General features: G+C 62.3%; 57 protein-coding genes (2 of these 57 running past the window's edge). 22 read left to right on the top strand and 35 right to left on the bottom strand.

Features of this window, described 5'->3' with window-relative positions:
- The 5 genes from FJ417_RS17355 to FJ417_RS17335 form a co-directional block, all read right to left on the bottom strand.
- A protein-coding gene (locus tag FJ417_RS17355; RefSeq protein ID WP_140784315.1) for an amidohydrolase family protein crosses the window boundary here: on the bottom strand, window positions 1–974 show its 5' portion. Its footprint begins 49 nt before the window's first position; the window shows 974 of its 1,023 coding nt (coding positions 1–974); the start codon lies at window positions 972–974; its stop codon lies off the left edge, out of view.
- Window positions 975–1,066: 92 nt separating this feature from the next.
- Window positions 1,067–1,435, bottom strand: coding sequence for an MmoB/DmpM family protein (locus tag FJ417_RS17350; protein WP_140535648.1), 369 nt, complete (start codon window positions 1,433–1,435; stop codon window positions 1,067–1,069).
- A gap of 17 nt (window positions 1,436–1,452) precedes the next feature.
- Window positions 1,453–2,511, bottom strand: a complete 1,059-nt coding sequence (locus FJ417_RS17345; protein WP_140784314.1) for an aromatic/alkene monooxygenase hydroxylase subunit beta — start codon at window positions 2,509–2,511, stop codon at window positions 1,453–1,455.
- A gap of 52 nt (window positions 2,512–2,563) precedes the next feature.
- Window positions 2,564–3,622 (bottom strand): 2Fe-2S iron-sulfur cluster binding domain-containing protein, encoded by a 1,059-nt coding sequence (locus FJ417_RS17340; RefSeq protein WP_140784313.1) that lies wholly within the window; start codon window positions 3,620–3,622, stop codon window positions 2,564–2,566.
- 102 nt (window positions 3,623–3,724) lie between these two features.
- The gene (locus FJ417_RS17335; protein WP_210240653.1) at window positions 3,725–5,398 is read right to left on the bottom strand and encodes an aromatic/alkene/methane monooxygenase hydroxylase/oxygenase subunit alpha; all 1,674 of its coding nucleotides are present in this window, start codon (window positions 5,396–5,398) and stop codon (window positions 3,725–3,727) included.
- 576 nt (window positions 5,399–5,974) lie between these two features.
- On the opposite strand from FJ417_RS17335, the gene FJ417_RS17330 reads away from it, so the two are divergent.
- Genes FJ417_RS17330 through FJ417_RS17315 form a run of 4 tightly spaced genes read left to right on the top strand, consistent with a single transcriptional unit; the run spans window position 5,975 to window position 8,100 of the window.
- Entirely contained in the window at window positions 5,975–6,430 is a 456-nt protein-coding gene (locus FJ417_RS17330) for a hypothetical protein (protein WP_140710478.1), read from the top strand.
- A complete protein-coding gene (locus FJ417_RS17325; protein WP_140784311.1) occupies window positions 6,430–6,771 on the top strand; it encodes a hypothetical protein in 342 nt (113 codons plus the stop codon). Before FJ417_RS17330 ends, FJ417_RS17325 begins: the two co-directional genes overlap by 1 nt.
- A complete protein-coding gene (locus FJ417_RS17320) occupies window positions 6,768–7,895 on the top strand; it encodes a WD40 repeat domain-containing protein (protein WP_140784310.1) in 1,128 nt (375 codons plus the stop codon). The genes FJ417_RS17325 and FJ417_RS17320 overlap by 4 nt, the downstream gene beginning before the upstream one ends.
- Before the next feature lie 31 nt (window positions 7,896–7,926).
- Window positions 7,927–8,100, top strand: coding sequence for a hypothetical protein (locus tag FJ417_RS17315; RefSeq protein WP_181167035.1), 174 nt, complete (start codon window positions 7,927–7,929; stop codon window positions 8,098–8,100).
- A 145-nt stretch (window positions 8,101–8,245) separates the two neighbouring features.
- Here the strand turns inward: FJ417_RS17315 and FJ417_RS17310 are convergent, their stop codons facing one another.
- The 6 genes from FJ417_RS17310 to FJ417_RS17285 form a co-directional block, all read right to left on the bottom strand.
- Entirely contained in the window at window positions 8,246–8,383 is a 138-nt protein-coding gene (locus FJ417_RS17310) for an SDR family oxidoreductase (protein WP_246687484.1), read from the bottom strand.
- A gap of 165 nt (window positions 8,384–8,548) precedes the next feature.
- Complete coding sequence (locus FJ417_RS17305; protein WP_140784309.1) at window positions 8,549–9,379, bottom strand: SDR family oxidoreductase; 831 nt, start codon at window positions 9,377–9,379, stop codon at window positions 8,549–8,551.
- Window positions 9,376–10,278 (bottom strand): SMP-30/gluconolactonase/LRE family protein, encoded by a 903-nt coding sequence (locus FJ417_RS17300; RefSeq protein WP_140784308.1) that lies wholly within the window; start codon window positions 10,276–10,278, stop codon window positions 9,376–9,378. Before FJ417_RS17300 ends, FJ417_RS17305 begins: the two co-directional genes overlap by 4 nt.
- A complete protein-coding gene (locus FJ417_RS17295) occupies window positions 10,275–11,108 on the bottom strand; it encodes a carbohydrate ABC transporter permease (RefSeq protein ID WP_140784307.1) in 834 nt (277 codons plus the stop codon). Before FJ417_RS17295 ends, FJ417_RS17300 begins: the two co-directional genes overlap by 4 nt.
- Window positions 11,105–12,022, bottom strand: coding sequence for a sugar ABC transporter permease (locus tag FJ417_RS17290; protein WP_140710464.1), 918 nt, complete (start codon window positions 12,020–12,022; stop codon window positions 11,105–11,107). Before FJ417_RS17290 ends, FJ417_RS17295 begins: the two co-directional genes overlap by 4 nt.
- A 32-nt stretch (window positions 12,023–12,054) precedes the next feature.
- Window positions 12,055–13,491 carry an extracellular solute-binding protein gene (locus tag FJ417_RS17285; protein ID WP_140652753.1) on the bottom strand — a complete coding sequence of 479 codons (1,437 nt, stop codon included), beginning with the start codon at window positions 13,489–13,491 and terminating at the stop codon, window positions 12,055–12,057.
- Window positions 13,492–13,697: 206 nt separating this feature from the next.
- Here FJ417_RS17285 and FJ417_RS17280 point away from each other — a divergent pair, with 206 nt between their 5' ends.
- Both FJ417_RS17280 and FJ417_RS17275 read left to right on the top strand, forming a co-directional pair.
- Window positions 13,698–14,570, top strand: a complete 873-nt coding sequence (locus FJ417_RS17280) for an SDR family oxidoreductase (protein ID WP_210240652.1) — start codon at window positions 13,698–13,700, stop codon at window positions 14,568–14,570.
- Window positions 14,567–15,604, top strand: coding sequence for a LacI family DNA-binding transcriptional regulator (locus FJ417_RS17275; RefSeq protein ID WP_181183244.1), 1,038 nt, complete (start codon window positions 14,567–14,569; stop codon window positions 15,602–15,604). Before FJ417_RS17280 ends, FJ417_RS17275 begins: the two co-directional genes overlap by 4 nt.
- Here the strand turns inward: FJ417_RS17275 and FJ417_RS17270 are convergent.
- The 7 genes from FJ417_RS17270 to FJ417_RS17240 all read right to left on the bottom strand — a co-directional run bounded on the left by FJ417_RS17270 (window position 15,601) and on the right by FJ417_RS17240 (window position 22,574).
- Window positions 15,601–16,818: a CoA transferase gene (locus FJ417_RS17270; RefSeq protein ID WP_140784305.1), complete on the bottom strand. Its 1,218-nt coding sequence runs from the start codon at window positions 16,816–16,818 to the stop codon at window positions 15,601–15,603. The two genes, FJ417_RS17275 and FJ417_RS17270, sit on opposite strands and share 4 nt — an antisense overlap.
- Entirely contained in the window at window positions 16,815–17,825 is a 1,011-nt protein-coding gene (locus tag FJ417_RS17265; RefSeq protein ID WP_140784304.1) for a MaoC family dehydratase, read from the bottom strand. The genes FJ417_RS17270 and FJ417_RS17265 overlap by 4 nt, the downstream gene beginning before the upstream one ends.
- A 138-nt stretch (window positions 17,826–17,963) precedes the next feature.
- Window positions 17,964–18,998 (bottom strand): thiamine pyrophosphate-dependent dehydrogenase E1 component subunit alpha, encoded by a 1,035-nt coding sequence (locus FJ417_RS17260; protein ID WP_140784303.1) that lies wholly within the window; start codon window positions 18,996–18,998, stop codon window positions 17,964–17,966.
- Complete coding sequence (locus tag FJ417_RS17255; RefSeq protein ID WP_140784302.1) at window positions 18,995–20,002, bottom strand: transketolase C-terminal domain-containing protein; 1,008 nt, start codon at window positions 20,000–20,002, stop codon at window positions 18,995–18,997. The genes FJ417_RS17260 and FJ417_RS17255 overlap by 4 nt, the downstream gene beginning before the upstream one ends.
- A gap of 96 nt (window positions 20,003–20,098) precedes the next feature.
- On the bottom strand, window positions 20,099–20,572 hold the full coding sequence (locus FJ417_RS17250; protein WP_140652742.1) for a VOC family protein: 474 nt from the start codon (window positions 20,570–20,572) through the stop codon (window positions 20,099–20,101).
- A gap of 39 nt (window positions 20,573–20,611) precedes the next feature.
- Window positions 20,612–21,412, bottom strand: coding sequence for an SDR family oxidoreductase (locus tag FJ417_RS17245; RefSeq protein ID WP_140784301.1), 801 nt, complete (start codon window positions 21,410–21,412; stop codon window positions 20,612–20,614).
- A 28-nt stretch (window positions 21,413–21,440) separates the two neighbouring features.
- Complete coding sequence (locus FJ417_RS17240; RefSeq protein WP_140784300.1) at window positions 21,441–22,574, bottom strand: enolase C-terminal domain-like protein; 1,134 nt, start codon at window positions 22,572–22,574, stop codon at window positions 21,441–21,443.
- A 251-nt stretch (window positions 22,575–22,825) separates the two neighbouring features.
- Here FJ417_RS17240 and ugpC point away from each other — a divergent pair, with 251 nt between their 5' ends.
- The 4 genes from ugpC (at window position 22,826) to FJ417_RS17220 (ending at window position 26,136) form a co-directional block, all read left to right on the top strand.
- The gene (gene ugpC, locus FJ417_RS17235) at window positions 22,826–23,992 is read left to right on the top strand and encodes a sn-glycerol-3-phosphate ABC transporter ATP-binding protein UgpC (RefSeq protein ID WP_140784299.1); all 1,167 of its coding nucleotides are present in this window, start codon (window positions 22,826–22,828) and stop codon (window positions 23,990–23,992) included.
- A gap of 136 nt (window positions 23,993–24,128) precedes the next feature.
- Window positions 24,129–24,365, top strand: coding sequence for a biotin/lipoyl-containing protein (locus FJ417_RS17230; RefSeq protein WP_140640466.1), 237 nt, complete (start codon window positions 24,129–24,131; stop codon window positions 24,363–24,365).
- A gap of 1 nt (window position 24,366) precedes the next feature.
- Window positions 24,367–24,894 carry a MaoC family dehydratase gene (locus FJ417_RS17225; protein ID WP_140784298.1) on the top strand — a complete coding sequence of 176 codons (528 nt, stop codon included), beginning with the start codon at window positions 24,367–24,369 and terminating at the stop codon, window positions 24,892–24,894.
- 60 nt (window positions 24,895–24,954) lie between these two features.
- Window positions 24,955–26,136, top strand: coding sequence for a CoA transferase (locus FJ417_RS17220; protein WP_140652734.1), 1,182 nt, complete (start codon window positions 24,955–24,957; stop codon window positions 26,134–26,136).
- 22 nt (window positions 26,137–26,158) lie between these two features.
- Here the strand turns inward: FJ417_RS17220 and FJ417_RS17215 are convergent, their stop codons facing one another.
- The 7 genes from FJ417_RS17215 to FJ417_RS17185 are packed head-to-tail and all read right to left on the bottom strand — an operon-like array spanning window position 26,159 to window position 32,044.
- Window positions 26,159–27,685 (bottom strand): class I adenylate-forming enzyme family protein, encoded by a 1,527-nt coding sequence (locus FJ417_RS17215; protein WP_140784297.1) that lies wholly within the window; start codon window positions 27,683–27,685, stop codon window positions 26,159–26,161.
- Window positions 27,682–28,458, bottom strand: a complete 777-nt coding sequence (locus tag FJ417_RS17210; RefSeq protein WP_140784296.1) for an SDR family NAD(P)-dependent oxidoreductase — start codon at window positions 28,456–28,458, stop codon at window positions 27,682–27,684. The genes FJ417_RS17215 and FJ417_RS17210 overlap by 4 nt, the downstream gene beginning before the upstream one ends.
- A 46-nt stretch (window positions 28,459–28,504) precedes the next feature.
- Window positions 28,505–29,272 carry an SDR family NAD(P)-dependent oxidoreductase gene (locus tag FJ417_RS17205; protein WP_181183243.1) on the bottom strand — a complete coding sequence of 256 codons (768 nt, stop codon included), beginning with the start codon at window positions 29,270–29,272 and terminating at the stop codon, window positions 28,505–28,507.
- Window positions 29,273–29,283: 11 nt separating this feature from the next.
- Window positions 29,284–29,616, bottom strand: coding sequence for an EthD domain-containing protein (locus FJ417_RS17200; RefSeq protein WP_140640479.1), 333 nt, complete (start codon window positions 29,614–29,616; stop codon window positions 29,284–29,286).
- Window positions 29,613–30,092: a VOC family protein gene (locus FJ417_RS17195; protein WP_181183242.1), complete on the bottom strand. Its 480-nt coding sequence runs from the start codon at window positions 30,090–30,092 to the stop codon at window positions 29,613–29,615. The genes FJ417_RS17200 and FJ417_RS17195 overlap by 4 nt, the downstream gene beginning before the upstream one ends.
- Window positions 30,093–30,099: 7 nt before the next feature.
- Complete coding sequence (locus tag FJ417_RS17190) at window positions 30,100–30,969, bottom strand: amidohydrolase family protein (protein WP_181167039.1); 870 nt, start codon at window positions 30,967–30,969, stop codon at window positions 30,100–30,102.
- Window positions 30,962–32,044, bottom strand: a complete 1,083-nt coding sequence (locus tag FJ417_RS17185; protein WP_281405337.1) for a tartrate dehydrogenase — start codon at window positions 32,042–32,044, stop codon at window positions 30,962–30,964. The genes FJ417_RS17190 and FJ417_RS17185 overlap by 8 nt, the downstream gene beginning before the upstream one ends.
- 399 nt (window positions 32,045–32,443) lie before the next feature.
- On the opposite strand from FJ417_RS17185, the gene FJ417_RS17180 reads away from it, so the two are divergent.
- The 6 genes from FJ417_RS17180 (at window position 32,444) to FJ417_RS17155 (ending at window position 39,052) form a co-directional block, all read left to right on the top strand.
- Window positions 32,444–33,193, top strand: a complete 750-nt coding sequence (locus FJ417_RS17180; protein WP_140652723.1) for an SDR family oxidoreductase — start codon at window positions 32,444–32,446, stop codon at window positions 33,191–33,193.
- 13 nt (window positions 33,194–33,206) lie between these two features.
- Entirely contained in the window at window positions 33,207–34,085 is an 879-nt protein-coding gene (locus FJ417_RS17175) for an SMP-30/gluconolactonase/LRE family protein (protein WP_181167040.1), read from the top strand.
- Window positions 34,086–34,098: 13 nt separating this feature from the next.
- On the top strand, window positions 34,099–35,238 hold the full coding sequence (locus FJ417_RS17170; protein ID WP_140640489.1) for a mandelate racemase/muconate lactonizing enzyme family protein: 1,140 nt from the start codon (window positions 34,099–34,101) through the stop codon (window positions 35,236–35,238).
- Between the two features lie 191 nt (window positions 35,239–35,429).
- Entirely contained in the window at window positions 35,430–36,407 is a 978-nt protein-coding gene (locus FJ417_RS17165) for a sugar ABC transporter substrate-binding protein (RefSeq protein ID WP_181175572.1), read from the top strand.
- A gap of 99 nt (window positions 36,408–36,506) precedes the next feature.
- Complete coding sequence (locus FJ417_RS17160; protein ID WP_140640493.1) at window positions 36,507–37,559, top strand: ABC transporter permease; 1,053 nt, start codon at window positions 36,507–36,509, stop codon at window positions 37,557–37,559.
- Window positions 37,556–39,052, top strand: a complete 1,497-nt coding sequence (locus tag FJ417_RS17155; protein WP_140784292.1) for a sugar ABC transporter ATP-binding protein — start codon at window positions 37,556–37,558, stop codon at window positions 39,050–39,052. The genes FJ417_RS17160 and FJ417_RS17155 overlap by 4 nt, the downstream gene beginning before the upstream one ends.
- A gap of 95 nt (window positions 39,053–39,147) precedes the next feature.
- Here FJ417_RS17155 and FJ417_RS17150 read toward each other — a convergent pair whose 3' ends face one another.
- On the bottom strand, window positions 39,148–40,296 hold the full coding sequence (locus tag FJ417_RS17150; protein ID WP_246687482.1) for a mandelate racemase/muconate lactonizing enzyme family protein: 1,149 nt from the start codon (window positions 40,294–40,296) through the stop codon (window positions 39,148–39,150).
- A 113-nt stretch (window positions 40,297–40,409) separates the two neighbouring features.
- Between FJ417_RS17150 and FJ417_RS17145 the strand changes: the two genes are divergently transcribed.
- Complete coding sequence (locus FJ417_RS17145) at window positions 40,410–41,471, top strand: LacI family DNA-binding transcriptional regulator (RefSeq protein ID WP_140640499.1); 1,062 nt, start codon at window positions 40,410–40,412, stop codon at window positions 41,469–41,471.
- An 87-nt stretch (window positions 41,472–41,558) separates the two neighbouring features.
- Here FJ417_RS17145 and FJ417_RS17140 read toward each other — a convergent pair whose 3' ends face one another.
- From FJ417_RS17140 to ehuB, 9 genes are all read right to left on the bottom strand, one after another.
- A complete protein-coding gene (locus FJ417_RS17140; RefSeq protein WP_140640501.1) occupies window positions 41,559–42,593 on the bottom strand; it encodes an ABC transporter permease in 1,035 nt (344 codons plus the stop codon).
- Window positions 42,590–44,176, bottom strand: coding sequence for a sugar ABC transporter ATP-binding protein (locus tag FJ417_RS17135; protein WP_140784291.1), 1,587 nt, complete (start codon window positions 44,174–44,176; stop codon window positions 42,590–42,592). Before FJ417_RS17135 ends, FJ417_RS17140 begins: the two co-directional genes overlap by 4 nt.
- A gap of 27 nt (window positions 44,177–44,203) precedes the next feature.
- Window positions 44,204–45,274 carry a sugar ABC transporter substrate-binding protein gene (locus FJ417_RS17130; protein ID WP_140784290.1) on the bottom strand — a complete coding sequence of 357 codons (1,071 nt, stop codon included), beginning with the start codon at window positions 45,272–45,274 and terminating at the stop codon, window positions 44,204–44,206.
- A gap of 61 nt (window positions 45,275–45,335) precedes the next feature.
- Window positions 45,336–46,103, bottom strand: a complete 768-nt coding sequence (locus tag FJ417_RS17125) for an SDR family NAD(P)-dependent oxidoreductase (RefSeq protein ID WP_140784289.1) — start codon at window positions 46,101–46,103, stop codon at window positions 45,336–45,338.
- A gap of 696 nt (window positions 46,104–46,799) precedes the next feature.
- A complete protein-coding gene (locus tag FJ417_RS17120) occupies window positions 46,800–47,549 on the bottom strand; it encodes a GntR family transcriptional regulator (RefSeq protein WP_140640509.1) in 750 nt (249 codons plus the stop codon).
- Entirely contained in the window at window positions 47,546–48,325 is a 780-nt protein-coding gene (ehuA, locus tag FJ417_RS17115; protein WP_140640511.1) for an ectoine/hydroxyectoine ABC transporter ATP-binding protein EhuA, read from the bottom strand. Before ehuA ends, FJ417_RS17120 begins: the two co-directional genes overlap by 4 nt.
- Complete coding sequence (ehuD, locus tag FJ417_RS17110) at window positions 48,322–48,981, bottom strand: ectoine/hydroxyectoine ABC transporter permease subunit EhuD (RefSeq protein WP_140640513.1); 660 nt, start codon at window positions 48,979–48,981, stop codon at window positions 48,322–48,324. Before ehuD ends, ehuA begins: the two co-directional genes overlap by 4 nt.
- Entirely contained in the window at window positions 48,978–49,706 is a 729-nt protein-coding gene (ehuC, locus tag FJ417_RS17105) for an ectoine/hydroxyectoine ABC transporter permease subunit EhuC (RefSeq protein WP_140784288.1), read from the bottom strand. The genes ehuD and ehuC overlap by 4 nt, the downstream gene beginning before the upstream one ends.
- Window positions 49,707–49,763: 57 nt before the next feature.
- Window positions 49,764–50,627, bottom strand: a complete 864-nt coding sequence (gene ehuB, locus FJ417_RS17100; RefSeq protein WP_246677148.1) for an ectoine/hydroxyectoine ABC transporter substrate-binding protein EhuB — start codon at window positions 50,625–50,627, stop codon at window positions 49,764–49,766.
- A gap of 231 nt (window positions 50,628–50,858) precedes the next feature.
- Between ehuB and FJ417_RS17095 the strand changes: the two genes are divergently transcribed.
- The 5 genes in view from FJ417_RS17095 to FJ417_RS17075 are tightly spaced (at most 36 nt apart) and all read left to right on the top strand, a layout consistent with a single transcriptional unit that may run on beyond the window.
- A complete protein-coding gene (locus FJ417_RS17095; protein WP_140784287.1) occupies window positions 50,859–52,040 on the top strand; it encodes a M24 family metallopeptidase in 1,182 nt (393 codons plus the stop codon).
- Between the two features lie 36 nt (window positions 52,041–52,076).
- Window positions 52,077–53,225, top strand: a complete 1,149-nt coding sequence (locus FJ417_RS17090) for a Xaa-Pro peptidase family protein (protein ID WP_140784286.1) — start codon at window positions 52,077–52,079, stop codon at window positions 53,223–53,225.
- A 9-nt stretch (window positions 53,226–53,234) separates the two neighbouring features.
- Window positions 53,235–54,491, top strand: coding sequence for a sarcosine oxidase subunit beta family protein (locus tag FJ417_RS17085; RefSeq protein WP_140784285.1), 1,257 nt, complete (start codon window positions 53,235–53,237; stop codon window positions 54,489–54,491).
- A gap of 11 nt (window positions 54,492–54,502) precedes the next feature.
- The gene (locus FJ417_RS17080; RefSeq protein ID WP_140784284.1) at window positions 54,503–54,760 is read left to right on the top strand and encodes a sarcosine oxidase subunit delta; all 258 of its coding nucleotides are present in this window, start codon (window positions 54,503–54,505) and stop codon (window positions 54,758–54,760) included.
- A gap of 4 nt (window positions 54,761–54,764) precedes the next feature.
- A protein-coding gene (locus tag FJ417_RS17075; protein ID WP_140784283.1) for a sarcosine oxidase subunit alpha family protein crosses the window boundary here: on the top strand, window positions 54,765–56,060 show its 5' portion. Its footprint extends 1,653 nt past the window's final position; only the first 1,296 of its 2,949 coding nucleotides appear in the window; the start codon lies at window positions 54,765–54,767; its stop codon lies beyond the right edge, outside the window.

The following is a 56,060-nucleotide window of genomic DNA, read 5'->3' as shown; positions in this document are numbered from 1 at the left end:
GCTTCGATGTCGATGTCGTAGAGACGCGCGGCGTTCAGGCCGAGGATCTTCTCCTTGATCTCGTCGGTCAGTTGCACACCGCGTTCCGCGGCGATGTCCTGCGGGATCTGGTAGGCCCAGAATTTCTCGACAAGCCAGCGGGGCGTCCAGATCGCGTAGTCGGAGCCGAACAGGATCTTCTCCGGCCCTATCCAGAACAGCAATTCGCCGATGACCTCGCCGAAATAGCGCGGGCGCGAATGGATGAAGGGAAGCGCCACCGCCAGGCCGCCATAGACGTTGGTTTCCTGCGTCGCGATCCAGCAGAAATCGTCGAGGCGCGGCAGCCCGCAATGCTCGATGATCCAGTTGAGGCCCTGGAAATCCGTCGCCGCATGGTCGACGTCATGCACGTCGAACGCGTCCTTGCTGAGCGGGATGATCGTGGGGCCCTTGTGGACGTGGATGTTTTTGATGCCGAGCTTTTCGCACAGCTCGAAGCATTTGTAGGCATCGGGGTCGGTGAGCTTCCAGCCCTTGGAGGCGCCATTCCATTCGGCCGTGTACATCTTCACGCCCTTGACGTCGTAGGTCTCCTTGAGGAAGTGGATATATTCCAGCGCCTTCTCGCCGTCGCGCGGATCGAAGGCGCCGTTGACGATGAATCGCTCGGGATAGCGCTTGGCGACCTCGGCATTGCGCTCGATCGTGTTGAAGCCGTTCTTGTAGAAATCCTTCAGATAGGTCGACTGGACGATCGCCACGTCGTCCGGGCCGTCGATGAACAGGTCGCGGTAGAGATCGTCGGCGCTGTATTTCTCGAATTTGCCCTTCTCCCAGAGCTGTTCCTTCGGGCTCAAGCCCGTGTGATAGGCATAGAAGCAGTCGATGAACTGCTTGCCGTGGATGTTCTTCTGGTTTTCTTGGCTGCCGTCCCAGAAATGGGTGTGGCCGTCGACCACGAAGATGTCCTTGCCTTCCGGTGTCCTGTACATTTCTTGCCTCCGCAGTCGTCACGTTGATAGGGCGTCGTGTTGATGGGGTCGGCGCGCCGCGTCCGAGCGGCGCGCCGAGTCCTTGGACTTGGTCAGATGTATTCGAAGACCTCGTCCATGTTCCCGAACAGGATCACGGTGTTGTCGTCGACGCGCACCATGCGGCCGTAGTGGGTGGAGGTGTTGACCTCGAAGATCTCGGCGGTCATGTCGCGGCCGAGATATTCGCTGATCTCGTCCATCTTGAAGATCAGCTTGCCGTCGCCGTCGATGCGGATCATGGCCGGCTGGTAGGTGACGATGACCCCGGGCTTCTTGCCCATGAATTCGGCGATGGCGCGTGCCTCGACCGAGTCGTTCATGGTGACGCCGCACTGGTGCGAAATCGTCTGTTCGAAGGTGATGTCCTTCATCGACTTGAAGATGTTGGACTGCGAGGCGTCGCGTGCTGCTACTGACATGATCTTTTCTCCCCTGTTCAGCGCTTGAGGCCGAGTTCGCCGAGGATCCGGCCGATCCGTTCCTCGGATTGGGCGCGAACGTCGGTGAAGGAAACCGGCTTGGAATGCGGCATCGACCAGATCGGCTGGAGGCCGGCGGCCGCCTTGTCGGCAAGCGCGCCATGCTTGTTCACCCAGCCCTGGAAGAGCTTTCTGTTTGCCGCGCCATGCTTCTCGTCGTGGGCGAGCAGGTAGGCCAGGTCGATGGTGTTGGCGAGGTTGCGCTCGTAGTCGGCTTCAGCCGCCGAAATCACCGGCGGCGTGATGAAGTCGTGGTTGGCCGCCGCCGCCTGCATCAGGAAACCGGAGCGGAGCAACTCGCCGACCAGCGGCTCGAACACGATATTGATGGCGAAGTACTGTTCCAGATAGTCGGTCGTGCCCATGATGGTCTCGACCGCCTCGCGGGTGCTCTGCCATACGCCGTCCTCGAGCCAATGCTTCTTGCCGAGCTCGTCGTCCCAGCCGACGATGTCCATGCCGATCTCGGCGAGATAGAGCGTGATGTCCTGGGCGAGCCGCAGCTTGTAGGAGGAGTTGGTCAGCGTCGCATTGTTGATCATCTGCGTGTAACCGTAGCGCTGCGCCTGCATGAGCGACGTGCCCAGGCCGAATTCGGCGTGCTTCCAAGCTCCGAGATGCGCCTGCAGCAGCTTGGCCCAGACCTTGTCGAAGGTCTTCGGCGCGCCGGCGCGGCGGGCATTGGTGATGACGCTCTGCACCATCGTCTCGATCTTCGACTGGCGCTGGTAGTGCGTGCGTTCCCACTCCTGGTCGGGAGCCCGGAAAGCATGCCAGTTCGAGCTTCTGGCGGCAGTGTTGTCCTTGATGTAGGCGCCCTTGCCGTTCGAGAACGAGATGATCCAGTCCTGGATCAGGTAGCGCTCGGGGTCGGGCTGCACGTCGACCGTGACATCCTCATAGTGTGTGGCGCGCTGGCCTCTCGGCTCGAAGTACCGATATTTGCGGCTGTCCGAATCGGCGAAGATCGCGGCTCCCGCGGCTCCCGAACCTACTGAACTCGACGTTGCTACCATTGTCTTCACTCCCTTTGTTGCAGTTGCTCTGATGTTGTCGCCCCGGCCCGCCTCAATGGGCCGGGACGGCGTTGGACGATGTGGTGAACCGGTCGAAGAAGATGCGTTCGGTCTCGAAGCCGTTCATGAACAGCACGGGCTGCAGCGCATCGATCATGGGCGGCGGACCACAGGCATAGACGTCGCCCTGCCCGTCGACCGCGAGCTGCTTGAGCTTGGCGTCGACGCCCTCGTGGACGAAGCCGCGCTCGCCGTCCCACGCCTCGCCATTCACATGCGACAGCACCGGGATGAAATTCAGCTCCGGGTGGCGGCCGGCAAGCTCGGCGATCCTGTCGAGATAGAACAGATCGGTAGGGGTCCGCGCGCCGTAGAAGAAGTAGACGTCCCGCTTCTCGCCGCTCTTCAGGTGATCGTTGAGGATCGACCATACCGGCGACATGCCGGAGCCGGCGCCGACCAGGATCAGGGGGCCTTGCCGTCCTTCCCGCCGGAAGCAGGTTCCATAGGGCCCGGCGACACTGACCTCGGCTCCGACGCGGATACCTCCGGAATCGAGCTCTCCGGAGAACTTTCCTTCGGGGTATTTCTTGATGATGAAGGAGAGCTTTTGGGTTTCGTCCGGCGTATTTGCCATGGAGAACGAGCGCGTAATCGTCTCCCCTTTTTGCGTGGTGACCGTGATGTCGACATATTGGCCAGCCCAGAATTTTATCGGCGAGCCGAGCTCGATCTCGATGCCGCGGATGTCGTGGGTAAGATGCTCGAACTTCGAAATCCGGCCCTTGAACGTCTTCACCGCGATTGATTTCGCCAGAACCTCCTCGTCGTAATTGAGGAGCTCGACCTGCATGTCGGAATAGGCGATCGACCGGCACAACAAGACGTGGCCGCTCTCCTTCTCCGTGTCGTTGAGCGCGAAGGTCGAGTATTTAAGCATGTCGACTTCGCCTTCGAGCAGCACGCATTTGCAGGCCGAGCATTGCCCTTCCTTGCAGCCATGCGGCAGCGCGATGCCCTGGCGGAAAGCCGCGTTCAGGACCGTCTCGCCGTGTTCGACCTCGAACTCGACGCCGACCGGCTCCAGGCGCACCGTGTGAGCACCAGTCATCGATAACCTCCCAATTCCTCTCCGGCCCGTCCGCAGGACAGGAGATGGCCTTCCTCTGGAATGTCGCGGGGGTCGGAAACCCCGGCCCCCGCGCTCGGATGGTCAGTTGATGGGCGTGATGGTGAAGCCTGCCCGATACTCGGCCAGATGCTTCGCCCGATCGGCCGGCGACATGCCGCGGAGCGCATTGAGCGGCGATCCGAGGATGTTGCCGCGCACGTCGTCGAGCGTCCACTGCTCGTCGGCGCCGAAGCGCAGGTGCGGCTGCGGGATCAGTGTCTTGCCGTCGGAACGGACAAAGTTGAGATCCTTGATCGCATCGGCGAGATCCCAGCCGTCATAGAGCGTCTCCCACTCGCGCTTGCCGCTGAAGCGGCCCATCGCGGGCGTCGGACGGCCCTGATACTCATCGGCGAAGGCTTCGACAGCGGTCCAGCGGTCGAGTTCGTGGGCGAAGGTGTGCAGCTGCCCGTCGATCTCGTCGACCACCATGTCCTCGCGGATCAGGCAAGGCACCAGGCAGGACCAGCAGCGGTGCGGATAGACGTAGCCGACATCGCTGTTGAACAAGAGCACCTTCTCGCCCTTGTGGCTGAGCTTGGCGTACCATTTCCAGAAGTCGCCGAACTCTGCGTACCAGCCTGGGTATTTGTGCTCGAACCACTCGAAGTCCTTGTCGGTCTGCGCCTCGATGCGCCAGAAGTTGACCGGCCAGCCGACGGCGAAGAACTGGCCGACCTTGTGGACGTAGTTCTTCTTGGTGATGCGCTCCCAGGCGGCCTGGACGTCGTCGTGATGGATCTTGATGCCGTATTTCTCGAGCGGCAGCATGTAGGTGCGGTAGTAGTCCTCGTAGATCCAGCGGTGCCACATTTCCGCGTAGGACTCCTTGTTCTTGTCGCGGTTGGTGGTGCCGTATTCGATGAAGGTGCCGATCGCGGCGTCGACGATGGCGTGGTTCTGCCAGAAGGCGTAGCGCATGTCGCGCTCGAGCAGCAGGTGGTTCTCCGGCTCCTTCAGCGCGGCCATCAGCAGCGAGTGACCGTTGCCGATGTGGCGGCTCTCGTCGGACTGCACCGAGAGGAACACGGTCGGCAGCGCATAGTCGCCGTTGCGCGCGGCTTCCGAAGGCATGGCGACGAAGAGCGTGTTGGTGAACGCCGTCTCGGCGACGACGGTCAGGTACATGCAGGCGGCCGTCATCGTGTCGCCGGTGATAAAGCCTTCACCGAACTGGCGGCCGATCGTGGTCGCGTAGCACTTGCCGAAGGCTTCCTCGGTGATATCGAACCCTGCCGGGTCGATGTAGTTTTCCATGTACCATTTCTTCAGATTCATCTGGATGGTCGAGTGGCGGAACTCGTCGACCATCTGCATGGTGAAGCCGGTCCTGAGATCCTCGCCCGGCGCCAGCCGCGCCACCATCGCCATCGAACGGGCGGCGGAAATTTCCGGGAAGGGAATGATGGCGAGGAAGAGCTTCATCCACTCCACCCAGCGCGGCTCGACATTGCGGAACATGTCGCCGCGAAGAGCGGCGTCGAGCGCGCCGTAGACGCGATTGTCCTTTTCCTCCTGCATGGGGAAATAGGAGCGCAGCACCTGCTTCATCGGATCGCGCGGCGCCTTGGCGATCTTGTAGTCGGTCGGAAACGTCATCGCTTCCTGGACATAGGTGGGGTTCCAACCGAGGTCGGAAATCTTCTTGGTCGCCTCGCCCACGGAAATACCGCGCTGCGAGGTAATCTTGTTAAGTGTCAACGACGACATCGTCATAAGCCTCCACTAGGTTGAGCCATGGATCTCTCGATCCAGGCATGAGACGGCACACAACGCCGCCGGTGAGTTTGCGAACGGCATGACAAGGGTTGCGCCGTCAGGCGCGACACGGGGTCCAGCCATTCAAGTGGATCGCGGCAAAGGTTCTCGAGGTGGACTGCGGGGCGCTGCGACACCCCAGTCGCATCTTGCGATGGGCGTATCGAAGCGCGTGTGCTGCGGCTTCCTCCGGTCCTTCGTTCTTTTGGCACCGCGTCGGAACGCGATGGGCTTCTTGTGCAAATAGTTAAAGCAAGCGCTGTGCCAGTTTGAAAATCGGGCCTATGAGCAGCGCCTGGGCGGAGACCGTCGTGGCTGTCTCCGGCGAACATCCAGATGATTGTAACGATATTTTACATCTGTACATTACATATGTAATATTTGTGCTATTTTGTGCACTGCAATATATAATCTTAGAAAAGGCGGTACGAATAAAATAGTCCGCACCTATTCATTTCGATTATTTCATACACTATTTGATACCGATCTCGATTTGATGACCATCTCGAGCGGGAGGCAATGCCGAGAAAGACAATGCCAGGCAACAATGACAGCCCCGGCCTTCCCCGGCCAAGCCAACCGGACGACGTGACCGCCGAACTCGTCAGGCTGATGCCGAGTGACCTCGTTTTCGTCATGCGATTCATGGGTGAGAGCCAGCACCGTCTGCAAGGCCATTTCCAGGATTTCATCCGGGCCGAGCTTGCCGCCAGCGGCGTCACCACGGAGACGCATCCGATGATCCATCTGTTCGTTGAAAGCCACGCGATCCTGTTGCGCGACTTCGTGTTTTCCGGGGTATCGCTATCGCGCCAGTTTCGCATCGCCGAGATCGAGCATCTTACCGGCGACACCACGTCCATGATCCGCGTCGACATATGGGATCAACTCAAGAGCCATATCGAAACCGCCGAAAAGCAGTTCCAGAAACAGGTAGACGGCCTGCCGGGATTGCTGTCCGCTTTCGAAAAACCAGCCGAGAAAAAGTGATGAGCGGCGGCACAAGACGCGACGCTGGGCTGGCCGTGCTGGTCGCTCAACGATTGGCTCTCGTCGCCGAAGTCTCGGCGCTCACCGCCGAAGCGCAGCGGCTCAATCAAAAGCTCTCCGGCATCCAGATCGAGGTGCTGCGCCTGGAGCTCGAAATCGGGAAGCATGGCGGCGGCGCTGAACTGGTGCGGGATTTGCCTGACGCTGAAGCGAGTGCCGAGGCCATGAGGCAGGCATGCATCGAAAGCGAGGAACGCATCTTGGCAATCGAAGGCAAGGTCGCGGATGTCGACCGCGCGCTTGCCGAAGCAACGAGCGCCATTAGGGGAGACAAGCCGTGAACCAGCAAACAACGCAGAACCTGGCGCTGTTCGACCTGCTGGCACGAAGCTGGCGGCGCCCGGCCGCGGTTGCCGATGTGTGCTTCAGCGCCGATGGCTCCGCCATCGCATTCACATCCGTGGACGGATCCGTCGCAATCGGCAAGGTGGCGGATCAGGAACCGCCGGAGGCAAGGATCCGGGTCAGCGGCGATCTCGGACAGACGACGATCCGGCCCCGCGAGAAGCCGCTCGCACCTTTGATCGCTTCCGCATCGCTTGGGGACGGCGATGTCCCGATCGTCGCTTATTGCAGTTCTGGCTTCCTCGTCGGCACGAGTGCGGGTGAAGCCACGCATTTTGCACCCGACGGCGCGATTGCGCCAACGCCGATCAAGATCGACGGACCGATCCTCGCTATCGCCCATGGTGCCCCGAAGGCCATGACGGCCTTCAGCGATGGACATGATGTGTTCCTGGCGCGCGCCAACGATGAAGTGGTAAGGCTGCGCCAGGCAGCGTCCTCATCGACGCACGCCATCGCGTTCTCGCCGGACGCGAACCGGCTCGCGTTCGATTCCGGCAACGGGCTGTCGATCTGGGCGGTCGACGGCGGTCCCGGGCTCATCAACGAATTTTCCACTCCCTCACGCCCGGCTTCCATCCGCTGGAGCTACGACGGCTCATGGCTGGCCTGCGGACTTGAGACAGGAGGCTTTGGCCTTGTGCGCCTGTCAGATGGCCGATCGGGCGTAGTCGGCGGATTTCCTTCGCCGGTCCGGACCGTGTGCTGGAGCACGCAAGAGAACACGCTGTTTGCGTCCGGCGCATTCCGTATTGCTGGCTGGTCAATGGCTGTCCCGCCATTTGAGCATGCGGCTTCCGGCGCGCTGGAAACGGGTCGTGCGGCACCTGTTCCAGTTGAAACAATGGCGGCGCATCCGGTGAGAAGCCTTATCGCCGCCGGCTACGCCAACGGCCGCATCACAGTCGCCCAGATCGGCTCGCGTGACGAGCTCGTCGTGAAATTTTCAGGCAGCGCGATCACAGCGCTGGCCTGGTCCGGCGATGGACAGCACTTGGCTGTGGGCATGGTGGATGGAACTGCTGCGATCGTCACCTTCCCGGCAATGCTTTTCAAATAGCCAGGGCGAAGCCCGACAACAGGAGGATGGAATGCAAACCGAGCTCACTGCAGAGGAAAAGAGCAAGGACGCCTTTTTCGAACGCCTTGCCAAATTGTCGGAAGAGATGGTTGCCAAGCACGGCAAGGATTTCAGCATGGGGGCGCTGGTGCTGGCCGCGCGGTGGATCGCCGAAAACCGGGCGGGTCCGCTGAAGACCAATTGAATTGCCGATGCGCTCTTGACCCGGCGCGCCCTCAAGAATGGCAGAGCTGTTCGCATGTTGCTGGGCCCGGACCCGCAGGGGCCAACGTGCCACAGCTCGAATCGCCCGCGCTAACGATCAGCATCGACAGTTTGTGATCGGGAACTCAACGGGCAAGATAGCCACCGTCAACCGCCAGGACATGGCCGGTGACGATCTTGGCAGCCGGTGACGCCAGATACAGAACCGCCGCCGCCACATCGGCCGTGTCGGCGAAAGCGCGCATCGGCATCAGGTCCAGCAATGTCTTTACGCCGGCCCACAATGAGCCCAAAACGTTTTTGGCCGAGGTCTTCCATCAATTGAATCAAAGATAATGGTAGGCCCGGAGGATGTGTCACGGGTATTGATTTTGCTGGCCTTTTCGTGGGCCAAAGGCATCAATGTCCCGCATTGCCCGACGCCCGTTTCAGCCAGCAGCGATCCACGGCGGATCGCGGTAGTTGTCCCAGGTCGCGCCGATACCGGCGTCGACCGGGATCGCAGCCCCGGTGATGCCATTGGCGATCGGCGACGCGACAAAAGCGATCGCGGAGGCGATATCGCGCGGCGTCAACACCCGGCCGAGCGGATGGCGCGCTGCATAGGAGGCAAGTATCTCGTCGCCGTTCGGCAGTGTTGCTAGGCGGCCCGCAAGCAGCGGCGTGTGCGTCACGCTCGGGCACACGCAATTTACCGTTACACCGTCGCGCGCCAGATCGAGCGCGGCGGCGCGGGCCAAATTGAGGAGCGCGCCCTTGGATGTGCAATACGAAAACATGCCGTGCTCTGCCTGCAGGCCGTCCAGGCTGGACAGCAGCACGATCGCGCCTCGCTTGCGCTGTCGCATGCCGCTGGCGGCCTCGCGCGTGACCAGGAACGAGCCACGCACATTGACGGCCATTACCTGCTCGAAATCCTCGACCGAGGTTTCGAACACCGGACCGCCGGCGCCCAGTATCCCGGCACAGGCAACCGCAACGTCGATCTCGCCGAGCTGTTGGCGCGTCGCCGCGAAGGCATCCACAACCGTTTTCTCGTCGCCTGTATCTCCATTGAAGGCAACGGCCTTGCGCCCAATCTTCCGCACAGCCTCGGCCGTGGCATCGGCCGCGCCGGCGGTCCAATCGAGGACCGCGACATCGGCGCCCAGATCGGCGAGCGTCAGCGCCGTCTCGCGGCCGATCCCGGAGCCGCCGCCGGTGACAAACGCAACCTTTCCCTTGTAGGAGAGGCCCGGAAAGGCTTCTCGCGCACTCATGCCTTGGCCTCCATCCCGATCGAGCCCTTGTAGGTAGGAGCGCCGCCGCCAGGAAATGTAAGCCGCCACAATCGCCCCGCATAATTGGGCTCTGCGCTGCTAGCCAGCACGCTGGCGTCCGTTACCCAAAGCGTTTCGCCATCGAAGGCAAGATTGGTCGGACAGCCGCCGGTGCGCACGAAGCCCTTCGGCGTGCCATCGCGCGCCAAAACGTGAAACCCTTCGCCAACGAGGTCGGTAACGAGCAGGGAGCCGTCCTTGGCGATCGCCATGCCATCGAGAATGGGATTCTTGCCTGGCATCCTGCCGAGATCCTCAATCGTTCCGTCGGTTTTCAGCCGGCAAACATGGCCGGTGTAGGATTCATCCCACACGATCGAGCCGTCGGCCTCGACGACGACCCCGTTCGGAAACGTTGGCGCGGGAAACGCGACCTTCACGCTGGCCCTGCCGTCCGGCGACAGTGCATAGATGTAGCTCGGATCGGGATTGGCCGGATTATAGGTCCCCGGATCGGTCCAGACCAGCGTGCCATCCGGCCCGAAGACCAGATCGTTCGGCCCATTCATCTTGACGCCGTCGACTTCGCTCACCAGGATTTCCGGCTTGCCGCCTGGCCGCACCCGCTGGATCGACGGCAAGGTCATCTCCGCTGCGCGCCACGGGCCGACCGTGCCGCCGTTCTGGCAAACGTAGAGCGCGCCGTCGGAACCCAGCACGCATGAATTCGGCGCGCCGGTCACGTAGGCGAATTGCCTGGCCTTGCCGTCCTCGCCGACGAGGGTCAGCTGGCTGCGGTAGCTCTCAACGAAGACGACGCTGCCGTCCGGCATCACGGTCGGCCCCTCCGGCCAGCCGAGATCCGAAGTCACGAGTTCCGGCTTGAGATCGTAGTTCATTTGACAGCTCCGGCGGTTATTCCGCGCACAATGTAGCGCTGGACGAAGAGCGAGAAGATGAGGATCGGAATGACCGTGACGACACCCACCGTTGCGGCGATGTTCCAGTCGATCGGACGCTGTGCGCTGACCAGCGTCGCGGCGCCGAGCGAGATGGTCTGGAACGCGCGCGAATCGATGACATACAGCGCGACGAGGAACTCGTTCCAGATGAACAGCGCGCCGAACAGCGCCGCCGTGACGAGGCCGGGCCTGACGATCGGCAGCATGACGTACCAGAGCGCGCTGACGCGCGTGCAGCCGTCGATCAGGGCCGCCTCGTCGATCTCGCCTGGGATCTCGTCGAAGAAGCCGATCATGATCCAAACCACAAGCGGCAGCGAGAAGGCGACGTAGGGCAGGATCAGCCCGGGATAGCTGTCCTGCAGGCCCGCGGCCTTGACCATCAGGAAAAGTGGGATCGCAACCGCGATTGGCGGCATGAAACGCATAGATAGAATGGTGCTGGCAAGGCGCTCGCTGTTCTTGAAGCGCAGCCGCGAAAACGCGTATGCAGCGGGCGTGCCGATGACAAGCGCGATCGCCGTGGCGATGCTGACCACGATCAGCGAGTTCAACGTAAAGCTCAGCATGCCCTGGCTGAACAGCACCTCGTTGTAGTTTTTGGCCGCCTGCACCCAGGTGAACGTCAGCTTCGGCGGCACCTGCGCCAGGATCTCGATGCGCTTCTTGGTCGACAGCACGACGAGATAAAGGAAGGGTGCTGCGCCGACGATCGCAAGCACGATCAGAAACAGATAGGCGATGATCCTGCCGGGCCGGAACTTCATCGTGAATTCCCTGGCCGCAGCTGAACGTATTGCAACAGGACCGTAGTGCCGACGGCTAGGATGATGAGCATCATATAGGCGACCGCAGCCGCATAGCCGTAGTTCTGGAACTGGAACCCGTTCTGGAACGAAAAGAAACTCAGCGTCGTGGTGCTGCGCGCTGGACCGCCATAGCTCAGCCCGTAGATCAGATCGAAGGAGCGGAAGGCGTCCACCGCGCGGAAGACGGCGGCAAAGACGATCGCCGGCCTCAACATCGGCAAGGTGATGCGGCGGAAGGTAACGACCGGGCCAGCGCCATCGACCTGCGCCGCTTCGAACACCTCCTGCGGCAGGGCTTGCAGTCGGGCGAAGACGATCATGAACACGAACGGCGTCCATTGCCAGCAGTCGACCATGATGACGGTAACCATCGACATGCTGACCGTACCCAGCCAGTCGGGCGGCGTCAGTCCGACCGCTTTGATGGCCCAATCGACAAGTCCCCAGTCGGGATTGAGCAGTGCCCGCCACATGACACCGACGACGATTGGCGTCATCAGCATCGGCAAGAGCAGGATGCCGCGCACAATCCACGACCCGCGCAGCTGGAGGTTGAAGAACATGGCGAGCGCAACGCCGAGAACCACCTGGATCGCCACCGACAAGGACACCATGACGGCGCTGTTCCAGGCCGCGTTCCAGAACTGCGGATCGACCAGCAATGCGCGATAATTGTCGAGACCGACGAAATTGCCGGTGCCTGTCGCCGCGGTGAGGTCGGTCAGCGACAGGCGCAGGCTGTGGAACAGCGGATAGATGCTGAAGATGACGAGATAGGCGATGCACGGACCGAGGAGCAGCCATACCGACCTCCCCGGCCTGTCGCGCGTGCCGAACACGAATTTCGCCGACGCCGGCGCAGCAATGCTCATCACTCACTTCCAAACCGACGATCGTGAGCCGATCAGGCGAGATGGCCGGCCTTGCGCAGCATGGCCTCCCACTGCGTCTGTACCTTTTCGCAGGCGGTCTTGGCATCCTGCGTGCCGATCAGCGCGGCGTTGAACTCGACATTCATGATGTCGTTCAACTGGAAGAATTCCGGGATCAGCGAGGTTGGAATGATCTCCGCCGTCGACGCCGCTTTCAGCGCGTCCGGCAGATAGGGTAGCTTGGCAACAAGGTCGGGATCGGTGAACGCCGAGGTGCGGCTGGCGTCGATCTGGTACTTCTCGACCTCGAACTTGTTGAACGCCTTGCTGGTCATCCAGGTCAACGCGAGCCAGGCAGCATCCTTCTTGGCCGGATCGATGTTCTTCGGAATGCCCATGCCCCAGCCGCCCTGAATTGCCCGCGCCGTCTCGCCCGGTTTGGCCGGCACTGGACCGGTGCCCGTCTTGTCCGACACCATCGAATTGTCGCCGTTGAGGATCGGACCGGCGATGGTCGACCAAAAGATCATCTGCGCGATCTTGCCGGTGGAAAAGCCGTCGACGTTCTCGGCAAAGCCGTATTTCGTCACGTTTTTCGGCGCGTAGGGCAGAAGATCGATCAGCATTTGCAGCGCGCCGATGCCTTCGGGCGAATTCACGTTCGGTTTGAAGTTCTTTTCCTTCGGGCTGCCGCTCATCAGCTTGCCGCCCGTGGTGATGAAGCGCGTGTACCAGTCGACGGCGGCGAGCGAGAAATCATTGGCGCCGATGAAGGAACAGCCGGCGACATCGTCCTTGTTGAGCTTTATCGCCGCGTCTTTGAACTCGTCCCAGTTCGTGGCTGGCTTCAGGCCCGCTGCCTCGAACAGATCCTTGCGGTAGAAGTAGATGACCGAGCCGGAATGCAGGCCCGGAATGCCATAGATGTCCTTGCCCTTGCCGACGGTCCCGGATGCCATGTCGAAAATACCGACATTGGACATGGCCGGCGGCAGGAAGTCGGCGACGTCCCAGTCCGGAGGGGTCTTCGACGGATCGTCGATGTAGGAATTGAGCTGCTCGTAATAGCCGGCGCCGACCTGCTGGGTGGTCAGGAAGCCGAGATATTCGATGAGCTCGAACGAAGAATGGTCGGCCTTCAGGTTCTGCAGCGTCTTTTCGATCAGCGCGCCCAGCGCCGGAGACGTGATCTCCAGTTCCATGCCGGTGTCTTCCTTGAATTTGTCCAACATGTCGCCCAACGCCCGGTGGTCGTTCTCGTCGCCCGTCATCAGGATGCTGAGCTTGGTGCCGGCATGCTTCTTCCAGTCGAAATCGGCGGCGAGCGCCGGGAAGCCGAAATTGGCGAAGGCGCCGGCGATGCCGAGCATCGCGGCGCGCTGCATCAGATCCCGACGCGTGAGGCCGGCCGCGTCGGCATGGCCGGATTTGGCCTTGGCGAGATGCCTGTTGTCCAGTTTTCCATCCATGATTCTCTCTCCCCGGTTTTCTCTTCACCGCCGGTTTCATTCATCCGGCTTGACGCAACAGTGCATCCGAACAACCCAACAGTCAATCGATTGCTCAAACATATTCGGCGTGATAATTGAGAGCTGTAGTGCAACCGAGCACGGTCCGGAACCATGCGCTTGACAGGCGTTGGGGGCAGCTTCTAGTTGTGTGTCCTGCACGACCCTTGAAGCCGACCAACAAACCCATGGCGCGTCGACAAGCCGAGCCGCCCGCCCGGATCCAATGGGAGGTCTCGATGAGTCTCGGAAGCGTTGTCGTAACGGGAGCCGGCGACGGCATCGGCCATGCCATAGCCGTTCGTCTGGCGGCCGATGGATGGAACGTCGTCGGCCTTGAAATCAACCCTGAAACGGCATCTGACCTGGGCAAGAAGCTGGGCAAGGGACATGGCTGCCTTTGCGGCGACGCCTCCGACCGTGCCGTGCTGAAGAAAGCGCGAGAGGCCGCCGAAAAGCTCGCGCCCCTGCGAGGCTGGGTCAACAATGTCGGTATCGCTCTGATGGGTAATCTGCATGAACCGAAAGACGCCGATGTCGAGCGAGTCTTTGCGGTCAATTTGATGTCGCATTTCTGGGGCTCTTCGGAAGCGATCCAGACATGGGTGAGACACCGCGTCGCCGGGTCGATCGTCAACGTCTCGTCGGTGCATGGCCGCTCCGCCTTCAACATGTGGGCGGCTTATGACGTCGCCAAGGCCGGCATTGACGCGCTGACCCGCTACATCGCGGTCGAATACGGACCGGTGGGCATTCGAGCCAATGCAGTGGCGCCCGGCGCGGTGCGCACATCGCTCGTGCAGCGGGTTATCCGCGATAGCCCGGACAGCACCCGCGCCGAACGGGAAATGTCCATCCAGCATCCGCTGGAACGCATAGGCGAACCGGAGGAGATAGCGGCGGCGGTGTCATGGCTTATCTCGTCGGAAGCCTCCTTCGTCACCGGCCAGTCTCTCGCGGTCGATGGCGGCCTGACCTCCCGCTGCTATCGTTACGAGCCGGACGCAGCTCTGCTAGAGAGGTACGGGAAGGTCTCGTGAAAACATCGACACCAGCTGCGCCTCCGTCTGCACGTGCCACGCTGAAAGATATAGCGCGCGCAGTCGGCGTTGACGTTTCGACGGTGTCCAAAGTGCTGAACAATGGCGGCATCAGCGTGCGCGCGCAGACCCGTCAGGCTATCCTGGACGAGGCAGGGCGCGTCAACTACCGGCCGCATGCGCTGGCGCGCAATCTGCGCACCCAGCGCACGGGCGCTCTTGGCATACTGCTGCCCGACCTGACCAACCCGGTCTACGCAGAGACCGTGCGCGGTGCGATGCGGCAGGCTGAAAAAGCCGGCTATGTCATGCTGATCGCCGAGGTTGCGGACGAGCAGCGGTCGACGGCGGCCTATCTGAGACTGGTCAGCGAGCGGCGCATCGATGGCCTGATCATCGCGGTGACGGCCGAGAGCCGCGAAATGATCGAGGCGATCGCGAACAATCCGGTGCCGCACGTCTTCGTCAACCGGCGTTCCACGATCGGCAGAAGCGTCACCGTGGACGACCATGCCTCGGGCCGGCTGGCGGCGCGCACGCTCATAGAGGCTGGACACACGAGGCTCGGCTTCATCGGTTCGATGCCGGAACTCGATACCTCGCGACGCCGCCATATTGGCTTCATCGAAACCTGCAAGGCTGCCGGCCTCGGGCCTGCGATCGTCGCCAATGCGCCGGTGTCGCGGCGCGGCGGCTACGACGCCCTGCACCACATCATGAGCGAGCCGGCGCCGCCGACCGGCATCTTCGCCTTCAACATGCTGGTCGGCATCGGTGCGCTGGCAGCGGCGCGCGTACGCGGCATCCAGGTGCCGCGTGACCTTTCGGTTGTCTCTCTGGACGGCGAAGACGCCATCTTCACCGCGCCGCCGCTGACTGCCATCGTCACGCCGCTGAGCGAGATGGGCGCCCGCGCCGTGGTCGAACTTGACGCCATGATCCATGGCCGCGAGCCGCAGGACGTCGTGATCGACATTGCGCCGCAACTGGTGATGCGCGAATCCGTTGGGCCGCCGCCAAAGATAAAGTCCTAAAGGCGGCGCTCGGCTCCTGCGACGACGCCGCGGTCGTGCAGGCGGCCGATCTCGCCATCACTGATGCCCAGACCTGCTAGGATCTCGTCGGTATGTTCCCCGAGCACCGGCGCACGCATGGCCGGCAGCCGATCCGCCACCGAAAAGTAGAGCGGCGACGCGGGCGTCAGCACCGTCCCGATGCCTGGCGTATCGACTGGTGAGAACAGCGGATTGGCCGGCGAGCAGCGTGGGTCTTCGGCGACGAGTTGCTGGAAACTCTGGTATGGCCCCCAGGAGACCCCCGCGGCTGACAGGTCCTTCGTCGCCTCGTCGAAACGACGCGCCGCGAACCACGGCGCTATCGCGTCCGCGATGGCATGGCGGGCAGCGTAGCGTCCTCCCTCGCTGTCAAGATCGGCGCCGGTCGCCGCGGCCAGAGCCTTGGCATCGATACCTGTGGCCTGGACCAGCGACTTCCACTGCCGTTCCGTCAACGCAACGACCATAACTCTCCGACCATCGTTTGTGGCAAAGTCGCGCCCGAACGCGCCAAACAGGAAATTGCCGTCCTTCGCCGCGCTGCCGCCGCGTTCGGCCTGGGCGATACGCCCCAGATTTCCGACGGTGGCAAAAGCGACGTCGGACAAAGCGAGCTTTACCAGCGAACCCTCGCCTGTGCGGCTGCGGTGTCTGTCGGCGGCAAGCAGACCAACGGCGGCGAGTTCGCCCATCGCGATATCCCAGGCCGGCAGCACGCTATTGGTGGGGCCGCAAGACCCAGGCAAACCTGTGATGTCGGGGAACCCCGTGGCGACATTGACCGTATAGTCCACCTCGCTCGACCCGTCGGGATTGCCGCTCAAGGCGACCATGATGAGATCGGCCCGCCGTGCCTTCAATGCCTCGTAGGACAATGCTCCGCGCGCCGCGAAATTCGTAAGATAGAGGCCTTGATCAGTGCCGGGCCTGGTTATCAGCGCGGCGACGATCTCCTGCCCTTCCTCGGAACGCAGGTCGATCTGGATCGAGCGCTTGCCCTTGTTCATGCCGGCCCAGAACAGGCTTTGTCCGCTATCCGTCACCGGCCATCGGCGATAGTCCAGTCCGCCGCCGATTTGGTCATAGCGGATGACATCGGCGCCAAGCTGCGCCAGCGTCATTCCTCCAAGCGGCGCCGCGACGAAGGCCGAGCCTTCGACCACGGACATGCCGCTCAGGATGGCTCGCGTCATGCAAACAGCCCTACCAACCGCCAGTCGAGCACGTCCGACGTCTCACTGGCACCGTCGGTCGACCGGACCTTGCAGCGAAGATGCGCCAGTCCGCCGCCGCCAGGCAGCGGCTGGCAGCGTTCGACGATGACCTGCGAATGCAGCGTATCGCCCTCATGCACCGGGCCGAGATGGTCGCAGTCATGCCAGGCAAGGATGGTCACCAGGCCGGGGAAGACGCGCGTGATTTGTGCGGCGGCGATGCCGATCGTGTGGCCGCCATAGACCAGACGCTGTCCGCCTGCCGCGATACGGTCGTGATGGATGACCGCCAGATTCATGGTCAGCCTGGCCAGTTCCGGAGCGCTGCTGACGACGTCGCCTCCGGCAAGATCGTGCACGGAACCCGCTTCGAGGTCATCAAAATGCGGACCGTGCGTGGCATCGCGAAAAGCGTCAAGATTCCAGCCTGATACCGCTTCCAGCAGTTGCGTCTGGGTGAAATCGGATTTCGGCAGCTCCGTCTGGCCTTGCGCCGCCACAGCATCGGCCGAGCGCGCGGGCAGCATGGCGCAACGGCAGAAATCGAGGATCGGACGCTGCTCCTGATCGACCGTCGCGATGCGCATGGCAACAAGTCCGCGCGGTGGGCGGCCAGGTTTTGCCGATGCCGGACGCAAGCCAATGACGGTCGTGGACGTCGTCAGGCTGTCGCCGATCGCCGGCGCGCGGCGGAACACCAAACCACGATAGAACAGGTTCGCGACGGCGCGTTGGGTGACAAGCGTCGATTGCCCTATGGCGATATCCCACACGAAAGCCGGCGCGGCAAACGGCGATGCCTGCCCCGTCACGGCCTCGGACAGCCCGGCATCGAAGGCCAACCGCAGGCGTCCGCCGACGATTGCGTGGTGGACGGCGGCCAGACCTTCCGTCAGCCGCATCGTCGGCGCGCTGTCGAAGCGGTCGCCGATCGCGAGATCGTCGAAAAGCGGGCCGTCGAAGCCTATGTCGGAACGCGTGCCCATTTTGCTCCGGCCTGCGCCGACAAAGGGCGCCAGCAGTCGATAAAATCGCCGCCGGATATCGTCTCCGGCAGCGTGCGGTCAGAAATTCCTTCCGACGCAGGCTGCTTTGCAGCGACCTGCGTCACCAAAACGGCCAGGTCAATTCGACCAAAACAAATGGCGCTGATCGCCGCCTGCAGAGTAAGCGCCGACATGCGCCATGATCTCACCGAGTTCCGGCGCCGGCGAGTCCAGCACCTCCGCCGTTGCCGTTTCTACCGCCTCGCGCACTTCGGTCTTGAGCGAATCGAGCCCGCGCGCCGCCAGCAGCTTCTCGGCGGTCAGGCGTTCGGCGAAGATGTCGATCGGGTCGCGCTTCAGCCATGCGTCGAGTTCGCCGGCCGGCCGGTAGGTCGCCGGGTCCGAGCGGGAATGGCCGGAATAGCGGTATGTCTTCATCTCGACCAGCGAAGGTCCTTCCCCGCGGCGTGCACGCGCAACGGCTGTCGCCATCGCTTCCGCCACCTTGTCGGCGTCCTGCCCGTCGACGATGACCCCTGGCATGTTGTAGCTGGCGGCGCGTATCGCGATGTCCTCGACCGGCGTCGACAGCTGAATGCGCGTATATTCGCCGTACAGATTGTTTTCGCAGACGAAGACCACGGGCAGCTTCTGGATCGCGGCGAAGTTCAGCGATTCATGGAAGGCCCCGATATTGGCCGAGCCGTCGCCGAAAATGGCGACCGCGACGCGGTCCGTGCCGCGCGCGCGCGCCGCCAGCGCGGCGCCGCAGGCGATCGGCAGGCCGGCGCCGATGATGGCCGCCGTGGGCAGCAGTCCGATCGCCGGCTCGACAAGGTGCATCGATCCGCCAACGCCGCCGGCACAGCCGATGACGCGGCCGCAGATCTCGCCGATGACGCCCGCCGGCGTTAGGCCCAATGCCAACGCATGGCCGTGGCCGCGATAAGTGCAGGTGACGATGTCGTCGGGGTCGATCGAGCGTGCGATGCCGACCGACACGCCTTCCTGGCCGCTCGCCAGATGCGTGCTGCCGCGCACGTGACCTTCCGCGAACAGCTTCTGAATACGTTCCTCGACGAAGCGGATCTCGATCATCCGACGAAGCTGCTCCAGCCTGTCGTCGAGGGCTTCCCGGCGCGCCAGCGGCGAGTTGGAATTGGAGAGCGTCATGCTGCGTTCCTCCACCAGGGCATTGGCGTTTTGTTGGTCGACACCAGGGCGGACACCTGCTCGGCGACGTAGGCCGCGCTGGGCAGAAAGCGCGCTTCCAGCTTGCCGCTGTAGGGCACCGGCGCATCGGGCAAGGTGATGCGGTGCGGCGGCGCCTTCAGCGAACCGAAGGCCTCGACAGCGACGGAAGACACCACTTCGGCGCCCCAGCCGTTGCCGGCGGTGGCCTCTTCGAGCGTCACCAGACGACCGGTTCTTGAAACCGATTCCATGATCGTATCGCGGTCCCACGGCCACAGCGTCAGCATATCGATCACCTCGATGTCGGCGCTGCTGTTTTCGGCGGCTTCCTTGGCCACCCGCACCATCGCCCCGCAGGCGAGCAGCGTCGCATCCTTGCCCGCCTTGACGATCTCGGCCCTGCCGAGCGGGATGCGGTAGCTGCTGTCGAATTCGTATTCCTCGCGTTCAGCGTAGAGAATGCGTGGTTCGAGCACGACCACCGGATCCGGATCCTCGATCGCCGAGCGCAGCAAGCCGTAGGTCGTGCGGGCGTTGCTGGTGACGCACACCTTGAGGCCCGGGGTACCGCGGAACCAGTGGTCGAGCATCTGCGAATGCTGGCAGCCAAAACCCTGCCCGGCGCCGGCCGAAGCGCGCACCACCAGCGGCGTCGTCAGTTTGCCGCGCGAAAGATAGCGCATCGTCGCCGCCTGCGTCGTCAATTGGTCGAGAGCCACGCCGATGAATTCGATGAACATCATCTCGACGATCGGCTTGAGCCCGCAGACAGCGGCACCGACTGCGGCGCCCATGAAGGCCATTTCCGAGATCGGCGTGTCGATGACACGCTGCGGACCGTGCACGGCGAGCAGACCCTCCGTCACCTTGAACGGGCCGCCCGCGGCCGCAATGTCTTCCCCCATCATGATGACGGTCGGATCTTCCGTCATCGCATCATCGAGGGCCCTGAGGACCGCTTGCCGAACCCATATCTTAGCCAAGGCGAAATTCTCCCAATACGCAGGTCGGATGGTTGGTGCAGGCTTGCGAAGCTAGCGCAGGCAACGAAATTTGGAAACGTTTTTATTTGATCGGGATCACTCCGGCTTGTAGCTCCCGAAGGCTTGCGCCGATTGGATCAGTTCGACGCGGAAACCGTCTGGATCGATGAGATAAACCGCCTTGCCGCCCTTGTTCGGACCGATCGTCGGCGTGACCGGGGCGGAGACCGATTTCACGCCTTTGGCCACCAGCTCCTCGTAAAGGCTCATCAGGTCGTCGACGTTGAACGCAATGTGGCCATTGCCGATGTTGCCGTTGCGCATGTCGACCCGGACCTGTTCGATATTGCGGTATTCGAGCAGCTCGAGGCATACATCCGTGCCCGGCAGCCGAAGAATGGCGCCGTGTAGATCCACGCTCGGATAGCCGACAAGCTCGCCGATGTATTCGGCCTGCGGGTTCCATTGGAAGGCCAGCTCGAAGCCCAATATGTCGCGATAGAAGGCGATCGAGCGTTCGAGCGAGCGCACGGTGAATCCGGTATGATGAGCTTTGGTGATCCTTGCCAAGTCAGCCTCCGGCCGGTGGTCGGCCCATGCGTTCGGTGTTCATGCCGTTAGATATCCGTCGTCGCACATGACGATGTGTCCGGTGACGAGTTCGGACGCATCGCTCGCCAGAAACACGGCCGTTCCGATCAACTCGCGCGGCAGCCCGAGCCGGGGCCGCAGCATGCGCGCCTTGATGAAATCCGCCGTGATCGACGAGCGGGAAGCCGCGGCCTTGGTGAGCGGCGATTCCATCAGCGTCGGACCGATGCCGTTGACACGCACGCCGCGGTCTCGCCACTCCAGCGCCAGTGCCTTGGTCATCTGCAGCACGCCGCCTTTGGAGGCCAGATAGGCGCTGGCCCAGGGATAAGCGTTGAACGAGCCGATCGAGGCGAGGTTGATGATGCTGCCCCTGCCCTGCGCCAGCATCGCATTGCCGAAAGCCTGGCAGCAGAAGTAGGTTCCCTTGAGGTTGAGATCGAGGATGAAGTTGAACTTGTCCTCCGGAAACTCCTCGGCCGGACTGCGGAAGGCGGAGCCGGCGCTGTTCACCAGAATATCGACGCTGCCATGGTCCGCTTTGACTTTCCTGGCGAGGTCGAAGCAGCGATCCCGCTTGGTGACGTCGAGTTCGGCAGCGACGGCTTTGCCGCCCTGCTCGGTGATCGTCGCGAGCGTCGCCGCCATTCCCGCGGCGTTGATATCGGCGAGCACGACAGTGACGCCGAGTTGCGCATAACCGATCGCGATCGCCGCGCCAAGCCCGCTGCCGGCGCCGGTGACGACGGCGACACGGCCGGAAATGTCGAAAAGACCTGCCGTATAGTTCGCGGGTACTGTGATCTCATCGTCCGCCATGACAGCTCTCGCCTGTACCGGTGCGTTCCTACTGCAGGATGTTGTCTGGATCCTGGTGCGGCTGGCTCAGGCACCACGCCTTGTCGATCATCTTGCCGAAGCCTGGCCCCTGCGGCAGCGGCTTCATCAGTCCGCCTGCCATGATCTGCGGCTGCGCGAGGGCATCGTCATAAGGGTGCACCCCTGTCCACGGCACGCCCCATTCGATCGGCTTGTCGTCGAAGCCCCAGGCGCTGAACACCTGACTGTGGGTATGCGGGAACATGTGCGGGCCGAAATCGACGCCCGCCGCGAGGCACTCGTCGATGACGGCGCGGCCGCCGGTGATACCCCCCATGCAGGTCAGGTCGACGCGGACGCGATCGACGGACCCAGCCATGATCAGGGCTTCCGGGTAGTAGGAGCCGCCTTGTTCATCGCCCTGCCAGATCGGCATGGGAACGCGCTTGCGGAGCGCCGCGAGCATGCCGGCATTGCCGGGCGGGAAAATGTCTTCGATGCAGCCCATGTCGATGTCGGCGATGCTGTCGGCGTAGGCGGCTGCCTCGTCGACGGTCTTGAACATCCAGACAAGATCGGTGCCGAGCCAGGCATCGGGCGCCGCCTTGCGTATCGCGCGCAGCCGCGCGGCCGACAGCTCCCAGGTAGCCGCCATCGGGGCTTTGAAGCGTCGCCATCCTTTGGCATAGAAATCAGCCGCCTGCGCGCCGGTCTTGTCCGGCGGCATGATCGCGGGCGGATAGCCGATGATGCAGGTTGCAGGCATCGGCTTCACCTTGCCGCCGAGGAACTCGGCGATCGACTTGTCGGCGATCTTCGCGGCCGCGTCCCAGGCGGCGAGGTCGACGATCGAAAGCGCCCGCAGGCCAACGCCGGCGCTATGCGAACCGTAGGTGCGTCCCTTCGCGGTCCGGAAGGTCGCTTCGCGGTCGGCGATGTCGGTGCTGGCATAGACCGGAGCGATGCTCTTGCGGATCTGCTCGGCGACGGCGCCGTCGCGCGTCAGCGTGAACGCCCACCCCTCGTGCCCCGACGACGTGCGTATTCGCACCGTGGCGAATTCACGCATCTTCATGACCCAGTCGCCGAAAATCACCGGCGCCGGCAGCTGAGCCTGAATGGTGGCTACGCTGACGTCGACAACAGTAGAATGACTAGGCATTCCATCCCCTCCCAAGGGCCCGGCCGAGCCGGGAATTTGCCGCCACCATAACGACGCATTTTTGCTCGGTCAACCGATTGATTGCCATTAGTCAAACGATTGACATAGTTTTCGCGATTGCCTAGTCTCGACTTCCGTTCACGGGTCCAAGGGTATTTTTCGGCCTTTGTTTCAGGTACCGGTTCGGCATCATCGGCGCGCGGTCCAACCGGGATCGCGGCACCAATTTTGAGGCGACGAAGAGTTTCTGGATGGGGTCGATCGGTCTTCGCAAGGTTGGTAAGCTCTACGGCCCGGTGCAGGCCCTGAAGGATGTCAACCTGGAAATACGCGACGGCGAATTTGTTGTCTTCGTCGGACCTTCCGGCTGCGGAAAATCCACATTGCTGAGAATGATCGCCGGGCTTGAATCGGTCACGTCGGGAGAGATCAGCATCAATGGCAAGACCATGAACGACGTGTCGCCACGCGATCGCGACATCGCGATGGTTTTCCAGAACTATGCGCTTTACCCCCAGATGACCGTGCGCGAGAACATCGCTTTCGCGCTGGAACTGCGCAAGACGCCGAAGTCGGAGATCGACAAACGGGTTGCCGAAGCCGCCCGCATCCTCGACCTGTCGGACTTGCTCGACCGCAAGCCGCGCGAGCTCTCAGGCGGCCAGCGTCAGCGCGTCGCCATGGGCCGCGCCATCGTCCGCAATCCGGAAGCGTTCCTGCTTGACGAGCCGCTCTCCAACCTCGACGCCAAGCTGCGCGTGCAATTGCGGGCCGAGCTGTCGCGTCTGCATACAAGGCTTGGCGTCACGACGATCCACGTTACCCACGACCAGGTCGAGGCGATGACGCTCGGCAGCCGCGTCGCTGTATTCTCGCGCGGAACACTGCAACAATACGACACGCCGCACACGCTGTACCACGCACCGGCCAACATATTCGTCGCCGGCTTCATCGGCAGCCCTGCCATGAACTTCCTCGAAGCAAAGGTCATCGAGACGCGAGCCGATGCTCTCGTTGTATCTATCGGCGATCGGCAGGTCGGCGTGCGACCAAAGGTGAAAGAACCTGGGCTTGCGGCCGGCGACACCGTCATACTTGGCATCAGGCCCGAGCATTTGTCCTGGCAGCCTGCCGGCAGCGGTGCCGGCATTCCGGCCAAGGTCGAGTTGGTCGAACAACTGGAGCCGGAATCGTTCATCGCGGTATCGCCCGCAAGCACCTCGGTCATCATCCGGACAGCCGACGACTACGCCCGCGGCGCGGTTGTCGATCCGGCGGAGTTGGTTCGTATCGACGCCCGGCTTCTCGTGCTGCGCGTCGGAGCCAGCCGCGTGCCGGCACGCGAAACCAGCCTCGAACTCGTCGTCGACGGCGAGCGGGTCCACCTTTTCGATAGCAGCACGGGCAAGGCGTTGTGATAGGGAGGAAAGCCATTCCGATTTTGCTGGGAATTACGGCCGGCGGTCGCGGTTTGCACGCCGTCTTCCGTCTCCGGGGCAAAGTTTCGATCGGCGAAAATCCTCCTTTTGGCAATGTTTTGATGGAGATCAGATAATGCGTTCCACGCTCAAAATGCCCAAAGTCGGCGACGCGGTCGACGAGGTGGTGATCAACGAAATTCAGGTCCAGGTCGGTGCCAAGGTCAACGAAGGCCAGACCCTGTTCGTGGTGGAGACCGACAAGACCCAGGTAGAAATCCCGTCCCCGTTCGCCGGCACCGTTGCGGAAATCCTGATCAAGGTCGGCGACGACGTCCGGACCGGCGCGCCGACTTTGGTGCTCGAGGGCTGAAATGGCGAAAATTCACTCCGCGCGCGACGAAAGGTTCGGTGGGTATCTCGACGACTACCGGACCGGCGATGTTTTCGAACATTGGCCGGGCAAGACCATCACGGAGGCGGACAACCATCTGTTCTGTCTTTTGACGATGGCCGCCAGCCCACTGCATATCGACCGGCGCTTCGCGGAGACGGAGATGGCCGAGGGCCGCAACATCGTTGTCGGCACCTACATCTATTCGCTGCTGCTGGGGATGAGCGTGCCCGACATTTCCGGCCGCGCCATCGCCAATCTCGGCGTCAGCGAACTTCGGCATCTCAAGCCGCTGTTCCATGGCGACACGCTCTACGGCCAGACCGAGATACTTGAGACGCGGCCATCCGCCTCCCGCCCCGGCGAAGGCATTCTCACCGTTCGCACCGATGGCTTCAACCAGGACCGGGCAAAGGTCTGCACATTCACCCGCGCCGTGCTTTTGCCGATGCGCGCCGGCCGGCCGGCGGGTCGCGCTCGGACGGCTTCGGCGGCGGCCGAAACCTGATGCGCAACGCATGGGTCAAAACGCATTTGCATGGAAGTGTCGGCGGCGGAGAGCGATCGCATGACGGACAAGGCTGATCCCGAACCGGCGCGCGAGACGCCCGGGCCTCTTGATGGCATACGCGTCGTGGAACTGGCCACCGTCGTCGCCGGACCGGGTGCCGGGCGATACCTGGCCGACTACGGCGCCGAAGTGATCAAGGTCGAAGGCCCCAACGGCGATCCGACCCGTCGCATGGGCTGGACCGGCCCGGACGAGACTGATTCGTATTTCTGGAAGCTGGTGAACCGCAACAAGCAGGTCGTCTCGCTCGATCTCAAAACCGAGAGCGGACAGCGCAATCTTTGGTCGCTGCTCGAAGGCGCCGACGTGCTGATAGAGAACATGCGCCCGGGCAAGCTCGAAGCGCTCGGTTTCGGCCCGGACGAATTGCAGCGGCGCAATCCGAAGATGGTGGTGCTGCGCGTGACCGGCTTCGGCCAGGACGGGCCTTATGCCTTGCACCCGGGCTTTGCGACGATCGCCGAGGCGATGAGCGGATTTTCCAATCTGCTGGGTGAGGCAGGCGGCCAGCCGCTGCTGCCGCCGGTGGCGCTGACCGACGAGGTGACGGCCCTGGTCGGCGCCTTCGCCACGCTGGCCGCGCTCCGCCACGCCGAGCGCACGGGCGAGGGACAAACGATCGACGTCAACCTTCTGACCTCGATGTTCCAGATCATGGGTCCACTACCGTCGGCTTATGCGCATATGGGCTATCTGCAGCCGCGGCTTGGCTCGGGTATTCCCTACACGGTGCCGCGCGGCACTTACCGATGCGCCGATGGCGTCTGGGTCGCGATTTCCAGTTCGGCCGACTCGATCGCCAAACGGGTGCTGGCGCTGGTTGGTCTGGGCAGCGACGACCGCTTCTCGACATTCCAGGGCCGGAGCCGCAATCGCGAAGCGCTCGAGGTCTACGTCGCCGACTGGGTGGCGTCGCGACCCTCGCAAGAAGTGATCCGCGAGTTCCGCCGTGTCGACGCAGCCATCGCCAAGGTGCTCGACATGAAGGATATTTTTGCCGACGAGCATTATCGCGCCCGCAACATGATCACGCAGGTTGACGGCGTTGCAATGCAAAACGTCGTCGCAGGATTTTCGAAGACGCCCGGCCGCGTGCGCCATGCAGGACGTCCATTCGACGCGGATACGAAGGCGGTGCTCGACCGCTTTGCAGCCACCAGTTCCAAAGCCGAAAGCTGATGTTTGGCTTATGCCAGGAAGATCAACCGCCAGCCACCACCAATGAAAGCTGGCGCCTCAAGAGCTTCCCATTGGCATTGCGAGGCAAGCTCGGGACGAAGAACACCTGTTTCGGCCGTTTATAGGCGGCAAGGCGCCGCTCGGCGATCGCCATGATGTCATCGGCTGTGGTTCTGCTGTCCCCGTCACGCACGACAAAGACGGCAATCACGGTAACGTCGCTCCGCACATGGTGCTCAGCCGCCGCAATCTCGGCAACCCCCGCGCATCCAGCCAGCGCGGCCTCGACCTCCAGCGGCGACACGCGATAGCCCCCTGCATTCATGATGTCGTCGGCACGCCCGCGATGCCAGAGATAACCGTCGTCATCGAACGCGGCGAGATCGCCGCCGACAAACCAATCACCGCGAAACACAGCCTGCTGCTCTTCGGGCCGCTGCCAATAGCCGAGCATCAGACCGGGATCGCTGCGGTGAATGGCAAGCAAACCTGTCTCGCCGGCAGCAACGGGCTCCACGCCGCCGTCCAGCGGCAACACCGCGATCGGTCGTCCGGCTTGCGGCTTGCCGGGACTGCCGGGCCTGACAGGCATGCCCGGATGATTGGACACGAAGGTCGAGCATTCGCTCATCCCGAAAGCCTCATACAGTTGCTTGCCTGTGGCGGCGTACCAGCCGTGGAGGACCGCCGGGCTCAGCGCTTCGCCGGCGGCAAGCGCGTGGCGAAGCGTCGGCAGACATCCTGGCTGCAAGCTGCAATATTTCAGCATCTGGCGATACAGCGAAGGCACTGCCGCAAACAGCGTCGCGCCCACGGCATCGATAAGCTTCGGCCAGACCGCGATGTCGTTTGGACCGTTGTAGAGCACTGCCATGGCGCCGCATGCCCAAGGGTCGAGGAGCCCGACACCGAGCGTATAGCTCCAGTTGAAGGCGCCGGCATGCAGCATGACATCGGATGCCGAAAGGCCTTGCCAGTCGACGTGCATTGATTTTCGCCCGAGAACCGTGCGGTGCGCGTGGACGACGCCTTTGGGCCGACTGGACGTTCCCGACGTATAGATCATGTACGCCGGTGCTTCGGCGTCGGTATCGGCAAAGCCAGCCGGCTCCGCTGTATTTTTCAGTCGTATCAAGGCCGCGTCATCCAGAACCTTGCATGCGGAAGGAGCGGTTGCGGAGGCCAGCGACGATGTCTCGACCATCGCCGCAGCGCCGGAATCGCCGACAAGGAACGCCGTTTCGCTGCCGGTGAGTTGTGCCGAGATGGGAACCGGCACCAGGCCGGCCGCCATCGCGCCAAGAAACAGCAGGGCATAGTCGCTCGTGTTCGGCAACCGCAGCACGATACGATCGCGGGGCGAAAGACCTTCCGCCAGAAGACCTGCCGCCACCCGGCGCACGGCAAGATCGAGCGCCGCATAGGTCCAACGCTCGGCATCCTGCGGCCTGTCGGCGTCGCTCACGACAAGAAGCGCGGTCTTGCCCGGACTCGCCGTAGCCGCGCGGCCGATGCAATATTCCGCAAGATTTAGCTTTGCCGGCATCATGAGGCTGGCGTTTGCAGCCAGGTCGGCGCCTCGGGAATACCTTGTACGATCCAGCCACCGTCAACCACGACCGTTTGGCCCGTCATGTAGGACGACTCGTCGCCGGCAAGAAACCGGACGGCCTCGGCGATCTCCTCGGTCCGCGCCAACCGCTTCATCGGTACACGGGCCACCATCCAGTCTTCCTGCAAGGAGCCATCCTTCAAACCCTGCTCTATGAACTTGGTGCGCGTGAAGCCGGGGGCCACCGCATTGACCCTTATGCCCGCGGTCGCGACTTCAAGCGACAGCGCGCGCGTCAGTCCGAGAATACCTGCTTTGGCGGCGCAGTAAGGCCCCCGCCCCGGCAGGCCGACGAAAGCAGCGGTGGATGCGATGCTGACGATCGCCCCGCCGGCGCCGCGCTCGACCATGCGCGGTACGACTTCCGAGGCGCACAGGAAGAGGCCGTGCAAATGGGTGGCGATCACCGAAGAGAAGTCGGCGAACGATATCTTGCCGACCAGGCCGACACGCTGGATGCCGGCGTTGCTGACGAGGATGTCGACTTGACCCGCATTGTCGTCGACGGCCTTGAACGCAGCGCCCACACTGGCCGGATCGGTCACATCCGTCTCGATGTAAGTGACGCCCCTGCGCGGCTCGTCTGGAAGCATTTTGTCCAGCGCAAAGACTTTTGCGCCGTCGGCAATCAGTCGGCCCGCGATGGCATCGCCGATGCCGCGCCCCGCGCCCGTGACGACCGCGACTTTTCCCGAAAGCGATCCTGACACGGTTCATCCTCCTCTGATCTGGGCCTGGCCTTCTTGCGGTCGCCGGTCAGTACATCAGCCAGCCGCCGCTGACGTTGATGGTAGCGCCAGTAATGTAGCCGGCATGGTCTGAGGCCAGGAACAGCACCGTGCCTGCCAGCTCCGACGGCGCGGCCATGTAGCCAAGCGGTATCTGGGCGACTTGCGCGTCGAGCGCCGCCTGATCCATTCCGGAGCGCATCATGGCCGTGTCGGCCGCGCCCGGGGATACCGCATTTACGGTTATCTTGTCCTTGGCGAGCGACCGCGCCAGTCCGCGCGTCATCGACACGACGCCGCCTTTGGTGGCGGCATACGCCACGGAGCCGCCGAAACCGCCACTCTGCCAGCCTTGCGAGGTGAAATTGATAATGCGGCCGCCCCTTCCCTGGTCCTTCATGACCCGCGCCACCGCCTGATTCAGGAAGAAGGATGCTTTCAGGTTGACGTCATGCTGGAGGTCCCAGTCCGCCTCGCTCACGTCGAAAACGCTGGGCCGGCGGATCAGGACCGCAGCCGTGCAGACCAGGACGTCGATGCCGCCGAACACGGTCACGACCTTTTCTATCAGCGTCTTGTGATGTGCGATCGGCTTCAGGTCACATGCGATCGGAAGATGCGGACCGGCTTCCATTTCGGCAGCGACCGCATCGACCTTGCCCTGATCGAGATCGACGACCGCGACGCGTGATCCGGCGGCAGCGAAGGCCAGGCAGACCTCGCGGCCTATGCCGCCGCTGCCGCCGGTGACAACGACGCTTTTGCCTTCAAGCCCGGAACCGATGTTGAAAGCCATGGAGCCGTCCTTCAGCCAATTGCCGGTGGTTGCACCGCCGTCTGCTCGGTGACGAAACATGCCTGTATTTCGCGGGTGAATTTCTTCCGATCTTCGACGAGGAGGCTCTTGAATGGTTCGGTGGCGAAGGCTTTCAGCGCGTCCTCGACGCTGTCGAACCAAATCTCGCCGACGCCGTCCCAGGCATCCTCCGCCGGCGTCCAGCTTTGCACGCGGCCGAAGCGAAGCCCGCGCAGGCCCGGCATCTGGCGCACGATATCGGCATGCGGCCCTGTCCAGTGAGCGAAGAAATCTTCCTGGCTCATGCCTTCCTTGCGGCGCAGGAAACTGATGCGCTTGATCATGCGGATCGATCCTTCCTCGGTGCCTGGAAAAGTTCCAGCGTAATGCCGTCGTGAATGCGCAGATAAGCCGCCTCAGCGCCGATGTTGGGGCCGCCGTCGATCGCCACCGGACCATCCGGCGAGATCGGCTTCGCGCCGCAATCGACAGCGCGCTGCCAGGTGGAGCGCGCATCGGCGACTTTCAGGCAAAGATGCACGTTGCCGGGGTTGGCGGTCGCGTCCGCATTCGCCGTCCGGCCGGCAACCCGATAATCGAGCAATTCGATCACACCACCGCCAGGCAGGTCGATGAACGCCGCGTTGATGGCGACGTTCGGATAACCGACGACGCGGCTGAGATAAGGCCTGTCGAGCACGGTGGTCCAGCGCGCGGGCTTGCCCAGAAATGCCTCCCAGAAGCGGAGCGCGGTTTCAAGGCTGGCCACCGTCATGCCGATGTGGTGCACCGCTTCTATTGTATGGGCGGTTTGGCTCATCGTGCCATCAAATCCTGAACAGCCGCTCTGCATTACCGGAAAACATCGCTGCTTGCTCGATTTTCGGAAAGCCGGAAATGATCTCGGCATAGGCGTTTATGACATCCGGATATGAGCTAAACATGCGGTCGACCGGCCAGTTCGTGCCAAAGACCACCCTGTCCGCGCCGAACGCCTCGATGCTGCCCAGCACGTAAGGGCGGATGGTTTCGACCGTCCACTGCGGATCGCCCATGCCCAGCCCTGAGATCTTCATGGTGACATTGGATGACTTCGCCATCACGTCCATTGCGCCGCGCCAACGCCGGAAGCTCGCCTGATCGCGGCCCATCGGAATCGCGCAATGGTCGATACAGATCTGCGTGTCCGGAAAGGCCCGGGCGAGGTCCAGAATGTCGTCGGCCAGTTCGACCCGCGTGTCGATGCAGGAAACCAGATTGCGGGAGCCGAGCTCGGCGAAGCCGCGCCGCCAGGCGGCATCGACAAGGTAGCGCCCGTCGCCAAAATTGCGAATGCCGCGCACATTCGGATACTTCAGATGCTGGTCGAGCACGCTCGCCGCGTCGGGTCGGGCGAGATGGCATTCCGCGATGATGCCGTGCGGATAGCCCGTCTGGTCGGCAAAAGCCTGCAGCCAGGCAGTTTCGACCACCGGATCGGGCGTATTGACCGCCGCTTGAACGTGCACCGCCTTGGGCACGTTGGAAAAGCGGATTTCGGCGATGTAGTCCTTGACGAGATAATGCTGCGATTTCAGTGGATCGGTGTCAGCCAGAAAGCCATGAACCGCGTCGGGTTCAAGCCAGCCATAGCGAAGCTGCCGGTGCTTCATGTCGTGCAGATGGAAATGCGTATCGACGAAGGGCAGTTCAGCCATGGCGACGCGTCTCCGCGGGGTGGGCTGAAACGGCATCGGCTATGGCCTGGCCCAGCGCGCTGGTCGAGGCCGTGCCACCCATGTCGCGCGTCAGGTTCTCGCCTGACAGAAGCACCCGCTCGATCGCCGAGACGATGGCAGCAGCGGCCTCGGTCGCCCCTAGGTGGTCCAGCATCATCGCGCCCGACCAGATCTGGCCAATCGGATTGGCGATGTTCCTGCCGGCGATGTCAGGCGCTGAGCCGTGCACGGGCTCGAACATGGATGGAAACCTGCGCTCCGGATTGAGGTTGCCGGAAGGTGCAATGCCGATCGTTCCGGTCACCGCCGGGCCGAGATCCGACAGGATATCGCCGAACAGATTGCTTGCCACCACCACGTCGAAGCGCGATGGGCGCCCGACGAAATGCGCGGCCAGAATGTCGATGTGAAATTGCTCGGTCGCGACCGCGGGGTAATCCTTGGCGACGGCACGGAATCTCTCGTCCCAAAATGGCATTGTGTGAATGATGCCGTTGGATTTGGTTGCGGAGGTCAGCCTGCGTTTGCGCTTCATGGCGAGGTCGAAGGCAAAGCGCATCACGCGATCGCAGCCGAAGCGGGTCAGCACCGTGTTTTGGATGACCATCTCCTGATCCATGCCGGGAAACATCCGGCCGCCGATCTCGGAGTATTCGCCCTCATTGTTTTCCCGCACGATGTAGAAGTCGATCACGCCGGGCTGTGCCAGCGGCGACGGCACGCCGCCGAACAGCCGCACGGGCCGCAGATTGACATACTGCTGGAAGTTGCGTCGGATCGGCATCAGCAACGTCCACAGCGATTCCACGTCGGACACGGTTGGCCAACCGATGGCGCCGAGGAAGATCGCATCATGCCCGGCGATCTTGTCGAGGCCGGCTTCCGGCATCATCCGCCCGAAGCGGGCGTGATGGTCGCAACCCCAGTCGAACGCCTCGAAACGCAAATCCAGCCCGAAAACATGCGCCGCTGCTTCAAGGACCTTACGTCCCTCGGGTACGACTTCCTTGCCGATGCCGTCTCCTTCGATAACCGCGATTCTGGCCGATGACATGATCCTCAATTCTCCACGGCGATCGGGCCCCTTTGGGAAAATATCGTTTCAATTCATAGTCACCACTTAGCCTCTTTGCAAGCGTCCCCTGCCGCACGATTTGGAAGAAAAGGGGGCGCGCCGCTCTCGACCGGCATGCGCGTCAAAGTCTCAGAATATTGGCGAAGCCGCGACTGAATACTGCATTTTGCGGCTATTTTCGTCGGCTCAAGGCGAAATCGCCGAAAGGGATATGCTCAAGCGAACGTGATCCGTCGAGCCCGCGTTTGAGAGCCGGACAGAAATTGCTTGCATGTCTTGATAACGTTTCAATATAGTTCGAGGGATATCGCACGGCACCTTCTTCCTGACGTGGTTTGAAGCTGCCGCGGGTTGGCCGCTGGGAGGTAGGACGTCTGAATGGGTTCGCCAGCGCGAAATCGTCGCGGCGTCGTGACCGGAGCCGGCAGCGGCATCGGCAAGGCCGCCGCATTGCGGCTTATGCGACAAGGCATTGACGTCATTGCTGTCGATATCGACGAAGAAAAGCTCGCCGATGTCAAATCCGCCGGATGCAAAACATTGACGATCGACCTGTCTGATGCCGATGCCCGCGCCCGTCTTGCCGAGGCTGCCGATGGTTTCGACTACATGGTGAACTCGCACGGTATTATTTTGATCAAGTCGATCTTCGACGTTAGCCTTGAAGACTGGCGGCGGATTCAGACCGTCAACGCCGAGTCGATTTTTTTCCTCTGCCAGCAGATCGGCCCGCGCCTTAAACCGGGCGGCGCGATCGTCAACCTGTCTTCGAGTTCCGCGAAACTGGCTGCAACCGTCGAGGTCGCCGCCTATGCGGCTTCCAAGACGACTATTACCTCCATTACCCGCTCCTTTGCCTATGCGCTGGCATCGCGACCTGTAAGGGTCAATGCAATCTGCCCGGGCATTGTCGACACGCCGATGCAAGATCACGTGCTGGCAGGCGTGTCGAAGCTGCGCCAAGCCGAGATCGCGGAACTGGAGAGCGCTCGCACCCGCGCCGTGCCGCTGGGCCGCGCGGCGACGGCTGACGAGTGCGCAGGCCTCATTTGGTTCCTGTTGTCGGATGCGGCGTCATACATGACCGGCCAGGCGGTGAATTTCACCGGCGGAATGGTCACCTGGTGAAGGGAGGAGAATCGTGAAGAAACCGCAGGTCATCCGGGCCAAGGGGCTCGGGCATCCCGAAGGTCCCTACGAACTTGACGACGGGCGCGTCATCTACGCCAACACCTACGCCAGCGAGATCGGAGTCTGGGACCCGAAGACCGGCAAGCAAGGGCAATATGCCTTTGTCGGCGGCGGCCCGAACGCCTGCATGCTGGGCAGCGACGGCGCAGTCTATTCGACGCAGACCCCGAATGTCGGTTCGTGGGTCGCGCCGGTGCACAGACCGCCATCCATCCAGAAGACCTTGCCCAACGGGAAAGTCGAAATTCTCGTGACGGAAGCCGACGGCAAGAAGTTCGACGGCCCGAACGACCTGAGCTTCGGTCCGGACGGCAGGCTTTACTTCACTGATTCAGGCGATTGGAACCAGGCCGACAAGCCGCATCCGGGCCGGATCGTGGTCATCGAAAAGAACGGCGTCGCCAGGATCCTCGAGGAGCTCGATCACGTCTATCCGAACGGCATTGTTGTCGAGAAGGACGGTTCGATCGTCTGGGTCGAATCTTACACGTTGAACGTCATTCGCCGCAAACCCGACGGCAGCAAATCGCTGTTGTGCAAAATGCCGGAGGGACACATTCCTGATGGGTTGAAGATCGATGAGAAAGGCGATTTCTGGATCACCGCCGTGGCGGCCGGTGGCGTCGACCATTTCTCCAGGGACGGCAGGCACGTCGAGTTCCTGGAAACCGGCGGCACCATCCTCAATTGTTGCTTTGGCAAGGGCGGCAAGCTGTTCTGCTGCGACATGGGGCCGTTCGATACGAGCGGCGCCGCGATGACCGGAAACCTCATAGAAGTAAGCCTCGGCGTCGAAGGCATGCCGCTGTTCCGCGGCGCGATCGGATAAGGACCGGCCCACCATGAAGATCGCCAGGATCGAAGCCATTCCGGTCAGCTACCCGGAACCCAACGACTTCAACGCGCTGCGGCATTTGTGCCTCGCCAAGATTACCGCCGATGACGGTCAGGTCGGCTGGGGTGAATCGATTACCCAATTCCCCGAAGCGAATTTTGCCGCCAAGGCGATCATCGAAGGCATGGCGCCCAACCTGATCGGCAAGGATCCGGTGCAGACCGAGGCGCTGTGGCGGCAGAACAAGCAGCAGGCCTGGTGGTACGGCTATCATGGCGGCATCGCCTCCTACGCCACGGCCGCGATCGACATCGCATTGTGGGATCTGAAGGGCAAGGCGCTGGGCCGCAGCGTGCTCGACCTGCTGGGGGGCTGCGTCCACGAGCGGCTGCCGGCGATCGCCTCATGCCATGCGCATTACGAATCCATCGAAGAGATGGCCGAAGAGACGGCCGAATGGGTATCGACGGGACTGCAGGGGCTGAAGACGGGCTTCGGCAAGCGCGGCAACGCCAACCTCGGCTATGACCACAAGCGCGATGTGGCATACGTCAAGGCGATGCGCGAGGTGCTCGGCGACAAGATGCTGATGATCGACAACGGCATCAACATCAAATGGGATGTCACCGATGCGGTGCGCCGCGCCAAGGCGATGGAGGAATACAATCTCGCCTGGATCGAGGAACCGCTCGGCGCCTGGGATCCCGAGGGCTATGCCAACCTTCGCTCCAAGACGACAACCCGTATCGCTTATGGCGAACGCGAATGGACGCTGGAACAGTTCGAGCGGGTCATCGCGACCGGAACGGTGGATGTGATCGGCGTCGATCCCGGCCGGGCCGAAGGCATCACCGGCTTCAAGAAGGTGACCGAGCGCTGCGAATTCTACCGCCGCCAGGCCAATGCCCATGCCTGGTCATCGGCCATTGTGACGGCGGCCAGCCTCGCCATTTCGTTCAACTCGCCATCGTGCAAGCTGTTCGAGTTCAAACCGCTGCGCAATCCGATGCAGCACGATCTCGTCACCAAACCCTTTGAACACGTCGATGGCTGGGTCTATCCGCCGACGGGTCCCGGGCTCGGCATCGAAGTCATTGAAGACGTTGTGGAGGGCTACCGCAGCGAGAAGGTCTTGGGGTTGGTGTAGCGACGCGAAAGCAGCCTCGTCGCCAAGAGATCAAGAACAGGGAGGAAGAAGTGGGTATTTCATATCGTCATATGTTGCTTGCAGCGGCAAGCTGCGCCACTCTGGCAGTCGCAGCGACCGCGTTCGCACAGAACGCCAGCGAAAGCCAGATCCCGTCAACAGGCGAAAAGGTCGAAGGAGCCCCGTTCGAAGTGAAGCGGGATTGGGGCACTTTCAAGCTCGCCGACCGCATCGCCGAGAAGATCAAGAAAGGCGAGTCGATCAATTACGTCTTCTCCTACCAGGCCTCGGGCATTCCGTTGTTCTCGCCGCAGTACAAAGCGGGCTTCGACATGGGCTGCAAGATGGGCAAGGACATCTATCCGATGGAGTGTTCGGCGATCGCGCCGGTGCAGAATGACCCGAATCAGCAGGTCAGCCAGATCGAGGCCAAGCTTGCAACTGGCGAGATCGACTGCATCGGCATCGAGCCCGTCAGTTCGGACGCGATGACGGCCATCACCAACAAGCTGATGGATCAAGGCATTCCGGTCTTTACAGCCGGCGTTACGTCGCGCGGGCATGAATTCACCAACTTCACCCAGATTCCGGACAAGGAAGGCCATACCGCAGCCGAAACCGTGCTGAAGTGGATCAAGGACAACAACAAGTCCGACATCAAGGTCTTCGCGGTTTCCGGCGGCGACCCGACGCAATTCTGGGCGCAGGGCCGCATGAAAGGTTTTGAGGACGGCATCAAAGCCGCGATCCCCGACGCCAAATTCGTGACGTCGGCATCCAATGGCCTCAACACCAGCTATGAGCCGGGCAAGACATTCGATGTCTTCCGCTCGTTTCTGACAGCCAATCCGGACGTTCAGTTCATTGAGAACGTCGACATCGGCGCCGAACATGCCGACCGAGCGATCGAGAGCCTTGGCCTGACAGGAAAGGTCTTCACGATTGGCTGGAATTCGTCCAAAGGGCAGCTCGACGCGATCGAGAAAGGCATCCAGGTCGCCCAACTCGACCAGCGCTGGCCCGATCAGGCCGCTTTCGGTGCGCCGGCCTGCGCGCAATTCCTGAAGAATGGCGTCATCCTGCCCAACACGCAGACGCTCAAGGCGGTGATGAAGGACGGCGTGGAGCAGGCGCGCAAGGAACTCGACACCACGATGTCGCAAAAATAGCGACCGCACCGACAGGACGGGCCCGCGTCTTGCGGCCCGTCCGATTCTGGCTCACGGTCATATCGCAGCCGCTGCGGCAACAAAATCTTTGAGGTACGGATGCATTCAGGCGAAACCACGCAGCCAGCCGAGCGGCGCCAAGGATTTTCCGCTGCGGGAAAGGCGACCATCGATGCGGCGTTGCGTATTGGCGGCCTGTTTGCCGCCGTTATCGTGGTCGCGCTCGTCTTCGTCTTTATCAATCCGAACTTCGCCAATCCCAATCTCGCCGTCTCGGTGCTGAGAGCCATGAGTTCCGTCGCCATCATGGCGATGGGACTGACCCTGGTCATCGTCGTCGGCGAAATCGACCTGTCGTTCGGCGCGATGTATGGGCTGGCGGCAAACACGCTGGCGGTCGTGTGGATCCTGTGGGGTGTTTCGGTCTACCTGGCAATCCCGATCGCAATCGGCGTCGGCATCCTGGTCGGACTGTTCAACGGGTTCATGGTGACGGGTTTGAAAATCCCGTCCTTCATCGTCACATTGGGCAGCTACAATCTGCTCTACGGGCTGTCGCTCTGGATCAGCAACACCGGCACATTCAACCCGAATTATCCGCCGCCGGGAGGCAATGTCGACCAGGGCGAACTGAACTTCTTCATCGGGCTCACCCAAAACGTCGGCAAATACAGCCTGTCGGTGGAAATCTTCTGGATGCTCGGCATCGCAATTGTCGTTGGCTTCCTTTTGCACCGCTCGCTGTTCGGCTTCCGGCTGATGGCGATCGGCGGCAATCCCGAGGCGGGTAAACTCGCCCGCCTGCCGGTCAGGCGCTACAAGATCCTCGCCTTCATTCTGTGCTCGATCCTTGCGGCTATCGCGGGCGTCCTCGACTTCTCCTTCATCCAGACCAGCCAGCCCGATATCGGCCTGTCGCAGACATTTCCGGTTTTCGCGGCCGTCATCATCGGCGGGGCGAGCCTCAGCGGCGGCAAGGGCACGATCATCGGCACCCTGGGCGGCGCGTTGTTGCTGGCGGAGCTTCAGATCGGGCTCGCCCTGCTCTCTCCCGGTCCGCATGTGCAACAGATATTCCTCGGCGCGGTGACGATCGGCGCGGTCGCGCTCGACCTTTTCCTGACCAAGTTGCGCAAGAGCCGCGCAGCATGAACGCAGAAGGCATCAGCATCCGCGGGATTACCAAGCGCTACGGCAGCACGATCGCGCTCGACGGCATCGATCTCGATATCTTGCCCGGCGAGGTGCTTGGCATCGCCGGGCCGAACGGCGCGGGAAAGAGCACGCTGGTGCGCATCATCGCCGGCGAGGAGAAGCCTGATGCAGGCAAGCTGACCTTCGATGGCCGGCCATGGTCCCCTTCGGTTGACTGGCATGCCGTCGCCGTCGTGCACCAGGAACCGCAGCTCTTTCCCAACCTGACCGTGGCGGAGAACGTCATGGTTGGCCGCGAAGGCACCAATTCCGCGCGTCCGCGCCTCGGTTCGGCCGACGCCAAGGTGATGGATGCGCTCGGCATCGGTCGGCTGAAGGACCGACAACTGGCCGATTGTTCCCTGGCCACCCAGCAACGCACCGAGATCGCCCGCGCGGTAGCGCGCGATTCACGTGTTTTCCTTTTCGACGAGCCGAATTCCGCCTTGACAGCAGACGAGTCGGACCAGCTTTTCGGGGAGATGCGCGCGCTAGCCGGCACCGGAAGGATCGTGCTTCTCGTCACGCACCGTCTGGGCGATCTCGTCGAGCATTGCACCCGAGTGGCGATCGTGCGTGACGGCAAGGTTAGGGCGATACTTTCTGGCGACGCGCTTACGGAAGACGCGATCGCGCGGCAGTTGGTGACAGACGCAGCCATTGTCGACGCCGTTGCCGCCCGCCGCCCGAGCGGCTCCCCGACGGTCGAAACGCTTTTTTCGGTCCGCGACTGGACCCATCCCAAGGCATTCCGAGCCATATCGATGCAAGGCAGGGCCGGCGAGATCATCGCACTGATGGGCGTCGAAGGATCCGGCTCGCGCGAACTGATCCGCTCGTTTGCAGGGCTGGAGCGATGCACGGGGACGATGCAGATCGAGGGCGAGGCATCGGCCTCGGCCTTGCGGCATCGCACCGCCTATGTGCCGGCGACGCGCCAGCTTAGCCTGTACAGCAATTTTTCCGTCGGCGAGAACTTGCTCGTGCGGCTGGGCTATCCGGAAATCGCTGGGTTCGGCCTCACGCTGAAGAAGCGCAAGATGCGCGACATGGCGAGGGACGCAGTGCGTCGTTTCCTGGTCAAGACCCGCACGACGACGCAAGGCATCCGTTCCCTGTCGGGCGGCAACCAGCAGAAAGTCGCGATCGCCCAGGCGCTGCACTGTGCCCCAAAACTGTTGCTTCTGGAGGAGCCGACGCGCGGCGTCGATATTCACAGCAAGGCCGAGATCTACAGGCTGCTGCGCGACTATGCCGATGCAGGCAATACGGTCATCATCTTCTGCACGGAAGTATTGGAAGTCTATGAAGCAGCCGACCTTGTCTATGTCGTCGCCGCGGGCATGCTGACAGAGCCGCTGAGGGTGGGCAACTATGAGCACGTCGAGATGCTCGCCACCGACATCACGCAGCTTGAACAGAAGCGGCGCAAGGAAAAAGCAGCGGCCTGACGGCTGTCACGTACGGTCGTATGCTATGGCCTTGAGTTACCAGCAAGATCGGTGACGTCGACTGCATTTCAGTCATCGACAGGAGCTGAACGGGCTCAGAGTCTATATTTGCCGATCGTCTTCTGGTCGAGGACAAGCCCGAAACCGGCGCCCTGCGGCACTTTGTAGACGCCGTTGTCGAATTTCGACCGGTTCGCCACAAGTGCATAGAACATTGGATCGCGATCCGGATGAAACGTTTCCAAATACGTCCCGTTGGATATGGAGGCCAGAAGGTGCGCGGAAATCTGCGGCTCCTCGTGATGCCCCATCTCCACCGTAAAGCATGACGCCAAGGCCGCGACCCGGCGCCATTCGGTCGGCCCGCCACCCCAGCTCGCATCGAAATTGCATACGTCGATCGCGCCGGCCATCATCAGGTCTCGGCAACCGGCGCGGCTGATCTCGCTTTGCCCAGCCGCAATCGCAATACCGGTCTGGCTACGCGCCGCAGCGAGGTCGAGCCGGTCGTTGTACCAGCGGACCGGTTCCTCGAACCAGCGGATGTTGAGGTCGGACACGTAACGCGAAAACGCAACCGCGTCGCGCAGGCTCCAGCCTTGGTTTGCGTCCACAAGAAGCGCGAAATCCTCGCCCGCGGCTTGGCGCGCCGTGCGCACGCGCTCGGCGTCTTCCTTCGGCGTCCGTCCGCCCACCTTGAACTTGCAGCCGCCGTATCCGTCGGCGCGTATCTGCTCCATCTCGCGGCCGAAATCCGCCAGAGTCTTGTTTTCCTCATAGTATCCGGCGATGCAAATGACCGGCAACGCATCGCGATAGCCGCCCCACAGCTTGTAGAGAGGGGTGTCGAGCGCCTTGCCGACAGCGTCCCACAACGCACTGTCGACGCAGGCCTGCGCGCACATGGCGAGTTTGCGGTCGCGCAGGATATTGTAGCTCGGCTTGCGCATCGCTTCCCAGCATCCTTCGATATTGAAGGCATCCTTGCCGACCAACAGCGGCTGGATCTCATCCAGGATGATCTTGACAACTTCCGCCTGGGTTTCGAACTCATCGCCGTTGTAGACCTCGCCGATGATTCCCTCGGAGGTGTAGACGCGCGTGATGATTGTGCAGCGGTGTGTCATGAAATAGTTGCTGCCCCTGAAGGTACGTGGCAGCGGCATGCAGAGCGGAATGCATTCTATGCGTTCTATTTTGAGGGAGCTTGACATTGAAACGCTCGTTTTTCGAAACGTTTCCAAAAATAAGGGCTTGGCTTTCGGAGGTCAAGCGCAAAGCACGACCTTCCCGCTTGTCGTCAAAGTCGCCGTCGCGCTACTATGCAGTTCTATAACAAGACTGGGCAGTTAAATGGTTGTCTGGTTCGACCGGTATTGACGGGGGCTCGGTGAGAAAAGGGATCGACAAGCCGGCGACAATTCGGGACGTGGCGCGTGTCTCCGGCGTTTCTGTCGGAACCGTTTCACGCAGCCTGAATGCTCCTGATACCGTGCGGCCGGGAACCCTCGGCAAGGTACGTGCCGCGATCCATTCCCTTGGTTTCCAACCGGATTCACGCGCGCAGAACATGCGCCGCCGCAACACGATGACGGTGGGCTTCGTCATCGATGATATCGCCAATCCGTGGCATGCGAGCTGTTTCAAGGCGGTCGACTCGCAGATGCGCGAGCGCGGCTTCTCCCTTTACCTCATGAGCACCAACGGACGGGCATCGGACGAAGCCGCGGCCATCGACATGCTCCAGCACGGCCGCGCGGACGGCATGATACTGACGATCAACAACGAACAGGATCCGCGCACCATCAAGCGGCTCAAGGAATTGCGCGTGCCTTCCGTGCTTCTCGACCGCGACATACCGCTGGAGATCGACGCGGTGCTGACCGAGCACGCGACGGGCTTGAGGCAGGCGACCGGCTATTTGATCGAGCTCGGTCATCGCCGCATCGCCATCATCACGGCGGGCAAGGACATAAGGCCAGGACGCGAGCGCGTCCGCGGATTCGTCGAGGCGTTCCAGAAAAGCGGGCTGGCCGTGCCTGAGCATCTGATCCGTTCGCAAAGCCTGTCGGCTGATTTCGGTTTCCGCGAAGCCACTGCCCTGCTCCAGATGCGCGAACGCCCGACAGCCATCATAGCGGCAGGCAATCGTATCCTGGTCGGCGTGTTGCGTGCCCTCCAACAGCAAGGCGTTTCGGTGCCGAACGATATTTCCCTTATCGGATGCGACCGCTCCGATGTGGCCATGCTTTATCCCGGCCCCATCACGCTTATCGACCGCCCGGTCGAGGAGATAGGACGTACGGCAGCACTGCTTCTTCTTGAACGGCTGGGCGGCCAAGCCGATCGGCCAGCGCAACGGATTTCTTTTCCGACGCACCTCATTCTCGGTGGCTCTTGCCGGCCGGTCAGCGATTAATTCGTTCATGGGGCACTCAGCCAAGGAACTGCCCGAGCGACGCCAGCCTCGAAACGCCAATTGAAAATCGCGTGTGCCTGGGCACCCTCAACCGTGCAAGGATTCTCGCCGCAGCTCCGCACGTCGCGTTCGATGATATTTGATCAATCGGTCGAGTGAGACGGCAAGCACGGTCACCGCTCCGGTCACGAATGTGCTCCACGTCGCATCGATGCCAAAGAAGATCAACCCGCTCGAGATGACCTGGATGATCATCATGCCGATCACCGCGCCGATGATCGTGCCGTGCCCGCCAGACAGCGGCGTGCCGCCGATGATGACGGCGGCAATGACAACCAGGACGAAGTCGCTGCCCTCATTCGGATCGATGGCGCCGCGAAAACCGAGATACATTGTGCCCGATAGCCCGCATATCGCGCCCATCAGCACCAAGGTCTGAAGGCGCACCCGGGCCGTCGGTATGCCGGCGTGCGTGGCGGCTTCCGGATTGCTGCCGACCGCTTGCACACGGTAGCCGAAACGCGTGCGGTGAAGCACAATGTGCATTGCAATCGCCAGCAGCACGAACACCAGCGCCGCCACAGGCAGAACTCCGAACAGTTTATAGGAAATCACCCAGAAGAAGCTGCTGCTCTGGTCGGACGGTACGATCGCCCTGCCGTGGTTGACCACCAGCGACAGCCCCTGGAACATCGAATAGGTGCCAAGCGTCACGATGATCGACGGCAGACGCAGCGTAACTGCAATCAGACCGTTGACGAGCCCGAGACAGGCCCCGAACACGATGCCGGCCAGCGCCGCAAGCCACGGGTCGAACCCCGCGACCATCAGAAGCGCTGCAATCACCGCCGAGAAATTGAACATCCAGCCGACCGAGAGGTCGATCTCCCGGATCGCCAGCAGAAACACCATGCCGATCGCCAGCATGCCAAGAAACGTCGTGTTGCCGAGCAGCGAAAACAGGTTGATCGGATTGAGGAAACGCGGCCGGGCAACGCCGATCACCGCCATCATGACGGCAAGGGCGACGATCACGCCGATCTCCTCCGGCATACGAAAGCGCCACTTCGGACCGTCCTGGAGCCGTGGAGCGATTGTTTCTGTGCGGTCGGCTTCGGTCATGCCCTGTTCGTCTCTTGCTGCGGATTTCGAATCCTCCCCGGCATCTCGCCCGTGTTGACAAGATGGAGGATGGAACGGCTGTCCATGGCGCCCGAGGAAACAATGGCTGCCAACCGCCCCTGATAGACAACCACGATGCGGTCGCAGAGACCGATGAGTTCAGGCAATTCGGTCGAGCTGAACAGCACGATGCCGCCATCGGCGGACATCTGACGGATGAGGCCGTATATTTCTCGCTTGGCGCCGACGTCGACGCCGCGCGTCGGATCGTCCAGCAGAAAGACTTGCGGACCTATCTCCAGCCACTTCCCGATCACGACCTTCTGCTGGTTGCCGCCCGACAGCGAATTCGTCAGCGCGTGCGGTCGGCCTTTGATGCGCAAAGCCTCGATCTGGCGGCCAGCGCGGCCCAGGGCGACTTTTGGCGAGAACCATGACGGGCCGTCGTCTCGCGCGCCCACCACGATGTTGGAAATGTTGAACAGGATCGACTTGTCGAGCATCAGACCGTTGCGGCGGCGGTCTGCCGGCACCAGGCAGACATTGCGGCGGGCCGCATCCGTCGGATTTTTTGGCAGTCCACGGCCGTCGGGAAAGCGGACCTCCCCCCTGCGCGCCCTGCGCAATCCAAACAGGATATCGAGCAGGTCTGAAATGCCGGATCCCTCGAGCCCGGCAAAACCCACGACCTCGCCCGACCGAGCCGTGAAATCGATCTGACGCAGCCTGCCGCCGCCGAGCCCGCTGACGGCGATCTCTTTCGCAGTTCCGGCTCTGGCTGGCAGAGCGGGCGGAAACAGCGCCTCGCGTTGGCGTCCGATCATGCCTTCGATGACTTCTGGAATGGTAAGCGCTGAACGATCCCCGGTCAGCACATCGCGACCGTTGCGGGTTATGGTGATGCGGTCGCAGATTGAAAAAACCTCTTCCAGCCGGTGCGAAACGTAAATCATGGTGATGCCGCGCTCGCGGATGCGTTTCAGCACCGCAAACAGCTTCTCGGTCTCGCGCTGGTTCAAGGCCGAATTCGGCTCGTCCAGGATGAGCAGGCGGGGATTTTCAAGGAGCACCCGGCACAGTTCGACAAGCTGCCGTTCACCTATGCTCAGACGGTTGACCGGTGCCCTCACGTCGACATGAAGCCCCAATTCGTCAAGAAGCGGCCGGCATCGTTCCTCCATAACCGTGTTGGAGATGAGGCCGCGGCGCACCGGCTCGCGGTTGACGAACAAATTGGCCAGAACCGAGCGCTCCGGAAAGAGGCTGAGCTCCTGGTACACCATGCCAATGCCGTGCTGGCGTGCGGCGTTCGGTCCGTCGATGGCGACAATGGTGCCGTCAAGTTCTATGGTTCCGCTGTCCGGTCTGACGACACCAGCCAGCACCTTCATGAGGGTCGACTTGCCGGCGCCGTTCTCACCGACCACGGCGTGGATGGTGCCGCGTTCCACCGCCAGGCTCATATCGTCGAGCGCAATGACGCCGCCATAATGCTTGGCGAGGTTGTGCACGGATATGATGGGCCGGTCGGACATCTGTGCTTTGCAAGGGACCCAGACAGAATCGGGGGCGGCTTCCGCCACCCCGCTTTCATTCAAACGGTGCGGTGCTTATTCGGATTCCGCGGAAATTGGCTTCGGCCTCGCCGACAGCATGTCGGCCGTGAGCGTCTGCGTCCAGGCCTTGTAATAGGCCGCGGTCGCTTTCGGATCGGCCGCCAGCTTCTGTGCCTCATCGAAAGAGATCGGCGTCAGCCCGTTGCCCATGTCGACCTTGTCGGCGGTCACGATCTGCGAACCGGCATTGTAGAAGCCTGGATCCAGTTTCTTGCCGCCCTTGATCGCATTGACCAGCAGCGCGACCGGCAGATAGCCCTGCACGAAGGCGCTTTGGCCGATGGTCACGTAAGCGTGGCCTTCCTTGACGGCCTTGAGGTTGAGTTCCGTCAGATCGTAGCCACCGGCCACGAACTTGTCGCCATTGGCGGCGTTGAGCTTGCCGAGGCTGGTCACGTCCGGCGCGCAAAGGCCGATCAAGGCCACCGCGTCAGGATTTGCGCTATAGAGCTGTTCCCAATGATTGTAGTTGTCGACCGCCGAAACTTTGACATCGAAAGGTCCCAGCACCTTGATGCCGGAGGCTTTGGCGAGCGATTCCTCGACACCCTTGGCGCGATTTTCCAGAACCGGGAAACCGGGGAAGCAGTTGCCGATGATGACCGTTCCCTTGGCGCTTTCGCCGCCGATCTTGTCCAGCACCATGCGGCCGAGAACGCGACCGCTCTCGACCGATTTTTCACCGACATAGGGTGCGTTCACCGCCTTCGACAGCAGGTTGAACTGCACGATCGGCACGCCGCTCGAGATGGTGTCGTTAAGACCCTTGGCCATGGATTCGCCAGGCACCGACGTCGCTATCCCCTGGGCGCCTGAATTGGCGAAATTCTGCACCAGCTTCAGCTGCCCTTCCGGTGCGCCGCCGGCCTGTTGCGCTGTCACCAGCTTGACGCCGAGATCGTTGGCGGCGGCCTGCGCGCCATCCTGGATTTGCTGCACGAACGGGTCGCCCTGCGCGTGAGCGACGAAGCCGATGGTGATGTCTTCAGCGAATGCGCCTGACACGCTGAACGCCAGCGCCAGCGCGCCGAGCGGCAATGTCGTCTTGAACCTTGTGATTGCCATGTGAATTGCTCCTCCCTTTTGATCGTTGTCGGTCTGCACGTCTTCTTTTGATGGAGCCGGGTCAGATGGCGGTCAGGCCGCCATCGACGAACATGAAGGACCCGGTCATATAGGACGCGTCGTCGGAAGCCAGGAACGCCACAGCGCCTGCGATCTCTTCGGGCTCGGCGCCACGCTTCAATGGGATGTTCTGTATCTGCCATTCATAGACTTTAGGGTCGGCAACAAGTTCCCGTACGATCGGGGTCAACGTGAAACCGGGAACAACCACATTCACCCGGATGCCTTCCGGCGCATGATCGACAGCCATGACGCGCGACAGGCCATGCACTCCGCCCTTGCTGGAGCCGTAGGCGACATTGGCCGGCGTGCAGCCCGACATGCCGGTAGGCGATCCGGTCAGCACCACCGCACCCTTTCCGGCCGTCGCCTTGATCGCGGCGACGCCGTGTTTGCAGCTGAGATACATGCCAGTAAGGTTGACGCCAACGATCTCGTCCCACACCGCTTTGGAAAGCCCGTCGACTTTGCCGTCGCGTTCGCCGGAGAATATACCGGCATTGGAAACCAGAATGTCGAGGTGGCCAAACCTGGCGACGATCGTCCTGAAAGCGGCCTCGACCTGGGATTCGTTGCTCACGTCGGCTTTCAGCGGCAGCGCTTCGCCGCCCGCCTGCGCGATCTGCTGCGCGGTTGCCTTTGCGCTCTCCTCGTTCCAGTCGAGTATGGCAACCTTGCACCCCTCTTCCGCAAGACGCTTGGCCGCCGCCTGCCCTATGCCGGAACCTGCGCCCGTCACTGCGGCAATCTTGCCGTTGAGGCCCCTCATCAGTGTTCCTCCGCCGGCCGATCACGGCAAAAATGCGCCGTTGGTCGCGCCGATGCATCAAAACAATATCGTTTCCACGATACCTGTCAAGGACGATGACACCGTTGATATTGCATACAAGGATTTGCTCGTAACACTCACAACACAAAGCAGTTTGTGGTATGGAAATAGGAATTGTCGAGCTTATATCGTTTCCAATTGGTGGGTCGATTCAAACGTCATATTGGACTTCTTGGCTTGCCGTTTTTTCGACGGCTAAGCCTGCCTGCCCCCAAAATCCCACGTTCATATCGAGGGCCGCATCGAGGACGGAACCCGACATCGGCTCGTTCAAGGGCATCAAACTGAGTGTCAGCACGGGTCATCGGCCACAACACCATCTCCGTCGACGACCGTGACCCCTCGGCTCGCGGATTTCAGATCCAATGAATGTAGAAGCCGGCGCAGGCACCAAGAATTGCGACTTCCAAGCTCCTGCGACCAAAGCGCCTGCTGTTGTCCGCTTCGGGTCGGATAACGTGGACGACGCGGACAAAACAGGGAAGCACGTCAGGGGTAGGGATTGGGATGGCTAGGAAAAAACCTGGCAAACTTCAAATTGGCGAAAGTCAAAAGGTTCATCAAGGCGCCAGTTGGTTCGTTTCGAACTTCGGCAAAGGAAGAATCGTTAATTGCCTGAGCAGGCGAGTGCTCGGACTATTTTTCTTGCCGTACCAAGCGATCGCTGTTCGTGTCCTTGGCATGACCCCCATGCCGCATCATGCGTCGAAAGCTCATTGAGATATGCGCACGCCTGATGTGTCCGATCGACTCCCAGTCGCCGATCTCCGCCGCGGCCAGGACCTCCTCCATTTCGCGCCGGAAGGCCGTGAACTCCTCCACCAAACCTAGTTGCGGCATCATCTTCAGGACGACACGCGCCACCTGGAAATACAGTCTCTCGCTGATCTCGCGCAGCGGCTGGTTCCCTGTCATGGCGGTCAGTTCAGAGAAGAAATCCATGTTCAGTTGCAGGAAAGCCCGCTGATCCGGATTGAGCATATCGGAATCACAGCGTGCAATCAGTGCCCGGATTCGGTCCAGGTCGGCGGCCGTCCGCGGGATCGGCGAAAGCTTGCCGACCAAAAGCGCCAGTTCCAGACGCAGGTGATAGACCTGCTGCAATTCCTCGATATCGACATCGGTGACTATGGTGCCGACGCCGTGGACGGATTGAACCAGACCCTCGGATTCGAGGCGCGCCAGCACGCGGCGGACCGGCGTGCGGCTGATCTCGAATTCCTGCGCGAGTTCTTCCTCGGAGAGCCGGCTTCCCGGCGGGTAGTCGAGCAGGCAGATGCGATCACGCAGGATCCGGTAGATACGCTCGAACCGTTCCCGCGCCGAAAGCGGTCGTGGCGCGTCTACGATCGCGGTGGTGGCCGAGGCATCCGTCTCCAGCGTCATCCAGCCTCCAGGACAGCGTGCAGGAACTGGCGCGTCCGCTCGTTCTTAGGGGCACCGAACAATTCGCCTGGCGGTCCCTGCTCGCATATCTTGCCCTGGTAGAAGAAGCAGACGCGATCGGAAAATTCCTTGGCGAAGCCCATCTGGTGCGTGACCATAAGCATCGTCAAATCATGCTCGCGGCCGATTTGCCTTATCACTTGCAGCACTTCGCCGACAAGTTCCGGGTCGAGCGCGGAGGTCACCTCGTCGAACAGCATGATCTTGGGCCGCATCGCCAGCGCCCTGGCGATGGCGACGCGCTGTTGCTGGCCGCCGGAGAGCTGGGAAGGATAGTGGTCCTTCTTCTGTGACAACCCGACCATGTCGAGAAGCTCGGCCGCCCTCGCCTCGGCATCGGCCCGCTTCATGCCAAGCACGGTTATCGGCGCCTCGATGCAGTTGGCCATCGCCGTCATGTGCGGAAACAGATTGAAGGACTGGAAGACCATGCCGATCTTCGCCCGGATGCGGCGGATGTGAGCAAGGTTGGCAGGCACCAGCTTTCCATTCTGCTGCATATGCGTCAGCGGCTCGCCCTCGACCCAGATGACGCCGTCATTGATCGTCTCCAGCGTCATCAGCATGCGCAGCACGGTGGTCTTGCCGGAACCGGACGGACCGATGACGGAAACCTTCTCGCCGCGCGCGATTTCGAGGTTCAGGCCGTCGAGAACAGTCAACGCGCCGTAGCGTTTGGAAACATTGTCGAAGCGGACCATCGGTTGTTCCGTCATCGCGCGTTCCTCCGGTTGAGCAGGCGTTCAAGGGCACGAATAAGCGCGGCCGAAACCAGGCTCATCGCGAGGAAGAACAGGCCGACCAGTGTGATAGGTTCGGTGTAGCGGAATGTCTCGGAGCCGATGATCTTGGCTGTCTGCATGAGTTCCAGCACGGCGATGGCCGAAAGCAGCGGCGTCTCCTTGAACAGCGCGACGAGATAGTTGCCGAGTGCCGGCACGATCGGCGGGATGGCCTGCGGAATGATGATGTCGCGAAAGGTCGTCCAGGACGAGAGATTGAGCGCGATCGAGGCTTCCCATTGGCCTCGATGGATATTGTCGAAGCCCGCTCGATAGACCTCCGAGCAGTAGGCGGCATAGTGGATACCGATCGCCAGAACACCGGCCGTGAACGCGTCGAGCACAAGGCCGAATTTCGGAAAGACGAAATAAACAAAGAAGATCTGGATGAGCAGTGGCGTCGAGCGGATCAGTTCGACCAGCACCGAGATCGTCCAGCCTGTCCACGGCACGGCGATGCGGATCACCGCCAGGATCAGGCCGAGCGAGGCCGCGATGGCGAAACCAAGCAGCGTCGCCTCTATGGAGATGACGGCGGCGCGGGCCAGCACCGGCAGGATCTCGAGGGCAAAACTCCAATCCCAGATCATGCTGCCTTTCCTCGTGCCAAGCCGAGCGAGGCTCGCCTTTCGAGAAGCCGCATGCCGATGGAGACGGTGAGCGACATGGCGAGATACATCAGCAGCACCAGCGTGAAGATCGGAATGGTCTTGAACGTGTTCTGGTTCATCTGCTGCGCCTTGAAGGCGAGGTCGGACAGCGTGATCAGCGACACCAGCGCGGTCGACTTCAGCAGTTCGATGAACAGATTGCCCCAGGGCGGGATCATGGCGATGAAGGCTTGCGGCAGGATGATCCGGCGCAGCATCTGCGCACGGCTCATGTTGAGCGCCGTTCCCGCTTCCCACTGGCCGCGCGCGACCGACTGGATGGCGCCGCGCACGCATTCGGATCCGTAGGCCCCAACGTTCAGGCCAAGCGCCAGAACGGCGACGAGAAATGCGTCGAGCGTGACGCCGAATTGCGGCAGCACGAAAAACAGCCAGAACAACTGCACCAGCGCCGAGGTGCCACGAAAGATCTCGACATAGACCGTCGCCAGCCATCTGAGCGGCGCCGGACCATACATGCGTGCCAACGCGGCGAGCACGCCCATGACGACCGCCAGTAGGCTGCCTAGGACTGCGATCTCGATCGTCAAGGCGGCGCCCTGCAGCAGTCCCGGCAGGAACAGGCTGTATGTTGCCTGCGTGGCCAGCACGGCGATCAGGGCCAGCGAGACGACCAGCATGCCAACGAGCGTGCGGATACCCATCTGCTTCTCCGAGGAAAAAAGGGGGCGGCGCTCTCACACCGCCCAGCAGTTGGGAACTTATTCGCCCTTGCAGAGCTGCGCGGTTGTCTTATTGGGCAGATAGTCCTTGCCGAAGCCGAGCGGTTCGACCAGCGCAATGTGTTCCGGCGAGCCGATGAATTTCTTCAGTTCGGCATTGAACGCTTCCTGCAGATCGGTGTCTTCCTTGCGGAAGCCGAAGCCGCCATGCCCCTTCACCGACTTGCCGGCAACCTCGCCGAAGGGCTTGGTCGATTCGACGCCATCGGCCTTCTTGGCCATATCGGCGATCGACAATGCGGTAAGCGCGGCGGCGTCGGCGCGCCCTGCCTGGACGGCGGCGACGAGACTGGACTGGTCGGGCAAGGCGACGATCTGCCCCGCCGCGACACCTGCATCCTTGGCGTATCCGCCCTCGACCGCGCCCGCCATCACGGCGAGCTTGAGGTCCGGATTATCCTTGATGCTCGAATAATCCTTTATGCCCTTCGGATTGCCCTTGGTCACCAACATGGCCTGGCCGATACCGTAGGACGGTTCGGAGAAATTGATCTCGGCACACCGCTTCGGATTGATGAACATGCCGGCGGCGATGATGTCGAAGCGCCCGGCCTTCAGACCTGGGATGAGCGAGCCGAATTCGGTCAGCACGCCGTCGACCTGCGCAATACCCATCTTGGCAAGCACCGCCTTGGCGACCTCAGGCGCTTCACCGGTCAATTTGCCGTCGGGCGTCGCAAAACCAAACGGCGCCTCGTTGGCGAAGCCGACACGGATGTAGCCGTCCTTCTTGGCCCGCTCGAGGGTCGTCTCCGCATGGGCCGGCAACGCCGTGAATGCGGTCGCGGCGAGCGCAAAGCCGGCGACCACCTTCACAACCGTGCGGCGAGATATCTGTGACATGAGCATGCATTCCCCTTTTCTTTTTGACGATTGCCTTGGCTCGGATGACGTTTCTCCTCCGTCGCAGCGAGCATGTAAGACGTATACAACTGATCTAGACATATCGCAAGACACGCTGTACGAATCCTGAAAAGTCCGCGCATTTGGATCGGGTGTACGGTCGAATAGCCGATAGTTGTGCACAATTATGCTATTTTTCTCGAATTGACGCGGCGGTCAGGGGAAACGGGTTTGAGCGGCTCAGCCAGCTTCACAACGGCAGAATATGCACGGCGCCTGGCAGGCGTGAAGCGGCGCATGGAAAAGGCTGGCTTCGATCTCATCATCTGTCAGGACCCGGCAAATATGTGCTGGCTGACCGGCTATGATGGGTGGTCCTTCTACGTGCCGCAGTGCGTGCTCGTCCATCTGGAGGAAGATCGGCCGATCTGGTTCGGCAGGGCGCAGGATGCCAGAAGCGCCTGCATGACCACCGGCCTGCCCGAAGAAAACATCGTTTCGTTCTCGGAGCGTCTGGTGCAGCAGCCCGTCGAGCATCCCTATGACGAGCTCGCCGGTCTGATCCGGACACGCGGTTGGGGACGGGCGCGGATCGGCGTGGAAATGGATGCGCACTATTACACGGCGCGCTGCCATGCCCATCTCGTCGGCGGCCTGCCCGAAGCGAACCTCGCCAACAACCACGACCTGGTCAACTGGGCCCGGCTGGTGAAATCGGACACCGAACTGGCGTTGATCCGCCAGGCCGGCGCGATCTGCAGCAATGCCATGAACCGCGCCATCGAAAAGATGCGCCCGGGCGTGCCGCAGAACCACGTGATTGCCGAAATCTATCATGCGCAGATCATGGGCGTGCCGGGCGCCGGCGGCGACTACGCCGCGATCTGTCCGCTGATGCCGGTCGGCGAAGGCACGAGCACACCGCACCTGACCTGGTCGGACGCGCCGCTCCCCGACAGCGGGCTGGCCATCGTCGAGATCGCCGGCGTGCGGCGGCGCTACCACGCGGCGCTGACCAGGACCGTGCATTTCGGCAAGCCGCCGACCGCCCTCTCCGACATGGCCAAGGTGATCGTCGAAGGCGTCGATGCCGGTCTCGATCTGGCACGGCCCGGCAACACCTGTGAACAGGTCGAGGCCGCATGGCAGGGGGTGCTGCGCAGAAACGGACTGAAGAAGGAAAGCCGCGTCGGCTATCCCGTCGGCCTCGCCTATCCGCCGGATTGGGGCGAACGCACCGCAAGCCTCAGGCCTGGCGACAAGACCGAGCTGCAGCCTGGCATGTGCTTCCACTTCATGGCCGGCGTATGGCTCGACGATTTCGGCGTCGCCATTTCCGAATCCTTCGTCGTTACCGAAGCCGGCGGCGAACGGCTTTGCGACGTGGCCCGCGATCTCATCGTCATTGACTGACCACCACCCGACAGCCGGTAACTTCAAGGATACCCAATGGACCGCAATCCCTTTTCCGAAGCAGAAATCGCCGGCCGCTTGTCGAAGGTGTGCACTGCGCTGGCAGAGCGCGGGCTTGATGCAGCTATCTTCTCTGCGCCGGAAAACATCTTCTACCTCACGGGCCTCGACCATTGGGGCTACTTCGCGCCACACTTCCTGATCATCCCGCTCGGCGGTCGACCGGTTCTAGTCACCCGGTCGATGGAAAAGGTGACGATCGAGAACCAAGTGAAGGCGGCGGATTTCCGCGGCCATTCCGACAGCGAGACAGCTGCCGACCTTGCCGCGCGTGTCCTTGCCGAGCTTGGCCTGACGGGCAAGCGCATCGGTCTCGAGCACTGGACGTCGGGCCTCAGCCACGGCCTCGCCCTAAAGCTCGAGGCGCAGGCCAACGCCAAATGGAGCGATGTCTCCGGGCTGGTCGACAGGATGCGGCTGGTGAAGAGTGCCGAGGAGCAGGCGCTGATGCGCCGCGCTGCAAAGGTTACGGATGCCGCTGCCGGTGCAGCGATCGCGGCGATTTCCGACGGGGCTGCCGAGCAGGAGGTCGCTGCCCAATGCGTGGCGGCGATGATCCGCGCCGGCGGCCACGCGCCGGGCTTCGGCCCGTTCATCCGTCCCGCCGCCAGGCTTGGCGAAGAGCATACGACCTGGGGCGACGGCATCTACCGCGCCGGCGAGCCGGTCTTCGTCGAACTGTCCGGCTGCATCTCGCGCTATCACGCGCCGCTCGGCCGGCTGATCCGCATCGGCAGCATCAAGGATGAAGACGCGGCGATGGCCGAGGTCACAGCCAAGGCATTCGATGCCGTCGTCAAGGCGCTCAAGCCTGGCGTCAGGGCGCGCGACGTCTACGGTGCCTGGCAGGGCGCCGCAGACGAAGCAGGTCTCTCGCATTATCGCCGCCACCATTGCGGCTACCTGGTCGGCATCGGCCAGCCGCCATCCTGGACCGGCGGCAACTCGGTGACCGGCCTGAGGCACGATTCCGATCTCGAGATCGAGACGGGGATGAGCTTCCATATCCTTTCCTGGCTGATGGGCACCGGCCGCGGCGACCATTTCATCTCAAACACCGTGCTGCTGACCGACGCGGGCGCTGAAGTGCTGACCCGCACCCCGGCCGGCTCGATCGTCCGCTAGACCATGAACATGTCGCGCTATTCGGCGTTCTCGATTTTCCGTAACGGCCTGTCCGGCCAGAAGAACTGGCAGCGCGCGTGGCGCGCGGCAGAGCCGAAGCCGGCTTACGATGTGATCATCGTGGGCGGTGGCGGACATGGGCTGGCCACCGCCTTCTATCTCGCCGAGAACCACGGCATCCGCAATGTCGCCGTGCTGGAGAAGGGCTATATCGGCGGCGGCAATGTCGGCCGCAACACCACGGTGATCCGTTCCAATTATCTGCTCGACGGCAACACCCAATTCTACGAATTCTCGGTCAAGCTATGGGAAGGCCTGTCGCAGGCGCTGAATTTCAACGTCATGTTTTCGCAGCGCGGCCAGATCGTCACCGCCCATTCGGCGGATCAGCTCGACACGTTCAGCCATCGCGCCAACATCATGCGGCTGAACGGCATCGATGCCGACATTCTCGACCGCGAGGAGGTGCGGCGGCTCGTGCCCTATCTCGATTTTTCCGACACAGCGCGGTTTCCGATCCACGGCGCGATCCTGCAGGGCCGCGCCGGCACCGCCCGCCACGATGCCGTCGCCTGGGGTTATGCGCGCGCCGCCGACGGCCATGGCGTCGACATCATCCAGAACTGCGAGGTGACCGGCTTCGTCCGCGATGGCGACAGGATCGTCGGCGTGGAGACGAGCAAGGGCCGCATCGGCGCCGGCAAGGTCGGGTTGGCAGTCGCCGGCCACACCTCAGTGCTCGGACAGAAGGCCGGCCTGGAACTGCCGATCGAAAGCCACGTGCTCCAGGCTTTCGTCACCGAACCGCTGAAGCCGCTGGTCGACCATGTCGTCGCCTACGGCGCCGATCATTTCTATGTCAGCCAGTCCGACAAGGGTGGGCTTGTCTTCGGCGGCAATCTCGACGGCTACAATTCCTACGCCCAGCGCGGCAATCTCGGCGTCGTGCGCGAGGTGGCCGAGGCCGCGGTCGCGCTGATGCCCTGCATCTCGCGCGTCAGGCTGCTGCGCCATTGGGGCGGTGTCATGGACATGACGCCCGACGCCAGCCCGATCATCTGCCCGACGCCGATCGATGGGCTCTATCTCAACGGTGGGTGGTGCTATGGCGGCTTCAAGGCGACACCGGCTTCTGGCTGGTGTTTTGCGCACACGCTGGCGACCTGCAAGCCGCATCCATTGATCGCCGCCTATGGGCTCGACCGTTTCCGTACCGGCCACACGCTCGACGAGGCTGGAGCCGGCCCCGCGGCCTGGCTGCAATAGGAGCAAGACGAATGCTTCGCATCGAATGTCCGTGCTGCGGCCCGCGCGATCATGACGAGTTCCGCTATGGCGGCGACGCTTCGGTTATGCGTCCGAGTCATGACGATCCGGACCCGGAGGCGTGGTACCGTTATGTTTATGTGCGCAAAAACCCGCCCGGGCCACATAGCGAGTTCTGGCAACATATGACCGGCTGCCGGCAATGGCTGGTCGTCGAACGCGACACCCGCAACCATTCCATCCTCTCCGTCGGCTTCGCCAGGACATAGAAGCATGAACTCGAGCGACAGACGTTTGCCGGCCGGTGGCCGTATCGATCGTGCGCTACCGATCGACTTCAGCTTCGATGGCCGCAAGCTGTATGGCTATCAAGGCGACACGCTGGCTTCGGCCCTGCTGGCCAACGGCGTCACACTCACCGGACGCAGTTTCAAGTATCACCGGCCGCGCGGCATCTTTTCGGCCGGACCCGAAGAACCGAACGCGCTGGTCACGCTCGGGGCTGGTGGACGACGCGAACCCAACATGCCGGCAACTACGCTCGAACTGGCGCAAGCCATGATCGCCGAAAGCCAGAACCGGTGGCCCTCGCTCGGCTTCGACCTGCAGAGCATCAACGGGCTGTTTGCGCCGTTCCTTTCCGCCGGCTTCTACTACAAGACCTTCATGGGGCCGTCGCGGCGCGCTTGGATGTTCTATGAGCATTTCATCCGCCGGGCGGCAGGCCTGGGCCGAGCCGGCGCCGAGCCCGATCCCGGCCGCTATGAGACGCGGCATGCATTCGCCGACGTCGCCGTCGTCGGCGGCGGCCCGGCCGGCCTCTCGGCGGCGCGCGCGGCGGCGGCCGCGGGCGCCAGGGTCGCCCTCATCGAGCAGGATTTTCTGCTCGGCGGCCAGTTGCTGTCGGAGCGCCCCGATGGCGAGGCGGCAGCCTGGCTGAAGGCGACCGAGGCCGAACTCATGGGCCTGCCCAACGTCGCTATGCTGCGCAAGACGATGGCATTCGGCACCTATGACGGCAACACGCTAGGTCTGATCGAACGAAACGACGATCCGGCCGAGGAAGGCGCTGCGCGGCAGGTCTTCACCATGCTTCGCGCCCGCTCCATCGTCCTTGCGGCGGGTGCCATCGAGCGACCGCTGGTGTTCTCCAACAATGACCGGCCTGGTGTCATGCTGGCATCGGCCGCCCGGGCCTACCTCAACCGCTTCGCCGTTCTGTCCGGCCAACGGATCCTGGTTGCCACCACCAATGACGGCGCCTATCGGACCGCCTTCGATCTTGCTGCCGCCGGTGCGGAGGTGACGGTCGCGGATCAGCGCGGCGACCCGACCGCCGCTCTGGCCGCGGAAGCCAGGCGCCTGAACATGACGATCCGATCCGGGGCCCAAATCGCCGGCCTGCGTGGCGGCCATGCGGTCAAGGCCGCGAAGCTTGCCGGGCCGGACGGCAATTCGGAAATCATGTGCGACCTTGTCTGCGTGTCCGGCGGCTGGTCACCGACGGTGCATCTCACCTCGCATCTCGGCGTCAAACCCGTCTATCGCGACGACATGGATGGCTTCGTT

This window comes from Mesorhizobium sp. B3-1-7 (assembly GCF_006439385.1).
Classification (GTDB): Bacteria; Pseudomonadota; Alphaproteobacteria; order Rhizobiales; family Rhizobiaceae; genus Mesorhizobium.
This window is presented reverse-complemented; position numbering and strand designations above follow the sequence as displayed.

What these genes read in the sequence shown, in the direction of transcription:
- FJ417_RS17185 (WP_281405337.1), bottom strand. Translation starts at nt 32,044, where the DNA reads ATGTCATCGGCCAGAATCGCGGTTATCGAAGGAGACGGCATCGGCAAG.
- FJ417_RS17125 (WP_140784289.1), bottom strand. Translation starts at nt 46,103, where the DNA reads ATGAGGGGCCTCAACGGCAAGATTGCCGCAGTGACGGGCGCAGGTTCC.
- FJ417_RS17205 (WP_181183243.1), bottom strand. Translation starts at nt 29,272, where the DNA reads ATGGCTTTCAACATCGGTTCCGGGCTTGAAGGCAAAAGCGTCGTTGTC.
- FJ417_RS17195 (WP_181183242.1), bottom strand. Translation starts at nt 30,092, where the DNA reads ATGAGCCAAACCGCCCATACAATAGAAGCGGTGCACCACATCGGCATG.
- FJ417_RS17260 (WP_140784303.1), bottom strand. Translation starts at nt 18,998, where the DNA reads ATGACGCTCTCCAATTCCAACTCGCCGCTGGCGCGCCGGGAAGCCCTC.
- FJ417_RS17180 (WP_140652723.1), top strand. Translation starts at nt 32,444, where the DNA reads ATGGGTTCGCCAGCGCGAAATCGTCGCGGCGTCGTGACCGGAGCCGGC.
- FJ417_RS17305 (WP_140784309.1), bottom strand. Translation starts at nt 9,379, where the DNA reads ATGAGTGCGCGAGAAGCCTTTCCGGGCCTCTCCTACAAGGGAAAGGTT.
- FJ417_RS17190 (WP_181167039.1), bottom strand. Translation starts at nt 30,969, where the DNA reads ATGGCTGAACTGCCCTTCGTCGATACGCATTTCCATCTGCACGACATG.
- FJ417_RS17290 (WP_140710464.1), bottom strand. Translation starts at nt 12,022, where the DNA reads ATGAGCATTGCTGCGCCGGCGTCGGCGAAATTCGTGTTCGGCACGCGC.
- FJ417_RS17350 (WP_140535648.1), bottom strand. Translation starts at nt 1,435, where the DNA reads ATGTCAGTAGCAGCACGCGACGCCTCGCAGTCCAACATCTTCAAGTCG.
- ehuB (WP_246677148.1), bottom strand. Translation starts at nt 50,627, where the DNA reads ATGTCACAGATATCTCGCCGCACGGTTGTGAAGGTGGTCGCCGGCTTT.
- FJ417_RS17085 (WP_140784285.1), top strand. Translation starts at nt 53,235, where the DNA reads ATGTCGCGCTATTCGGCGTTCTCGATTTTCCGTAACGGCCTGTCCGGC.
- FJ417_RS17215 (WP_140784297.1), bottom strand. Translation starts at nt 27,685, where the DNA reads ATGATGCCGGCAAAGCTAAATCTTGCGGAATATTGCATCGGCCGCGCG.
- FJ417_RS17230 (WP_140640466.1), top strand. Translation starts at nt 24,129, where the DNA reads ATGCGTTCCACGCTCAAAATGCCCAAAGTCGGCGACGCGGTCGACGAG.
- FJ417_RS17130 (WP_140784290.1), bottom strand. Translation starts at nt 45,274, where the DNA reads ATGGCAATCACAAGGTTCAAGACGACATTGCCGCTCGGCGCGCTGGCG.
- FJ417_RS17285 (WP_140652753.1), bottom strand. Translation starts at nt 13,491, where the DNA reads ATGGATGGAAAACTGGACAACAGGCATCTCGCCAAGGCCAAATCCGGC.
- FJ417_RS17315 (WP_181167035.1), top strand. Translation starts at nt 7,927, where the DNA reads ATGCAAACCGAGCTCACTGCAGAGGAAAAGAGCAAGGACGCCTTTTTC.
- FJ417_RS17300 (WP_140784308.1), bottom strand. Translation starts at nt 10,278, where the DNA reads ATGAACTACGATCTCAAGCCGGAACTCGTGACTTCGGATCTCGGCTGG.
- FJ417_RS17325 (WP_140784311.1), top strand. Translation starts at nt 6,430, where the DNA reads ATGAGCGGCGGCACAAGACGCGACGCTGGGCTGGCCGTGCTGGTCGCT.
- FJ417_RS17225 (WP_140784298.1), top strand. Translation starts at nt 24,367, where the DNA reads ATGGCGAAAATTCACTCCGCGCGCGACGAAAGGTTCGGTGGGTATCTC.
- FJ417_RS17270 (WP_140784305.1), bottom strand. Translation starts at nt 16,818, where the DNA reads ATGACGCGAGCCATCCTGAGCGGCATGTCCGTGGTCGAAGGCTCGGCC.
- FJ417_RS17090 (WP_140784286.1), top strand. Translation starts at nt 52,077, where the DNA reads ATGGACCGCAATCCCTTTTCCGAAGCAGAAATCGCCGGCCGCTTGTCG.
- FJ417_RS17155 (WP_140784292.1), top strand. Translation starts at nt 37,556, where the DNA reads ATGAACGCAGAAGGCATCAGCATCCGCGGGATTACCAAGCGCTACGGC.
- FJ417_RS17200 (WP_140640479.1), bottom strand. Translation starts at nt 29,616, where the DNA reads ATGATCAAGCGCATCAGTTTCCTGCGCCGCAAGGAAGGCATGAGCCAG.
- ehuC (WP_140784288.1), bottom strand. Translation starts at nt 49,706, where the DNA reads ATGGGTATCCGCACGCTCGTTGGCATGCTGGTCGTCTCGCTGGCCCTG.
- FJ417_RS17140 (WP_140640501.1), bottom strand. Translation starts at nt 42,593, where the DNA reads ATGACCGAAGCCGACCGCACAGAAACAATCGCTCCACGGCTCCAGGAC.
- FJ417_RS17240 (WP_140784300.1), bottom strand. Translation starts at nt 22,574, where the DNA reads ATGCCTAGTCATTCTACTGTTGTCGACGTCAGCGTAGCCACCATTCAG.
- FJ417_RS17330 (WP_140710478.1), top strand. Translation starts at nt 5,975, where the DNA reads ATGCCAGGCAACAATGACAGCCCCGGCCTTCCCCGGCCAAGCCAACCG.
- FJ417_RS17340 (WP_140784313.1), bottom strand. Translation starts at nt 3,622, where the DNA reads ATGACTGGTGCTCACACGGTGCGCCTGGAGCCGGTCGGCGTCGAGTTC.
- FJ417_RS17080 (WP_140784284.1), top strand. Translation starts at nt 54,503, where the DNA reads ATGCTTCGCATCGAATGTCCGTGCTGCGGCCCGCGCGATCATGACGAG.
- FJ417_RS17220 (WP_140652734.1), top strand. Translation starts at nt 24,955, where the DNA reads ATGACGGACAAGGCTGATCCCGAACCGGCGCGCGAGACGCCCGGGCCT.
- ehuA (WP_140640511.1), bottom strand. Translation starts at nt 48,325, where the DNA reads ATGACGGAACAACCGATGGTCCGCTTCGACAATGTTTCCAAACGCTAC.
- FJ417_RS17120 (WP_140640509.1), bottom strand. Translation starts at nt 47,549, where the DNA reads ATGACGCTGGAGACGGATGCCTCGGCCACCACCGCGATCGTAGACGCG.
- FJ417_RS17265 (WP_140784304.1), bottom strand. Translation starts at nt 17,825, where the DNA reads ATGGGCACGCGTTCCGACATAGGCTTCGACGGCCCGCTTTTCGACGAT.
- ehuD (WP_140640513.1), bottom strand. Translation starts at nt 48,981, where the DNA reads ATGATCTGGGATTGGAGTTTTGCCCTCGAGATCCTGCCGGTGCTGGCC.
- ugpC (WP_140784299.1), top strand. Translation starts at nt 22,826, where the DNA reads ATGGGGTCGATCGGTCTTCGCAAGGTTGGTAAGCTCTACGGCCCGGTG.
- FJ417_RS17160 (WP_140640493.1), top strand. Translation starts at nt 36,507, where the DNA reads ATGCATTCAGGCGAAACCACGCAGCCAGCCGAGCGGCGCCAAGGATTT.
- FJ417_RS17170 (WP_140640489.1), top strand. Translation starts at nt 34,099, where the DNA reads ATGAAGATCGCCAGGATCGAAGCCATTCCGGTCAGCTACCCGGAACCC.
- FJ417_RS17335 (WP_210240653.1), bottom strand. Translation starts at nt 5,398, where the DNA reads ATGACGATGTCGTCGTTGACACTTAACAAGATTACCTCGCAGCGCGGT.
- FJ417_RS17295 (WP_140784307.1), bottom strand. Translation starts at nt 11,108, where the DNA reads ATGAAGTTCCGGCCCGGCAGGATCATCGCCTATCTGTTTCTGATCGTG.
- FJ417_RS17345 (WP_140784314.1), bottom strand. Translation starts at nt 2,511, where the DNA reads ATGGTAGCAACGTCGAGTTCAGTAGGTTCGGGAGCCGCGGGAGCCGCG.
- FJ417_RS17245 (WP_140784301.1), bottom strand. Translation starts at nt 21,412, where the DNA reads ATGGCGGACGATGAGATCACAGTACCCGCGAACTATACGGCAGGTCTT.